This is a genomic window from Sporolituus thermophilus DSM 23256 (genome assembly GCF_900102435.1).
Taxonomy (GTDB): Bacteria; Bacillota; Negativicutes; order Sporomusales; family Thermosinaceae; genus Thermosinus; species Thermosinus thermophilus.
On the sequence record NZ_FNBU01000019.1, the window covers coordinates 1 to 55,810 of the forward strand.

55 protein-coding genes, 4 tRNA genes, 1 rRNA gene and 1 other RNA gene (1 of these 61 cut by a window edge) are annotated in these 55,810 nt (G+C 54.6%); 10 read left to right on the forward strand and 51 right to left on the reverse strand.

What is annotated here, in order from left to right; genetic code table 11:
- From BLQ99_RS10885 to BLQ99_RS10925, 9 genes are all read right to left on the reverse strand, one after another.
- A 16S ribosomal RNA gene (locus BLQ99_RS10885) occupies positions 1–377 on the reverse strand; the annotation flags it as partial.
- 419 nt (positions 378–796) lie between these two features.
- Positions 797–1,459, reverse strand: a complete 663-nt coding sequence (locus BLQ99_RS10890) for a hypothetical protein (RefSeq protein ID WP_093690913.1) — start codon at positions 1,457–1,459, stop codon at positions 797–799.
- A gap of 129 nt (positions 1,460–1,588) precedes the next feature.
- Positions 1,589–1,879: a pro-sigmaK processing inhibitor BofA family protein gene (locus BLQ99_RS10895; protein ID WP_093690915.1), complete on the reverse strand. Its 291-nt coding sequence runs from the start codon at positions 1,877–1,879 to the stop codon at positions 1,589–1,591.
- 151 nt (positions 1,880–2,030) lie between these two features.
- Positions 2,031–2,321, reverse strand: coding sequence for a DUF2508 family protein (locus tag BLQ99_RS10900; RefSeq protein ID WP_245690436.1), 291 nt, complete (start codon positions 2,319–2,321; stop codon positions 2,031–2,033).
- A 60-nt stretch (positions 2,322–2,381) separates the two neighbouring features.
- The gene (recR, locus tag BLQ99_RS10905) at positions 2,382–2,984 is read right to left on the reverse strand and encodes a recombination mediator RecR (protein WP_093690917.1); all 603 of its coding nucleotides are present in this window, start codon (positions 2,982–2,984) and stop codon (positions 2,382–2,384) included.
- 3 nt (positions 2,985–2,987) lie between these two features.
- A complete protein-coding gene (locus BLQ99_RS10910; RefSeq protein ID WP_093690919.1) occupies positions 2,988–3,314 on the reverse strand; it encodes a YbaB/EbfC family nucleoid-associated protein in 327 nt (108 codons plus the stop codon).
- Between the two features lie 2 nt (positions 3,315–3,316).
- Positions 3,317–5,038, reverse strand: a complete 1,722-nt coding sequence (gene dnaX / locus BLQ99_RS10915; protein WP_093691015.1) for a DNA polymerase III subunit gamma/tau — start codon at positions 5,036–5,038, stop codon at positions 3,317–3,319.
- Between the two features lie 73 nt (positions 5,039–5,111).
- Positions 5,112–5,315, reverse strand: an RNA gene (gene ffs / locus BLQ99_RS10920) — signal recognition particle sRNA large type.
- Positions 5,316–5,332: 17 nt separating this feature from the next.
- Positions 5,333–5,424 (reverse strand) — tRNA-Ser (locus tag BLQ99_RS10925).
- A gap of 289 nt (positions 5,425–5,713) precedes the next feature.
- Between BLQ99_RS10925 and BLQ99_RS10930 the strand changes: the two genes are divergently transcribed.
- Positions 5,714–6,655, forward strand: coding sequence for a nitronate monooxygenase (locus tag BLQ99_RS10930; protein WP_093690921.1), 942 nt, complete (start codon positions 5,714–5,716; stop codon positions 6,653–6,655).
- A 36-nt stretch (positions 6,656–6,691) separates the two neighbouring features.
- Complete coding sequence (locus BLQ99_RS10935; protein WP_093690923.1) at positions 6,692–7,234, forward strand: gamma carbonic anhydrase family protein; 543 nt, start codon at positions 6,692–6,694, stop codon at positions 7,232–7,234.
- Positions 7,235–7,301: 67 nt separating this feature from the next.
- Here BLQ99_RS10935 and BLQ99_RS10940 read toward each other — a convergent pair whose 3' ends face one another.
- Positions 7,302–7,937, reverse strand: a complete 636-nt coding sequence (locus BLQ99_RS10940) for a flavodoxin family protein (protein ID WP_093690925.1) — start codon at positions 7,935–7,937, stop codon at positions 7,302–7,304.
- 176 nt (positions 7,938–8,113) lie between these two features.
- On the opposite strand from BLQ99_RS10940, the gene BLQ99_RS10945 reads away from it, so the two are divergent.
- Positions 8,114–8,473 carry a winged helix-turn-helix transcriptional regulator gene (locus BLQ99_RS10945; RefSeq protein WP_093690926.1) on the forward strand — a complete coding sequence of 120 codons (360 nt, stop codon included), beginning with the start codon at positions 8,114–8,116 and terminating at the stop codon, positions 8,471–8,473.
- A gap of 74 nt (positions 8,474–8,547) precedes the next feature.
- On the opposite strand, the gene BLQ99_RS10950 is transcribed toward BLQ99_RS10945, so the two are convergent.
- From BLQ99_RS10950 to BLQ99_RS10970, 5 genes are all read right to left on the reverse strand, one after another.
- Positions 8,548–8,638, reverse strand: a tRNA-Ser gene (locus BLQ99_RS10950).
- 7 nt (positions 8,639–8,645) lie between these two features.
- Positions 8,646–9,122: a tRNA adenosine(34) deaminase TadA gene (gene tadA / locus BLQ99_RS10955; protein ID WP_425440877.1), complete on the reverse strand. Its 477-nt coding sequence runs from the start codon at positions 9,120–9,122 to the stop codon at positions 8,646–8,648.
- Positions 9,122–9,198, reverse strand: a tRNA-Arg gene (locus BLQ99_RS10960). The genes tadA and BLQ99_RS10960 overlap by 1 nt, the downstream gene beginning before the upstream one ends.
- 274 nt (positions 9,199–9,472) lie before the next feature.
- Entirely contained in the window at positions 9,473–10,561 is a 1,089-nt protein-coding gene (locus tag BLQ99_RS10965; RefSeq protein WP_093690930.1) for a type II asparaginase, read from the reverse strand.
- A 377-nt stretch (positions 10,562–10,938) separates the two neighbouring features.
- On the reverse strand, positions 10,939–12,204 hold the full coding sequence (locus tag BLQ99_RS10970; protein WP_093690932.1) for a Glu/Leu/Phe/Val family dehydrogenase: 1,266 nt from the start codon (positions 12,202–12,204) through the stop codon (positions 10,939–10,941).
- Between the two features lie 371 nt (positions 12,205–12,575).
- On the opposite strand from BLQ99_RS10970, the gene BLQ99_RS10975 reads away from it, so the two are divergent.
- The gene (locus tag BLQ99_RS10975; RefSeq protein ID WP_093690934.1) at positions 12,576–13,055 is read left to right on the forward strand and encodes a hypothetical protein; all 480 of its coding nucleotides are present in this window, start codon (positions 12,576–12,578) and stop codon (positions 13,053–13,055) included.
- Between the two features lie 71 nt (positions 13,056–13,126).
- On the opposite strand, the gene gltS is transcribed toward BLQ99_RS10975, so the two are convergent.
- Positions 13,127–14,353 carry a sodium/glutamate symporter gene (gene gltS / locus BLQ99_RS10980; protein ID WP_093690936.1) on the reverse strand — a complete coding sequence of 409 codons (1,227 nt, stop codon included), beginning with the start codon at positions 14,351–14,353 and terminating at the stop codon, positions 13,127–13,129.
- A gap of 353 nt (positions 14,354–14,706) precedes the next feature.
- Between gltS and BLQ99_RS10985 the strand changes: the two genes are divergently transcribed.
- On the forward strand, positions 14,707–14,934 hold the full coding sequence (locus BLQ99_RS10985; protein WP_093690938.1) for a hypothetical protein: 228 nt from the start codon (positions 14,707–14,709) through the stop codon (positions 14,932–14,934).
- A gap of 71 nt (positions 14,935–15,005) precedes the next feature.
- On the opposite strand, the gene BLQ99_RS10990 is transcribed toward BLQ99_RS10985, so the two are convergent.
- The 8 genes from BLQ99_RS10990 to larAH10 all read right to left on the reverse strand — a co-directional run bounded on the left by BLQ99_RS10990 (position 15,006) and on the right by larAH10 (position 25,523).
- Positions 15,006–17,723 (reverse strand): DUF1156 domain-containing protein, encoded by a 2,718-nt coding sequence (locus BLQ99_RS10990; RefSeq protein WP_093690940.1) that lies wholly within the window; start codon positions 17,721–17,723, stop codon positions 15,006–15,008.
- 244 nt (positions 17,724–17,967) lie between these two features.
- Positions 17,968–18,044, reverse strand: a tRNA-Arg gene (locus BLQ99_RS10995).
- A 361-nt stretch (positions 18,045–18,405) separates the two neighbouring features.
- A complete protein-coding gene (locus tag BLQ99_RS11000; protein WP_093690942.1) occupies positions 18,406–18,696 on the reverse strand; it encodes a hypothetical protein in 291 nt (96 codons plus the stop codon).
- 159 nt (positions 18,697–18,855) lie between these two features.
- Positions 18,856–20,259 carry a nickel-dependent hydrogenase large subunit gene (locus BLQ99_RS11005; RefSeq protein WP_093690944.1) on the reverse strand — a complete coding sequence of 468 codons (1,404 nt, stop codon included), beginning with the start codon at positions 20,257–20,259 and terminating at the stop codon, positions 18,856–18,858.
- On the reverse strand, positions 20,259–21,236 hold the full coding sequence (locus tag BLQ99_RS11010; RefSeq protein WP_093690946.1) for a hydrogenase small subunit: 978 nt from the start codon (positions 21,234–21,236) through the stop codon (positions 20,259–20,261). The genes BLQ99_RS11005 and BLQ99_RS11010 overlap by 1 nt, the downstream gene beginning before the upstream one ends.
- A 19-nt stretch (positions 21,237–21,255) precedes the next feature.
- A complete protein-coding gene (locus BLQ99_RS11015; RefSeq protein WP_093690948.1) occupies positions 21,256–21,792 on the reverse strand; it encodes a 4Fe-4S dicluster domain-containing protein in 537 nt (178 codons plus the stop codon).
- Between the two features lie 2 nt (positions 21,793–21,794).
- A complete protein-coding gene (locus BLQ99_RS11020; RefSeq protein ID WP_093690949.1) occupies positions 21,795–23,981 on the reverse strand; it encodes a molybdopterin-containing oxidoreductase family protein in 2,187 nt (728 codons plus the stop codon).
- Positions 23,982–24,233: 252 nt separating this feature from the next.
- Positions 24,234–25,523, reverse strand: coding sequence for an NPN-dependent 2-hydroxyacid racemase, LarAH10 family (gene larAH10 / locus BLQ99_RS11025; protein ID WP_093690950.1), 1,290 nt, complete (start codon positions 25,521–25,523; stop codon positions 24,234–24,236).
- A 178-nt stretch (positions 25,524–25,701) separates the two neighbouring features.
- Here larAH10 and BLQ99_RS11030 point away from each other — a divergent pair, with 178 nt between their 5' ends.
- Complete coding sequence (locus BLQ99_RS11030; RefSeq protein ID WP_093690952.1) at positions 25,702–25,929, forward strand: hypothetical protein; 228 nt, start codon at positions 25,702–25,704, stop codon at positions 25,927–25,929.
- A 36-nt stretch (positions 25,930–25,965) separates the two neighbouring features.
- Here BLQ99_RS11030 and BLQ99_RS11035 read toward each other — a convergent pair whose 3' ends face one another.
- The 3 genes from BLQ99_RS11035 to BLQ99_RS11045 form a co-directional block, all read right to left on the reverse strand.
- Positions 25,966–26,982, reverse strand: a complete 1,017-nt coding sequence (locus BLQ99_RS11035) for an ABC transporter substrate-binding protein (protein WP_216093664.1) — start codon at positions 26,980–26,982, stop codon at positions 25,966–25,968.
- A gap of 227 nt (positions 26,983–27,209) precedes the next feature.
- Complete coding sequence (locus tag BLQ99_RS11040) at positions 27,210–28,184, reverse strand: hypothetical protein (protein WP_093690954.1); 975 nt, start codon at positions 28,182–28,184, stop codon at positions 27,210–27,212.
- A gap of 12 nt (positions 28,185–28,196) precedes the next feature.
- Positions 28,197–28,754, reverse strand: a complete 558-nt coding sequence (locus BLQ99_RS11045) for an RNA polymerase sigma factor (protein WP_093690956.1) — start codon at positions 28,752–28,754, stop codon at positions 28,197–28,199.
- Between the two features lie 289 nt (positions 28,755–29,043).
- Here BLQ99_RS11045 and BLQ99_RS11050 point away from each other — a divergent pair, with 289 nt between their 5' ends.
- On the forward strand, positions 29,044–30,147 hold the full coding sequence (locus tag BLQ99_RS11050) for a tetraprenyl-beta-curcumene synthase family protein (RefSeq protein WP_245690438.1): 1,104 nt from the start codon (positions 29,044–29,046) through the stop codon (positions 30,145–30,147).
- A gap of 50 nt (positions 30,148–30,197) precedes the next feature.
- Here BLQ99_RS11050 and BLQ99_RS11055 read toward each other — a convergent pair whose 3' ends face one another.
- The 3 genes from BLQ99_RS11055 to BLQ99_RS11065 all read right to left on the reverse strand — a co-directional run bounded on the left by BLQ99_RS11055 (position 30,198) and on the right by BLQ99_RS11065 (position 33,519).
- Positions 30,198–31,694: an AAA family ATPase gene (locus BLQ99_RS11055; RefSeq protein WP_093690960.1), complete on the reverse strand. Its 1,497-nt coding sequence runs from the start codon at positions 31,692–31,694 to the stop codon at positions 30,198–30,200.
- Positions 31,694–32,227: a hypothetical protein gene (locus BLQ99_RS11060; protein ID WP_093690962.1), complete on the reverse strand. Its 534-nt coding sequence runs from the start codon at positions 32,225–32,227 to the stop codon at positions 31,694–31,696. Before BLQ99_RS11060 ends, BLQ99_RS11055 begins: the two co-directional genes overlap by 1 nt.
- Before the next feature lie 164 nt (positions 32,228–32,391).
- Positions 32,392–33,519, reverse strand: coding sequence for a M20/M25/M40 family metallo-hydrolase (locus BLQ99_RS11065; protein WP_093690964.1), 1,128 nt, complete (start codon positions 33,517–33,519; stop codon positions 32,392–32,394).
- Between the two features lie 145 nt (positions 33,520–33,664).
- On the opposite strand from BLQ99_RS11065, the gene BLQ99_RS11070 reads away from it, so the two are divergent.
- Entirely contained in the window at positions 33,665–33,973 is a 309-nt protein-coding gene (locus tag BLQ99_RS11070; protein ID WP_093690966.1) for an MBL fold metallo-hydrolase, read from the forward strand.
- On the opposite strand, the gene BLQ99_RS11075 is transcribed toward BLQ99_RS11070, so the two are convergent.
- The 4 genes from BLQ99_RS11075 to BLQ99_RS11090 all read right to left on the reverse strand — a co-directional run bounded on the left by BLQ99_RS11075 (position 33,965) and on the right by BLQ99_RS11090 (position 36,804).
- Entirely contained in the window at positions 33,965–35,113 is a 1,149-nt protein-coding gene (locus tag BLQ99_RS11075; protein ID WP_093691019.1) for a DNA polymerase IV, read from the reverse strand. The genes BLQ99_RS11070 and BLQ99_RS11075 overlap by 9 nt on opposite strands.
- Before the next feature lie 135 nt (positions 35,114–35,248).
- Positions 35,249–35,476 carry a hypothetical protein gene (locus BLQ99_RS11080; RefSeq protein WP_093690968.1) on the reverse strand — a complete coding sequence of 76 codons (228 nt, stop codon included), beginning with the start codon at positions 35,474–35,476 and terminating at the stop codon, positions 35,249–35,251.
- 97 nt (positions 35,477–35,573) lie between these two features.
- A complete protein-coding gene (locus BLQ99_RS11085) occupies positions 35,574–36,095 on the reverse strand; it encodes a hypothetical protein (protein ID WP_093690970.1) in 522 nt (173 codons plus the stop codon).
- Positions 36,096–36,123: 28 nt separating this feature from the next.
- Positions 36,124–36,804, reverse strand: a complete 681-nt coding sequence (locus BLQ99_RS11090) for a hypothetical protein (protein WP_093690972.1) — start codon at positions 36,802–36,804, stop codon at positions 36,124–36,126.
- A gap of 104 nt (positions 36,805–36,908) precedes the next feature.
- On the opposite strand from BLQ99_RS11090, the gene BLQ99_RS15310 reads away from it, so the two are divergent.
- Entirely contained in the window at positions 36,909–37,037 is a 129-nt protein-coding gene (locus tag BLQ99_RS15310) for a hypothetical protein (RefSeq protein WP_281240889.1), read from the forward strand.
- A 41-nt stretch (positions 37,038–37,078) separates the two neighbouring features.
- Here the strand turns inward: BLQ99_RS15310 and BLQ99_RS11095 are convergent, their stop codons facing one another.
- The 8 genes from BLQ99_RS11095 to BLQ99_RS11130 form a co-directional block, all read right to left on the reverse strand.
- On the reverse strand, positions 37,079–38,446 hold the full coding sequence (locus tag BLQ99_RS11095; RefSeq protein WP_093690973.1) for a TIGR02679 family protein: 1,368 nt from the start codon (positions 38,444–38,446) through the stop codon (positions 37,079–37,081).
- Positions 38,447–38,455: 9 nt separating this feature from the next.
- A complete protein-coding gene (locus BLQ99_RS11100) occupies positions 38,456–42,700 on the reverse strand; it encodes a TIGR02680 family protein (RefSeq protein ID WP_171904663.1) in 4,245 nt (1,414 codons plus the stop codon).
- A 26-nt stretch (positions 42,701–42,726) separates the two neighbouring features.
- Positions 42,727–43,884 carry a TIGR02678 family protein gene (locus BLQ99_RS11105; protein ID WP_245690448.1) on the reverse strand — a complete coding sequence of 386 codons (1,158 nt, stop codon included), beginning with the start codon at positions 43,882–43,884 and terminating at the stop codon, positions 42,727–42,729.
- 1 nt (position 43,885) lies between these two features.
- Complete coding sequence (locus BLQ99_RS11110) at positions 43,886–45,397, reverse strand: TIGR02677 family protein (RefSeq protein ID WP_093690979.1); 1,512 nt, start codon at positions 45,395–45,397, stop codon at positions 43,886–43,888.
- 282 nt (positions 45,398–45,679) lie between these two features.
- A complete protein-coding gene (gene dcuC, locus BLQ99_RS11115; protein ID WP_245690440.1) occupies positions 45,680–47,050 on the reverse strand; it encodes a C4-dicarboxylate transporter DcuC in 1,371 nt (456 codons plus the stop codon).
- A 144-nt stretch (positions 47,051–47,194) separates the two neighbouring features.
- Positions 47,195–48,283, reverse strand: a complete 1,089-nt coding sequence (locus BLQ99_RS11120; protein ID WP_093690983.1) for a dipeptide epimerase — start codon at positions 48,281–48,283, stop codon at positions 47,195–47,197.
- Positions 48,284–48,541: 258 nt separating this feature from the next.
- Positions 48,542–49,018, reverse strand: a complete 477-nt coding sequence (locus tag BLQ99_RS11125; RefSeq protein ID WP_093690985.1) for a tyrosine-type recombinase/integrase — start codon at positions 49,016–49,018, stop codon at positions 48,542–48,544.
- A 290-nt stretch (positions 49,019–49,308) separates the two neighbouring features.
- A complete protein-coding gene (locus BLQ99_RS11130; RefSeq protein ID WP_093690987.1) occupies positions 49,309–50,502 on the reverse strand; it encodes a tyrosine-type recombinase/integrase in 1,194 nt (397 codons plus the stop codon).
- 120 nt (positions 50,503–50,622) lie between these two features.
- Between BLQ99_RS11130 and BLQ99_RS11135 the strand changes: the two genes are divergently transcribed.
- Positions 50,623–51,096 carry a hypothetical protein gene (locus BLQ99_RS11135; RefSeq protein WP_093690989.1) on the forward strand — a complete coding sequence of 158 codons (474 nt, stop codon included), beginning with the start codon at positions 50,623–50,625 and terminating at the stop codon, positions 51,094–51,096.
- Positions 51,097–51,135: 39 nt separating this feature from the next.
- Here BLQ99_RS11135 and BLQ99_RS11140 read toward each other — a convergent pair whose 3' ends face one another.
- From BLQ99_RS11140 to BLQ99_RS11185, 9 genes are all read right to left on the reverse strand, one after another.
- A complete protein-coding gene (locus BLQ99_RS11140; RefSeq protein ID WP_093690991.1) occupies positions 51,136–51,423 on the reverse strand; it encodes a hypothetical protein in 288 nt (95 codons plus the stop codon).
- A 1,566-nt stretch (positions 51,424–52,989) separates the two neighbouring features.
- Positions 52,990–53,397 (reverse strand): hypothetical protein, encoded by a 408-nt coding sequence (locus BLQ99_RS11150; protein WP_093690995.1) that lies wholly within the window; start codon positions 53,395–53,397, stop codon positions 52,990–52,992.
- Positions 53,398–53,466: 69 nt separating this feature from the next.
- The gene (locus BLQ99_RS11155; RefSeq protein ID WP_143005904.1) at positions 53,467–53,784 is read right to left on the reverse strand and encodes a hypothetical protein; all 318 of its coding nucleotides are present in this window, start codon (positions 53,782–53,784) and stop codon (positions 53,467–53,469) included.
- Complete coding sequence (locus BLQ99_RS11160) at positions 53,718–54,092, reverse strand: hypothetical protein (RefSeq protein WP_093690999.1); 375 nt, start codon at positions 54,090–54,092, stop codon at positions 53,718–53,720. The genes BLQ99_RS11155 and BLQ99_RS11160 overlap by 67 nt, the downstream gene beginning before the upstream one ends.
- A 140-nt stretch (positions 54,093–54,232) precedes the next feature.
- Positions 54,233–54,466, reverse strand: coding sequence for a hypothetical protein (locus BLQ99_RS11165; RefSeq protein ID WP_093691001.1), 234 nt, complete (start codon positions 54,464–54,466; stop codon positions 54,233–54,235).
- A gap of 21 nt (positions 54,467–54,487) precedes the next feature.
- A complete protein-coding gene (locus tag BLQ99_RS11170; protein ID WP_093691003.1) occupies positions 54,488–54,715 on the reverse strand; it encodes a hypothetical protein in 228 nt (75 codons plus the stop codon).
- Between the two features lie 4 nt (positions 54,716–54,719).
- Positions 54,720–54,968 (reverse strand): hypothetical protein, encoded by a 249-nt coding sequence (locus BLQ99_RS11175; RefSeq protein WP_093691005.1) that lies wholly within the window; start codon positions 54,966–54,968, stop codon positions 54,720–54,722.
- A 70-nt stretch (positions 54,969–55,038) separates the two neighbouring features.
- On the reverse strand, positions 55,039–55,209 hold the full coding sequence (locus tag BLQ99_RS14955) for a hypothetical protein (protein ID WP_171904664.1): 171 nt from the start codon (positions 55,207–55,209) through the stop codon (positions 55,039–55,041).
- 194 nt (positions 55,210–55,403) lie between these two features.
- On the reverse strand, positions 55,404–55,810 hold the 3' portion of the coding sequence (locus BLQ99_RS11185; protein WP_093691009.1) for a hypothetical protein. 274 nt of this gene lie beyond the right edge of the window; 407 of the gene's 681 nt are visible here — the last part of the coding sequence; its start codon lies off the right edge, out of view — the gene reads right to left on this strand; its stop codon occupies positions 55,404–55,406.

Sequence of the window (55,810 nt, forward strand, 5' to 3'; positions counted from 1 at the left end):
ACCCTACCAACTAGCTAATCAGACGCAGACCCATCTTCTAGCGGTAGCTTGTTTCCAGAGGCCACCTTTCTCAACCCGGGCATGCGCCCAGGTTGACACATTCGGTATTAGCACCACTTTCGCGGTGTTATCCCCATCTAGAAGGCAGGTTGTCTACGCGTTACTCACCCGTTCGCCACTGACTGATGTTCAACACCGATGACTCTAAGGTGTTGTGTTGGCACTTTTTTTAACGCGTAAAGCTGCTTCGCAGCTTATGCGCTGCCGTCGTCTTCAACACCCTAAAATGCTCGGTGTTGAACATCAGTCCGTTCGACTTGCATGTGTTAGGCACGCCGCCAGCGTTCGTCCTGAGCCAGGATCAAACTCTCCAATAAATTTATCTATTGGAGCCTGTCAAGGCTCGTTTTTACAAAACCGGAATTATTTGCGCTTCTTTTTTTAAGAAGCGCCGCACATCTGGCGTTTATTCTTACATTGTTCAGTTTTCAAGGAACACGGTGCGCCGCCATCAGGGGCGACGACAGTTACTTATGTTAACACAACTCGTGCGCCGTGTCAACATCTTTTTTTGTTAATTTTTGTCGTCCGCTCTAGCGGCGATGTTTAATACTATACCATGCAGGTTGGTGGAAAACAACGGGCATAAACCTGATCTACCCGGTATATCACGCTGAATTTTGAGTCTATGCCCACCTTTTCTAATATATACTTAGATATGCTAAATTATACACATTAAAACTTCTTTGGCGAAAAAAAGCAGGGTCTACCTAGTAGACCCGTTACTGTACTCGTTTTACCAGAAGGTACGCGGCATAATCCGCTCTAGGGCGCGCACCGGATTGCCCATGCAGTCATAATCGCCAATTTGCTCGGCAATGGCTCTTACCGCCGAAGTAGCGACGACCGGCAGCCCTAGCCGTTTGGCCGCCTCCGTTACCCCCTGCGCCCCTTTTTGCACGATTTCCACCGTCGTTTCTTCCGCCATATGGGTATTGTTAAGGAGTGCATCCACACGGCCAAGGGTGGCTACATAGTCCAGGATGTTGTCCACCGTCGAGGTAAAAGGACGCGACATATTGATAACGGCAATAATTTTGAGGTACGGGTTTTCAAAGGCCCCTTCAATCAGGTTGAAAATCCGGGCGCCGTGAACACCGTAACCTACATCAAGAATGATGTTGCCCGGTCGCTTAAGCACCCAGCGCATGGAACCCTTAATTACATTGCCCGCCTCCCCCAAGCCTACGGTATCGCGGGTTTCCCAGGCGACCACGTCCATTCCCATCGCTTCGAGTTCTTTTTTGATCGGCCGAATAGTGTAGCACGGCTCGACGGTATCCAGGTCAACCAGCGTCACCGGCAATCCCTGACGACACAGATGGATAGCGCGGTTAACGGCGTTTTCGCTTTTACCGCTGGCATATTCCCCTACATAAGCTTCAATAATCGGTTCCATTTCATCCGACTCCTTGTCCTACAAAAATCGAAGGTCTGGCCCGCCCCTCCGGCAGGCCGGGTACAGGCGCCCTACGCCACCCATCCCCATTATAACAGAACCGGGCGAATAATAGCCAAGGGAAAGCGACTACCCGGCAATAAAGATTTTAAATAAGATCAGTAAAATCACTCCCGGCAGTCCCAAAAAACCGGCGATTAAGGCGGTAATGGGGTTAATAGCGATGGTAAAGCCGATATGGCCGCCGATAAAATTCAGTATCCACAGCATAATCCCGCCGATCAGCGCGTTATATACCAACCGAAAAATCAACCTGAGCGGCATTAAAAGCACGCGCGCCACCAGGATAATCAGGATAATCCCGAATATGTATGCCAGAATGACATTAAAATCGCTGCTAAAGCTTAACCAGTTTGGCATATTCGTTCTCCTCTTCCCTTCTAATTCTTAATTCTTATTGTAAATGAGACTACCCGTTGTGTCATGCCCTTATTTACAATATATAAGGACAAGAGCGGCTATATGCCAAAAAAATACTGCCAGCCCCGCAAAATGCGGCGCCGGCAGTGATTTACGAATAGGGCGAGTGCGTAATTCCTTCCTTGCGGGCCAGCTTAAGCAAATACATATACTTTTTCTCCGCGGCCTGCATCAGGTAAACGGCATGATCAACCAAATCGCTGTCAGATACATTATTGTAATAGTTCTGAGCGCTCAGCCATTCCTGCCGGGCCTGTTCCACCACGTCCGGCAAGGGCGGCAGCGGTTTGGGCTCCGGTTTTTCGGCCGCCAGCAGGTCAGCGGTAATCGCCCGGCTGCGTTCTCGAGCGCCCTTGATAAGGTTTTGCCATAGGTTTTGCAAGCCCCATCCCCCCTCTTGGTACCTATTATTGCCAAAAGGTGAGACTTCTAAACAAAAGCGCTAGAGTTCGCGGCGGTTTTCCAACGCTTTTGACAGGGTTACTTCGTCGGCGTATTCTAAGTCGCCGCCAACCGGCAGGCCATGGGCGATACGAGTCACTTTGACGCCCAAGGGCTTAAGCAAGCGGGCAATATACATGGCGGTCGCCTCGCCCTCCACATTGGGGTTGGTGGCCATAATTACTTCGCGAACGTCACCCTGGCGGAGCCGCTCTAAAAGTTCGGCCAAGCGCAACTGGTCCGGGCCAATGCCGTCCAGGGGCGACAGGACGCCGTGCAGGACATGGTAAAGACCGCGGTACTCGCGGGTTCGCTCCATGGCCGCAACATCGCGCGGGTCTTCCACAACACAGATCACGGTCCGGTCGCGCCCCTCGGCCTGGCAGACCCGGCAGGGGTCACAGTCGGTAAGATTAAAACAGACCGAACAGTAGCCAACCTTCTCTTTGGCATCCAGGATGGCCTGCGCCAGCGCCTGTGCTTCATCTTTGTCCATCTCCAGAACGTGATAGGCCAACCGGGCAGCTGATTTGGGACCGATGCCCGGCAGGCGGCGGAACTGTTCGATCAGCTTGGCGAGCGGCGCGATATAGGAAACTTGCATGGACTATAGCAGCCCCGGCGGCAGATTGAGCCCGCCCGTTAGTTTGCTCATTTCCTGCGCCATCATATCGTCGACTTTCTTGATCGCCTCATTGACAGCTGCAACAACGAGATCTTCCAGCATCTCGACGTCATCGGGGTCAACCGCCGATGGCGCAATTTTGATGGACTTAATTTGCTTTTCACCGGTAATTACGACGGTTACGGCCCCGCCGCCGGCCGTTGCCTCCAGGGTGCGTTGTTTGAGTTCTTCCTGTAGTTTGGCCATGTCGGCCTGCAGTTTTTGGACTTTCTTCATCATCCCGGCCATGTTACCCATATTCCCAAACATTGTTACTCCTCCTTGCGGTTCTCTTGTTTTATGACTTTTCCGCCAAACATCTTAATTGCCTGGCGCAATACCGGATGGTCCTCCTCGCCGGCTCCGTTTGCCGGTGCGGCCGGTTCACGGGGGCGTGTCGGCGCCGCGGTCCCAAGTATACAGTAAAGACGCAGCGGCCGACCCACTACTTGCGCCAGCACATTCTCGACGATCGTGCGGTAGTCTTCTTTCTCCGTGCGCTCTTTGGGGAAATTAGCGGTAAACTGTACCGTCGCCTGCTGCTCATTCAGCGCCACCAGTTGGCCCTGGGCCACACAAGCATGAACGGAGCGCTTGCCGCCGGCAACCAGCTCTTTTAATACAGCCGCCCACACTTCCCGGAGGTCGCCGGGCGCGGAGCGGACCGGCGGGCCTCCCGGAGAGGCAGCCGGTTCGGCCGGAGTCGGGGAAGCCGTTGCCGCCGGTTGGGGCGCTACCAGTGGCCCTGCCGCCTTTACTGACGGGGTCGGGGGCCGGCTCGCCGATACTGCGGCACCGTCCGCTGCGGGCAAATGATTAAGCCGGCCCTGGTCAGTTACGGCTGCTCCCGCCAGTAAGCGGGCCTCCAGCGCGGCCACGCGCTCGGCTAAGGCGGCCCAGTCGCTGTCGGCTACGCGGCGGCAGAGGGAAAGCAAAGTCATCTCAGCCGTGATGCGCGGCTCCGCCGCCCATCGCGCTTCATTGGCCGCCTCCTGCAGCGCCTGGAGCATTCGCACCAGTTCCGCATGGGAAAATTTCGCGCTCTGCTCAGCCAAAACTTGCCGATCGGCCGAGTACATGTCAATTGTTTCCACATCAGGCGCCGCCTTAAACAACATCAGGCTGCGGAGGTGTTGGGCGAGTTCTAACAGCAGTTGCCGCACATCCTTGCCGAGGGCGACCAGTTCATCCAGCGCCAGTAATACGGCCGCGCTATCGCGATTGGCCAGCGCGGCGGTTATACGCCAAATCCCTTCGTGGCCAATAAGACCCAACAGTTGACGAACATGCGCCACTGTCACCGTACCGTCGTCCAGAGCGGTGCACTGGTCAAGGATGCTCAGCGCGTCCCGCATGCCGCCGTCAGCATGGACAGCAATCAATTTTAACGCATCAGGCGTAATATTCAAATTATTTTTCGCCGCGACCTCGGCCAGCCGCCCTTCAATCTCCTTTACGCCAATGCGCCGAAAGTCATAGCGCTGACAGCGCGAATGAATGGTGGCGGGAATTTTGTGCGGCTCAGTCGTAGCGAGGATAAATACCACATGAGCCGGCGGCTCCTCCAGCGTTTTCAGGAGGGCGTTGAACGCCTCCGTGGTCAACATATGCACTTCGTCGATGATATATACTTTGTAGCGGCCGTCAACAGGGGCAAACTTAACCGTTTCCCGCAAGTCGCGGATTTCATCAATACCGCGATTGGAGGCGGCGTCAATTTCAAACACGTCCATAGAAGCGCCGCTGTTAATGCGGTCGCAGTGGGGGCAATGGTTGCAGGGATTAGGGGTCGGACCATGAAGGCAGTTGAGCGCCTTGGCCAAAATCTTGGCCGTACTGGTCTTGCCTGTCCCCCGGGGCCCGGCGAACAAATAGGCGTGGGCGATTTTTCCGGCAGTAATGGCATTCTTGAGCGTAGTACGGATATGATCCTGGCCCACAAGACTGTCGAAATCCTGTGGCCGCCACTGACGGTACAAGGCCAGGTAGGCCATCATTCAGCACCCCCTTACAGCTTTATTCCACATTGCCATTATTATTTCCTGTTTGGAACATAAAACATAAAAACCGCGCTGCAACAGGCGATCCGTTTTCAACGTCGGGCTACGGCAGTATCCGCATCAGGCTACCTTACGGCACATAGGAATTGTCACTTACCGTTGCTTCCTTCCGGACCTGGCGGGGTTCATGAGTTCCTATTGCGTAAGACCCAATGCGGGCTTACCGTAGTCCGACCTTAAAAACGAAAAGCCGCGTACTGATGCAGCACGGCTGTGGTTATTAATATATGGCGGAGAGAGAGGGATTCGAACCCTCGGCACCGTTTTGGCAGTGCACGCGATTTCCAGTCGCGCTCCTTCGACCACTCGGACACCTCTCCGGGTCTGACATTAATTTATTATATATGAATTTAAGCCTTTTGACAAGGTGCACAAAGCGTTACTTTTTACCAAACACAATCCCTTTGCGCCAAACCGCGTAATTAAGTATACGCTCTCAAGCACGGCTTGTCAATATTTTCTGCGCCTCATATTCAGGCGGTGGTAGGTATCTGGGTTTATTAAACATACAGCGCATGTATTCGTGTAACAGCATTTTGGGATAGACTATAATTAAAGAGTTATTTATACTTATAAGATACAGAGTAAATAACCGAGGAGCTGATTTTTTTGGAAACAAAACTGACGAAATTGCTTGGTATAACTTACCCAATCATTCAGGGCGGAATGGCTTGGATCTCGGAAGCCAACCTTGCAACTGCCGTGTCTAATGCCGGCGGCGCAGGCATTATTGCCAGTGGCGGCCGGGCTACCGATTGGGTGCGTGCTGAAATTCGCAAGGCCAAAACATTAACTAATAAGCCATTCGGCGTCAATGTAATGCTGATGGCGCCGAACAAAGACGAAATCGTCGATGTGCTCTGCGAAGAAAAAGTGGCCTTTGTCACGCTAGGAGCGGGTAATCCTATACCATACTTTGCTAAATTTCATCAAGCCGGAATAAAGGTTATACCGGTTGTTCCCAACGTGAAACTGGCCAAACGGGTTGAAGCGGCCGGCGCCGACGCTATTGTCATCGAAGGCATGGAGGCCGGCGGACATATCGGGACAATGACCACCATGGCTTTACTAACTAACGTTATCCCCGAAATATCCGTCCCGGTCATAGCTGCTGGCGGTATTGTCGACGGCAGAGGTATCGCTGCAGCGTTATTAATGGGCGCTTCCGGCGTGCAAATGGGGTCTCGCTTTCTCTTAACCGAAGAATGTACGCTTCACCCTAAAGCCAAGCAGCGGATTATTGAGGCCGAAGACACCGACTCGGTAGTAACCGGCTATTCGCGCGGCCACGGAGTAAGGGGGTTGAAAAGCAAATTTACCGATAAATATTTAGAACTTGAACGGAGCGGCGCTCCCCAAGATGAGCTTGATGCCTTGGCGACCGGCACAAACCGGTTGGCGGCGGTCGACGGCGACGTCGAAACTGGATTAGTTCAGGTAGGGCAAAGCCTTAATAGGCTAAAAGACATAAAACCCGTTAAACAAGTTATCGAAGAACTAATGGCCGAAACCATTCGCACCCTGTCAAACGCCGGCAATTTGGTCAAGTAATGACCATATATTTTTATAAACCAGGGGGAACCAGCTATGAAATTTGAAGGTATAGAGCCAGTCAGGGCTCGCGAAACTTTCGTAGCCGACGGCGCCAAAGTTATCGGCAAGGTTACTATGAAAGAATATAGCAGCGTATGGTTTAATACCGTAGTCCGCGGCGACGTCAACTGCATTGAAATCGGGCGTTATACCAACATCCAGGATAATAGCGTCGTCCATGTTGCCGATGACTGCCCGACAATTATTGGCGACTATGTAACAGTCGGCCACGGCTGCATCATTCACGGCGCAACAATTGAAGATCATTGCTTGATCGGCATGGGCGCCATCGTGCTGAATAAAGCGGTAATCGGCAAAGGCAGCATCATCGCTGCTGGCGCTTTAGTCAGGGAAGGACAAGTAATCCCGCCGCACTCACTTGTCGTCGGGGTGCCTGGCAAAGTCATTAAACAAGTGCCCGACGAATGGAATAGTATTCATGCCCAAGCAGTCAAATATAAGACGCTCTGGACCGAGCGGTATGGGCTCCTACCCGACGCTGGCGGCGAGCGCTATAACGGCGAAAAGATCGTTTAACGAATAAAGCCTTCTCCGAGTTATCCTCGGGAAGGCTTTATTACTTATTTTTTAGGTGGTAGCTTTCTCAGCGGATAAAATTGGTTAGTATTTTGGCTTCCGGCGGCACAGGGTCTACCTGTTGCTTGCCGGCTGCCAGTACTTTTAACAACCATGCCATATTTTTGCCCAGAATACGCAAAATCTGGTTCCCTTCCTCGTCTTTCACCGCTTCACCAGCGTCGCGGCCATGGGTCACGTTCCAATAGTTCGATGTCGGCACGATCATCTCCGAATACATAATATAGTGATTAAGCGCGTCGAACGTTGCGACACCGCCCGACCGGCGGACCACGGCAACCGTCGCGCCAACTTTATGCCGCAGCATCGACTGGTTGACCGACGTGACGAAAAAAGCCCTGTCCAGGAAAGACTTCATCGTTCCCGGAATTCCCGCATAATATACCGGAGATCCCAGCAATATTCCATCAGCTTCTTTCATCTTTTGAATCCAGTCATTTACTTCGTCATTCGCGATGACACAGCGTTCATTTTGGTTTTTGATGCACCCCATACAGGCAATGCAGCCTCTTATGGTTTTGTTGCCGACATGAATCACCTCAAATTCTATTCCTTCCGTTTTCAACTCTTCGCCGACAACGTTTAGCGCATAGGCAGTATTGCCGTTTGCCCGCGGGCTGCCGTTAAAAGCAACTACTTTCATACTCACCCTCCCAAAATGCGTTTTGCCAAATCCTGAACACAGGATTTTCTTCCCCGGCAAATAATAATATATATTTATAAAAACATCTGCACAAGTACGCACTTTTAAGTAATTATACTCACCGCAAGGTAAGGAACGCCAGCGCTCGGAACTAGTGACAAGGAAGGAATACGTTTATGCTTGTAATCAACAACCAAAATTATATCTGCAGTCTCGACTATGCCGTCAGCCTAATCAAGGGAAAATGGAAAGCAGTAATTATCTGTCATCTGAACGATCAATCTTACCGTTTTCTCGAACTCCAACGCAAACTTCCCGGTATTAGCGAAAAAGTCCTTACAGAAAAACTGCGCGAACTGGAAAATGACGGCCTTGTCGAACGCGTATCGTACCCAGAAATACCGCCCCGTGTCGAATACCGCCTAACCCCGCTTGGCCTTAGTTTATTTAAGGTATTGGATGCTTTGCAGATTTGGGGCGAAGACTATATCGCGCAAACGAAAAAGCTTCACAAACACACAAATCAGGAACGCTAGCGAGCGGACACCCGTTAAATCCTTTAAGCAAAAAAGCCTCCCAGGACTAACCCCTGGAAGGCTTAATTTTTTCTTGGCGGAGAGGGTGGGATTCGAACCCACGAGACCCTTACGAGCCTACCTGATTTCGAGTCAGGCTCCTTCGACCAACTCGGACACCTCTCCATTGTATTTATTTGCGGCGCTGGCGGAAAAAGTCCCGCATTATTTCAGCGCACTCATCGGCCCTTACGCCCGCCGTTACCTCCAGTCGATGATTTAATGCCGGATGCTGGACAATATTAAACAATGACTCAACCGCTCCAGCCTTATAATCAGGACTGCCATAAACCAGCCGGTCAATCCGACTGTTAACCAAGGCCCCGGCGCACATTGGGCACGGTTCTATAGTAACATAAAGCGTAGCTCCGGTCAACCGCCATCGCCCAAGAAGCTTACAGGCTTGCTGGATGACGATAATCTCGGCATGAGCCGTAGCATCATGCCATGTCTCCCGGCGGTTGTGGGCCCTCGCGACTACCGCCCCGTCCATAACCAGCACGGCGCCAATTGGCACTTCGCCAATAGCATAGGCTTTCCGCGCCTCTTCCAGGGCTATTCCCATGTAGTCGTAATCGTCCATCGTCCCCGTCACCACGCGCGTCATCATGGTGCGCCCGAGACGACTCGAACGTCCGACACGCGGTTTAGGAAACCGCTGCTCTATCCACCTGAGCTACGGGCGCATAAATTTAGGTTTTGTAAAAATTAACTGAATTTTTGTAGCTTCCTGCAAAACACTGTCAGCCACACTGCTTAAAGATTATAGCATTAACGTAAACCTGGTGTCAAGACTAACCACCTAAAAGTGTTACCAGTATGACGCTACTGGCAAGATTGCAGGCCTTTCTATGCCTAAAAACGAATGTCTTCACGGCTGTAATGTCTAAACATTTTAAGTTTCAATTTTCATAGTAAAAACCCTGGATACGATTTAACTGTATCCAGGGTTTATCGCGATTAGTATTCCCAGAACATCCGTTGAATTTCTTGGGGATCGGTTGTCTTCGTAAGGGCCAACATTAGCAGCACGCGAGCCTTTTGCGGATTCAGCGTATCACTGACTACGGTGTTATACTTATCATCATCAAATTCACCATTGCGGGTAACAATACCATTGCCTACCCGGGAACTCCTCACTATGACAACACCTTTTTTCAGAGCATCTTCAATGGCCGGCTTAACATTAACATTAATACTTCCATTTCCGGTCCCGGCATGAACAATGCCCTTCGCCCCGGCAGCAACTGCCGCATCAAGCATTACACGGGTGTTGTTGGCATACCCATACACAATATCGACCCGGGGCAGCTCAGTCAAGTTCATAACATCAAACTCAGTATCAACGGTATGTTTACGTGTCGGTTGACGATAGAAAGAAACGGTTTCATTTTGGATGTACCCTAAAAATCCAAGTTCCGGCGCCCGGAAGGTATCCAAATTGGAAGTATTAGTCTTGGTAACATCCCGGGCACTGCTGATCTGGTCGTTCAACATTACCAAGACGCCTTTACCAATGGCTTCCTTGCTACCTGCTAAAACAACGGCACGGTACAGGTTCATCGGGCCATCGGCACTCATCGACGTAGCTGGCCGCATAGCCCCCACCAGCACTACTGGCTTTCTGCTTTTCACTACTAAGTTTAAAAAATAAGCAGTTTCTTCCAAAGTATCCGTCCCGTGTGTAATAACAATACCGTCTACATCGTCAGTACTAAGTAGTTCATTAACCCTTTTGGCCAATTTGAGCCATATCTCATTCGTCATGTTTTCGCTGGCAATCTGCGAAATCTGTTCACCAGAAACATTAGCAATCTTTTTTAATTCTGGAACATTGTTAATTAAAGCGTCAACCGGCGTAACCGCAGCCTTATAGCCGACGGTCTGCGTACTGGATACACCAGCGCCAGCAATTGTCCCACCAGTCGCCAGTATCTTGATATTTGGCAGTTTGGCGGTCGGCGCAGCTACAACCATCCCTGTCTGTAAGGTCAAGATAAAAACAAGCAAACAGATTAGCGCGGTAATCCTCAGAACCTTTTTGCCCATTTTGTCTCTCCTTTCAGTTATGTACCAGATTTTGGATACAATTTTATTATAAAACTTGTACCACAATAAAAGCAAAGTTCAATTTTCATAAAATTCCATAAATAAATCTGTCGCTTCTTCAAAATTGGCCCGTTTAGCCACATTTGAAGCCTTTTTTCCCAGAAACACAAATGATAATTGTCCTTTATAAATGCACTAATAGCGTATATTTTTTTATAAAATCAACAATTATCCGACTGTTTTGTATAAAGCTTACATCTATACCTTAACCACGCCTATAAATACTTTCTGACCTAACGCCTTCAACCAGTTGCCCATGCTGGACGCATCAAAAAAGCGCCGGCAAATGCCGGCGCAGACGCCAAAAAATAAAACTATTAACCTACCATGGGTACCCAGCCCTTGGCTCTGATCGCCTCGGCGATGCGGTTGATGGATACCATGTAGCTGGCTGTTCTCATATCAACAGGATGCTTTTGGTACATATCCCAAATTTCATTGAATGCTTTTACCATCATGCGCTCCAGGCGCTCGTTGACTTCTTCCTCGGTCCAGTAGAAGTTGGAAAGGTTTTGCACCCATTCAAAGTAAGATACGGTCACACCGCCGGCATTGGCAAAAATGTCGGGCACCACAAGCACGCCGCGGTCAGCAAGGATTTTGTCCGCTTCCGGCGTGGTCGGGCCATTGGCACCTTCGACCACGATTTTACACTTAAGATTTGCAGCATTTTCTGCGGTAATTTGGTTTTCCAGCGCGGCCGGCACAAGAATATCGCACGGAAGTTCCAGCAGCTCCTTGTTAGTAACGGCGACAGTGCCGGGAGTGCCGACAACGCTGCCGGTTTGCTTAAGCTGAGCGTCGACGGCAGCAAGGTCCAGGCCATTTTCAGCGTAAATACCGCCTTTGACATCGCTTACCGCAACGATTTTGCAACCCATTTCATGCAAAAACTTGGCGGCGTGGCTGCCTACGTTGCCGTAACCCTGAACAGCAACTTTCGCCCCTTTCAGGTCAAGCCCCACCTTCTTGGCCGCTTCACGGGTAGCGATTGAAACGCCCCGGCCGGTAGCGGCGCCACGCCCGAGAGAACCGCCGATGATGATGGGTTTGCCGGTAATCATCCCAGGCTCGCTGTGTCCTTTGATTTCATTGTATTCGTCAACCATCCAGGCCATAATCTGGGGGTTGGTATTTACGTCAGGGGCCGGAATGTCCTTATCTGCGCCCACAAATTGGGCAATAGCCCGGATATAGCCGCGGCTAAGCCGCTCTAATTCATCCTGCGACAATTCCTGCGGATTGCAAACAACGCCGCCTTTGCCACCGCCGTAGGGCAGGCCGATGACGCCACATTTGAAAGTCATCCAAATAGACAATGCTTTAACTTCGTCGGGAGTAACGTCGGGATGGAAACGGATACCGCCTTTGGTCGGCCCGATGGCATCGCAGTGCTGCGAACGGTAGCCTTTAAAAACGCGGACACTACCGTCGTCCATACGCACCGGTATGGATACTTCGAAAAAGCGCTTCGGCTCTCTGAGAATAGCATGGATACGCGGGTCAAGCTTTAAGTGGTTGGCGGCAGTTTCCAGCTGCTGCTGCGCCACTTCCAGAGGATTAAGATGTTGTTTTTGCTCCACTCTATAACACCTCTTGAGAAGATTTTGTTGAGAAAAAACATTTTTCTCACTTGGCCGCAATGTTTCTGTTCATTGCTTAATGATACTATCAAGCCTACAAAAAACAACAGAAAAAGTTTTAAAGTTACACATGTTAATCTCTGAAAAATCTAATTATTCTGCGTGCCATTGTCCTTGTCAAAAGGACAGGCCGGCTTTTTGCTGGCAGGACGACTGTAAACCTTGTAAACATTCCGGCAGGAATTATTGGCAATCGGTGGAATAATATAGCAATAGAGTCACCAACCCGGCGACGCCCGGGGTGAACCGGGATCGTTAAAAGGATAGACAAAATAACCAGCCCATATTTTATCAACCGGGAGGGATGCATTTTGACCAGCCTGCCCGTTATTCAGCGGTTCATCTGGTGGCTGCCGGTGGCAGTAATCGGCTTATCCGTTTTGTTTGCCGGCTACTGCCAGAATAAACTGGACCTGTATTTAAAAGCCCAGCTAATCAATAATATCCAGGTCAAGGCGACCCTGCAGGAACTTGATTACCAGGCCCTCTATTCCCGGGTAGAGGCATACCGCAAAGCTTTTCTCGACCGCAATTATGAAGCGATGTACCACCTCAGCTATTTCAAAGACGTTCCCAAGCCCAGCCTGATTGAATTCCGCAACCTCCGCGACCCGCAGCACACCTACCGCATGGAAGTGCGCATTGTCGAAGTCGAGCTGGCCGGCAACAAAGGCAAGGCACATCTGGAACTTATCTTGGAGCACCCTGTTATCGGAGTGAATAAATCTACCCATGTCCAGGAATGGGAAAAAATAAACGATATATGGTATCGTATCGATTACGGTTACTGACCCCGACTGACAAAAAGACAGAGTCAAGGCGCGTAGCAGCTTGACTCTGTCTTTATATTTATGTTCCGTTTTTAGCGGAACATATTGCCCATACCGGTTATAATCAATGCATTGGCAAAGTCAATGAGGAACGCGCCAATGAGCGGTACTATGAGGAAGGCTTTGGGCGCCGGACCGTATTTTTCGCTGAGGGCGGCCATATTGACCAGGGCATTAGGCGTCGCACCCATGCCAAAGCCGACCATGCCGACCGACAGCTGCACTGCCTCGTAGTCACGGCCCATAATGAAGTATACCAACAGCCAGCAGAACAGCAGCATCAGGATGCACTGGCCAATCAAGATAATGGTCAGCGGGAGAGCAAGATTGATAAGCTCCCATAGTTTCAAACCGTTAATGGCCATCGTGAGATACACGGCAAGAGAAATGTCGGAAATGATTTCCACAGCACCTTCGTTAATCTCATAACTTTTACTGATATCGCCAATATTGCGGATGACCGCCGCCACGATCATGGCGCCGATATACGCAGGCAACGTAATGCCGGCCTTGTTGAGGTAGAAACTTACGATCGAACCAATCCCCATTGCCGCGAGGATGAAGCCAAGAGCTTTCATCAGCGTAGCGCCATCAACGGTATTCTCAGTTTCCTGAACAGCCGTTGCGGCGGCGTCAACGCGGATGCCTTGCTGCGCAGGAGTAGCAATGTTGTACTTCTTAATCAAGGTTTCACCAAACGGACCGCCCATGAGGCTGCCGGCTACCATACCGAACGTGGCGCAGGCAATGGCGGCCGTAGTCGCGCCGGTAACCCCCCAGCTTTCAAACAGCGGACCGAAAGCGCCGCCGGTACCCAGACCACCCATCAGGGTTACCGCACCGCCAATTATGCCAAACAGCGGATGGATGCCTGTGGCTTTCGCCAGGACAATGCCGATAACATTCTGGAGTACGGCAAGCACAACAGCTAAAACAAAAAAGATTATCAGCGGCAGCCCGCCGCGTTTGAGCAGCATAACGCTGGCGCCCATACCGATGGTGGTAAAGAACATGATCATGAGAGCCGTTTGCATGGTGCTGTCAAGCTCAAATCCCAGTATACCCTGGGTCCGCAGGAAAGTGGCCAGACTGGCAAAGAGCAGGCCGCCGACAACAGGAGCAGGAATGCTGAACCGCATCAGTAGGGGAATACGCCGCCGGATAGTCGCGCCAAGGTAGTAAACAATGATTGCCAGTGCTACTGTTTGAATCATATTTAGTTTTAGAATTAGAAGTCCATTTACAACTTTGGTTTCCATGAGGTCCCCCCCTTTTTATTTTGTCCCACTAATTATTTATTGAACAGAACCATGCGGCCAAGCATGATACCTTTTATTATTGTATTTATATGTCTACAAGAAACTACAAAAGACAACAAAAAATCTTGCGGTAAAAACTGAAAATTAAGTATGTTACTAATATAACAAATAGTTTGTTTCTATTAAACCATTGTATGTATACAGAATACTATTAATGAAACAATTGCTATTGTTTCGGCTGATATGTTAAGATATGTGTAAATAATCAAGAGAAAGCAAAGGCGCTTTAATCCCGCAACAACGGATTTAAAGCGCCTTCCTTAATAGACTCAACTGTCAGGAGAGTGAGCAAAATGAATACCAAAGCAAGTTTAGCCCGCAAAAAGAAGAACAATGTGGCCAGTGACAATAAAAACAAGATCATTCGTGGCAACGGCTGGACAATCGTCCGCGACAGTTACGACGCGGTAACCATCCGGATCGCCAATCCCGCCTGCTTTGCCAGCAGCTCCTATCAGAACGCAGTCAAAATGCTGGCCAACACCAAAAATGTCCGTATTATTTTAACCTATGTCAACTAACTTTTGGTCCACTTGCCCCCACCGGATTTGTTCCCGCAAGCTCTGAGGCCAATCCTCAGAGCCATTGTTTTCTAAAAGGCCAATTCACCCTGAACAGAAAGCTTCGCGGCCAAATTCACCACCTTCTGCTGGATCGCCGGCCAGGATACGACCAGCGAATTGTAGGCCAGTCCCGCTTCAGACCATCCTTTGCGCTCGCAAATCGCGTAGAGGCGGTAAGCCAGCGCCTTGGCCTGTTCCGCTCTCGCGCCGCCAAGAAAGTAGACCAGCCGGGCGGCGGCGTCTTCGCCACCTGCGCCCAGCAGCGCGTTAGTGATCTGCTGGGTAAAACGCCAGACAGTTATCCGGCCTTCATACCCGGGCTGCCAACCATCGGCCAGCTCTTCCCACTTCAGCAACCTGACCTTGCCTTTCGCCGCCGCCAGCACACCGTCACTCACCAGCCTTTCTACCGACGTATTCTTGGCGCGGGCCAAGACATCGGCCACGCCGAACGGCGCTTCGCTTAAGCCGAACTGTTCGAACCAGGCGAGGCAGAAACGGGTATCTTCGTCCAGCATGCCTTCCTGGGCCGCAAGATAGGCATCAAGCTCCTGATTGACAATCTGCAGCGCCGTCCGCACCGACATCGGTTCGCCATCGGCTTCATACACCTGGCGGTATTGGGAAAAGATGGCCATACCAGGTCCTATTGCCGCCTGCGCCAGGTCTACCGGCGGTATGTTGCTTTGTGCCAAACCCTTGAGCGCGGCCGGCAGTCCTCTTTTGACAGCCGCTACGAATTCCCGCCGTGTTGCCACCGGGGCGTCAGACGCTCTTTTGCGGCATACTAATACGATGGATGAAGCCAACGCGTTTTTGGTCGTTTTTCGGCCCGAAACCCGTTCTGTCCGCAGCGGCCAGGTACAAACAATCTGCAGCCCGGCGCCAATCAGTACCCCCAAGATGCTTTCCCAGGCGGTATAATACCCCTCGTCCTTTTCCGCTACTTCTTGCTCTTTGAAGGCATAATAAATCGTCGCCGGATAATCGTCGTTCATTGCTGCATAGATATTCTTTACCGCCCTTTCCAGCTGTCCGCGGAAGTGTTCACTGGCCCGCACCCTGTCCCCGTCAAACCGGTGCCGTGCCGCCACTATCTCCGCCGCTTTCGGCGTGGCCACCGTGGCAAACAGCTCCGGATAATCCTCTTTCAGCGCCTGGCGTAACACGCCGTAGAAAAAGTCGGCGAAATCGGCATAAGTAATACTGCTGTAGTATGGCGGATCGGTGGAAATCAGCCACTTGCCCGTATCGCCCCAGGCCGCGGCTGCATCTTTTTGTTCAGCCGTACCATATCCTTCTCCCGGCAACAGCTCCAGACATTTGGGAATCCATTCCAGCGAACCTTCCCAACTTCCTGTTGAGCCGCTGAACGGATTGGCTTCGGCATAGTCCCAAGCCATGGCCACCCCTTGTTCGGAAAAGGTCTGTTCGATGGTTTCCCGATGGATATTCCAGATCGCGAACGAACTGAGCCGGTTGGCCAGACGCCCTACCGCCAGGGCAAGATAGGTCGCTACCGCTGCGGCGTACTCCTCATCGCCGCCATCCTGCAAACATTGCGCTTTGGCTTCCTTTACCAACCCGGCAAAGGTCGCCAGTGCATAGCGCTGGCGCGGGTTGTACAGCGCGCCGATAGAAGCGTAACCATAGTTGGGCGGATTAAAATAGCCCGAAATTCGCGCTGCAGCTAAGTCGGTTAAAAAGTCGGACGTAGGCATGGGCTCGTTATTCTCACCGGGCGAAACATACATCTTGCCTTCCTTGCCTGCTACCACCTGAGCGATGACGGCGCCGCCGATGCGGCCTTGCTGGCCTAGTTCCCTGATATAATCCAAGGGGACCGGCGTACCGCAACAAATGCATTTGGCGCCGCGCCGGTCAACCGTCCCGGCAGGCGGTTGGCCCGGTCCTGTCCGCACAACAAAACTAACTTGCCCTTTGGCCCGGTCAACTTGCGGTTCAACCCAAACTTCCCGGCCCTTTTTGGCCGACAGCGTAAATTTGCTGGCGAGCGGCATATCACACCCGCAAGCCGGATTAGGACACTTAACCGTCCGCACCCACAGCCAGGCAATCACCGTCCCTTCGCCACCCGCGGCCGGCAGCGTCACTTTAGGATACAGGCGGCCTAACCGTTTTTCCGCTTCGTCCCGCAGCCACCGGCCATAGTAACGGACGTCGGCGGCCAGGCCGGCCGCCCCTTGCCAACCATTGTTTTGGCCAATTTCCCCCCGGGCTGCCGGGTTGACCGGCGGACGGCCCGCGAATTTAGCCGGTAATTCGATTAAGGCCTTGGTAATCAGCACCGCTACCGGATTTAAATCGCTTCCCCGCGCGCAAAGCCCCAGTCGCTGCGCTTCCAGCGGGATAGAGCCGCCGCCGCAAAAAGGATCGTATACCGGCGGCGGTTCGCCGCCGGTTGATTTCAATATTTCCGCGCGGGCCATTTCTAAAACTTGCTCATTACCGCTATTTTCCCACTTTACCAGGTCGCCGAGAATGGCAAACAGGCGCTGCCGCTCCTGCGCCTGTGCTTTTTCGTCAGGAAACTGTTCCGGGTGGCTGGAGGGATCGTCTACCAGCGAGGCAAACAGTACCGCCCGGCACACCGCGAGCGGCTTGCGGGACCACCATAAATGGAGCGTCGACGGGTGGCCCTGACGGATAGACTTTTCCCGCGCCGAGGCGTCGTTAATGACTTCCAGCGGCAGCGCCACTTCAATCAGCTTCTTTTTATATGCCACGCTATGCCTCCTGCCGTTTTTCTTGCCGCGCCAAGCTGCGGCAATTTGTCTTTCCAGCAGTTCTCTTTTTAATTATACCGCTTATACCGGATGCGACGCATGTCGCGCCAAAAAAGAAAAATACTTTTCACAACTTCGCGTACTACCCTGGAAAGTGGCAATCGGAAAGTGGTGCCACTTTCCACTATCCTGTTATAACAAAAAACACAGGCCTGATAAAAGCCTGTGTTATCGGTTCGAAAAATGGCCTGCCCGAGAGGATTCGAACCTCTGACCTTTTGATTCGTAGTCAAACGCTCTATCCAGCTGAGCTACGGGCAGACATTCATTAGGTCGGCTTCTTGCCTCACCGACAAAAAGCATTATAGCATAATACGTTGACGGTGTCAAATTTTTTCGGACAGAATTTTTATCCACAATTTCCACAAGGACAAACCCGCACAGACGCTGCATTTTTCTCGTTAGTTATCACTTTACTCCCCATCTTTATCCACAGGTTACCGCTATTTGTTTGGGGTTATTGGCTGCCCGTTATAGCCCTATCACCTGAACCCGTTCCCTTTTTATCCACATTTGTTGCCTTTTTGTGAATAATTCTGTGGATAATTTTTGATGTATCCACAGCCTAGCACCTAAAGCAAAAAAGCCCAACCAACAATGGTCGGGCGAAATAAGGCTGGCACTATGCCAACGGCCGGCTCCAGTCCACATACACGCCGGTATGCTCCCACAGCCGGGTCAGGGCCAATTTCAATTGTTCGACACTTTCCGTAGGAACGGCTACCGCATCCTTAAAGTCCCGCAGCGTCTTCTGCGCCATCCGGATAACATGCTTTGTCGACAGGAAGGCCTCTACCTGCCGCCGCTTGCCGTCGTCAGCCAAAATTACCTTTATGGTCTTAGTGGCCGGATCGTATTCAATATATCCGTTATCATTGGCATGGTGAATGGCTACGCGGTATATTTCGCTCATTTGCAACTCCTCGCCTTTAGAAAATAGAACTTTTACATATATACGGTTTGGAGCGCGAAAATCCTGCTTGCTACTTTATATTTTCCCCTGCCAAAATGCGGGCTATGCAACGCGAGATGAACCCAGCCCAGAGAACCAACCCGGGCTGCTTCGTTTTGTTTACTTGACTTCGAATTGGTCCTTCCGGCCTGACGGTTTTATAACATGTACGGCACAGGCTAAACAGGGGTCGAAGGAATGAACGGTACGAACAACGTCGAGCGGGTTGTCGGCATCAAGCACGGGTAGCCCGATCAGCGCTGTCTCCAGCGGCCCTGGCTGGCCCGCCTTGTCGCGGGGCGAGGCGTTCCAGGTGGTTGGCACCACGGCCTGGTAGCGTTCGATGCGGTGGTTGTTAATAACCACCCAGTGGCCGAGCGCGCCCCGCGGCGCTTCAGTAAGACCGACGCCGACACCCATGTACGGTATTTCCACGGCGGCCTCGCACGGCGCGCCGATTTCCAGTTCATCCAACCACGCCGGCAGCGTTCGGGCGACAAGTTTGGCTTCCAGCATGCGGGCAACGATCCGGTCCATCACCGAAACGCCATTGGTATAGCGTCCGCTCGTCCACATGCGGGCGAGCGGCCCCACTTCGCAAACCGTGCCGTCATAGCGCGGCGCCTTAACCCAACTGTAAGCGCCCGCTTTGTCGTACTGGGCCTGGGTAACCGCATCTGACGGGTTGCCGTCGCCGGCACTAGTATACCAGGCATGGGAAACGTCCTCGGTGATTTTTTCTTTGTCCAGCGCGACAAGTTTGCCATTAATATAGGCTCCGGGAGTAAATAAGAATTCCCGGCCGGCGTCATCAAGCGGGAAGGCGCCGTAGACGAGGAAATTGGCAGGACCGCGGCCCAGTTTGAAGTACTCGTTATACGCGGCGGCGATAACGCCCACGTCTTCCTGGTATTCGTTGTTTATAAAAGCGGCAACCTCGACCAGCAGCTTGCGGTAGGCGGCAATACGTTCTTTGGTCGCATTCTGGGTGACGCCGCCGGCAATGATCGATGCCTGGTGGGGCATTTTCCCGCTGAACTGGGCCACCATTTCATGGCATTTGCGGCGGATGTCGAGCGCCTTAAAGTAATGGCCCATCAGGCGGTCGCTTGTTTCCTTGTTCAAGCGGAAGTCGCCGTTATAGCGCGGGGTAAAGGGAGCGATATCCGGGCCCTGGACATAGTCGGGCAGCGACAGCTGATAGAAGTGAATAATGTGGGATTGTAGGTAGTTGCCGCCCAGGATGAGATTGCGGAGCAAGCGGCCGTTGCGGGGTACGGCAGCGCCTGATACATCATCAAGGGCCAGCGCGGCTGCCGTGGCATGGCTGACAGGGCAGACGCCGCAGATGCGCTGCGTCAAAAATACGGCATCACGGGGGTCGCGGCCGGCTAAAATCGGCTCAAAGCCGCGGTACAGCGTCCCGACGGCATGCGCATCCGTCACTTGGCGGCCGTCAACGGTGACTTCGATCTTCAGGTGTCCTTCCAGGCGCGTAACCGGATCAATGGATATGCGGCGCATTATTGTTCACCCCCGAAGATTTTCGCGTGGGGCGGCTGCGGCGACGGTGTACCGGCCGGCCCATACTCTTTAATTTTCACAAAGAAGGGCGCCGACGCATCGGGGAATTCCGGTCCGGTGCAGGACAGGCAAGGCGAGTTGGCCCCAACGCACCAATTAGCCCCGTTATTAAATTTCCGTTCGGCGCAGTCGCCAAAGGCCATTGGCCCTTTGCACCCCAGCTTATACAGGCATCCCGGTTCGGACAGCTTTTGCGCAAACCGGCCTTGGTCAAAGTCCGGCCGGCGCTCGCAAATATCGTGAATACTCTTGCCAAAAAACATGAGCGGCCGCTGCAAATTATCCAGTTCGGGCATGCCGTACCGGATAAGGTGAAGGAGCGTTCCCAGCACCCAGTCCGGATGGCTGGGGCAACCGGGCACATTGACGAGTGGCGTGCCGCGAACAACGGCGCTGACGGCCTTGCTGGCCGTCGGATTTATGCCGGCGGCGGGAATCCCCCCGTAGGCGGCGCAAGTGCCAACGGCCATGACGGCCTTGGCCTTAGCCGCCATTTTCCGTACCCAGTCTGCAAAAGGCACCGGCCGGCCTTTATGTTCGCCCAAGGTCGCGGCATGGCGGCCGGCGGCTACCGGCACCGCCCCTTCAACAACCAGATAATATTGACCGGCATAACGTTCACGGACTTCATCCAATACGGCCATGGCCGGCTCGCCGGCGGCGGCCATGAGGGTCTGGTGAAAATTCAAACTGATAATATCGGTTAGTACCTTGCCGATATCAGGCGCAACGCTGTTTAAAAGCGATACCGAACAGCCGCTGCATGATCCGCCCTGCAGCCACACTAAGGGTGGGTGCCCGGCGGCCGGGCCGCTGAACGCCTCGACAATTTCGGCGCGCAGGACATTGGATAGTCCCAGTGCGGCGCCAGTTGCCCCGCAAAGGCGCAGAAAGTCACGGCGGGTTAAGTTACGCATCCTTTATCCCTCCGAGTGTTTAAAGTATGTAAAGCAGTGTGGGCTTGGTACCGAAGTCAGGACGCAGGGGCCGTGCTTTCGGCAGCAGTTTGGCGAATTCACCCTGCGGGTTGTCCAGGTCGCCAAAGAAGCGCGCTTTCGTCAGACAAGTTTGTACACAAACCGGTTCGTGCCCCTTGGCCACTTCTGTCATCAGGCACAGGGTGCACCCCTGGACAACGCCCTCGCTCGCGATATGCGTACGGACGTTGTATGGGCAGGCGGCAATGCAGCGCCGGCAGCCCATGCATTTATTCTTGTCGACCAGCGTGACCCCAGTCTCATGTTTATAGGAAGCGGTCGTGGGACAGACCGGCACACACGGCGCGTCCTGGCAGTGCTGGCATTGAACCGGCAGGACGGTATATTTGACGTTAGGATATTTGCCCTCTTCCTTGTCTTCGAAGCGGATCAAGGCGTTTTCCGGCGGCAGTTCGTTCTGGGTCTGGCAGGCCACCTGACAAGCAAAACAGCCAATACATTTTTTCACGTCAATAATCATCGCATAACGCGGCATGCTTATTCACCCGCCTTTCGAATATGGACCGCCACTTCCATCATCATGGCATGCCCGGAAATGGGCTCGGTGCGGAAGGGCACAAAGTCGTTGGGATTAACGCCAAAGCCCCGTCCGGTTTTGAGGAATGGCGCAAAACGACCGTAGCCGGCCGGCAGGTACGCCGCATCCGGATGGATGCGTTCCGTCACCTTGGCCCGGACTTTACGGGTCGCAAGCGGCGAAGACACTTCGACCAGGTCGCCGTCTTTGATGCCGAGTTTTTTCGCCCGGTCGGCATTAATCCAAATGCGCTCAAAGTTATATTGGCGGGCAATCTCTAAGAGGTAAGGATCGCTGGCGCTTGAGGTATGGGACATAAAGGCCTGCTTGCCGTGGATGAGAACAAAGGTATTCTTATCGGCCTTAACAAGCGGCGGCTGCCATTTCGGCACCGGGTCGAAGCCGTTGTCGGCAAAGGCTTTGCAGTAGAGTTCCACTTTCTTCGATTCGGTCTTAAACTCCGGCACACCCGGCTTTTGGCCGCCCGGCAAACCAATGGTGCCTTTGGCCCGCAAGTCGTCAAGCGTGATGCCCAACGGTTTCACCATGGCGGCCGCTACTTCTTCCCGGGTGAAATTGAAGTATTTGCCTAGTCCCATAAAACTTGCCAGTTCGGTAATGATGTCGGCCAGATGCTTGGTCTCGGGGTGGATGACGTCAATCGCCTGCGAACGCATGGTGACGGCCGGTTTGCCGCCGGACAGACCGTCAGGCAGATCCTCGCGCTCGGCCGGGCTGCACTCGGGCAGGACATAGTGGGCGCACATGGCCGTTTCTGACCACTTAACGTCGCAGACGACCAACAGGTCAAGCTGTTTGTAGCCCTTCATCATAAATTCCGGATCGGGCGCGTTGCGCACCGGATTAATGCGGTGTAAAAAGCCGGCTTTGGCCCGCCCGTCCATGGCCATCTTGGGCATGAGGTGGACAATGCCCTGGCTCGGCTGGCATAATGGGAATTCCCCCTTGATACCGACGCCGTCACAGCGCGGCACTTTGGCTTTCGGCGGGGCGGGATATTTCTTGGGGTCGAGCGAGCCGAGTTTGGGACCGACCGGAAATTTCATGCCGCCGTCCTGGCCGTAGTTGCCGAGCAGGGCGTTGACGCAGGCCAGCGCGCGGAACATCTGCGTGCCGTTGGCGTAGTTGGTGCCATTAGGGGCCTTGTAACCCTGTTCGATGCAGCTGGCCGGCCGGTTTTGGCCCAGGCCGCGGGCAATCTCGTAAATGGTAGCGACCGGGATATCGGTGATCGCGGCCGCCCATTCCGGCGTGTACGGCGTCATGGCCTGCTTAAACTCGTCAAAGCCGACACAATGGTTGGTGACAAAATCCTTGTCATAGAGGTCTTCCGTAATTAGCACACGGGCAATGGCCAATAGCAGCGCCAAGTCGGTACCGGGCCGGATGGGAACCCACTGGCCAAAAAGACAGGACGCATTATGCCGGGGATCGACGACGACGATTTTCGCGCCCCGCTCATGGGCGGCAACAAGATTGGCTACGCTTGACGGGGACAATCCTTCGGCGTAATTGCGCCCCAAAAAGACGATATACTTGGTCTTACCGATGTCGGCTGTGGCCATGCCGCCGGTCGTCCATTTGTAGGCTACGTCGCGGGCGGTGCTGCACATCGAGTGATGGGACTGAATCGTCGATGACCCGACGGCCGCCAAAAACCTGTCCAGATAAAATTTACCGGTCGGCCTGGGATTATGGGAAATGAAGAATTTCTCCGGCCCGTGTTCGGCCAAAACCTGTTTGAGCTTGGCGGCAATTTCGGTGTACGCCTGCTCCCAGGTGATGGGAACATACCAGTTTTCCCCCATCCGTTTCATGGGATGGGTGATGCGGTCCTTGTGGTACGCCAGCAGCATGCCGGCATGGCCGCGGGCGCACAACCGCCCTTTGCTGGCAGGATGATCTTTTTGCCCGCTCACTTTCCAGATACGTCCGTTCTTCACATGCACCCACAGGCCGCAACCGGCCGAGCAGGTCTCACAAATGGACGGAACCTTGGTTACCGTGGCGGCACTGGCTTTTTTCAGCCAGTCGCCGAAGGAAAAGGTTCCGCCGGCGCCCAAGGCAGCGGCCGCTGTCGCCGCCGCTTTAAGAAAGGTTCGCCGGGTAAAACGTTTGGCCCACATTCCCGTTTTGCCTCCTTATAAATTGGTTTAGGCGCAAAATTCGTACCCTTTTCACAATTCAGATTAGTATTTCTTATGAAAAAATAATAAATTTTCTATTGGTATTTTCTACATTTATACGTCCCATTTCCTACCTTTTTAGCGGTCATAGCCAATCAGAATATTTTATACGGTTATAACCATCCGTCTTGCGTCGGTCTGTGCATAACGGCAACAAAGCTGCCCGGTCAGGCAGCTGCTTTATCGTTATCGCTATTTAATTATCGGCACGGTGTTGGCGCCGTGGGGCATGATGGTGATCGTATAATCTTTACGCCCCAGTTTCTCCTCGGCGATGGCCAGCGCTTCCGCAAGTGATGCGGCCGGAATCATGCCGGTCTTGGCAATAAAGTCCCGGTTTTCCGGCAGGGTAACGACGATATTGGGCGTTCGGCGCACATATTCGCCGCATTTTAGCGCTACAAAACCGGGGACCGTAAAGGCCTGGCGCAAGGCCAGTTCCCGGTCGTAAAGCGACTGGTACTCAAACCAATCGCTAAAATCAGGCGGCTCGGCAATATCCGGACATTCTAGCACCAAAATGACCACCCCATCGTCTTTGCAAGCCAGCATGGCGTTGTCCTGGGCCTTGGTTCCCTGGTACAAGTTGATGTCCTTGGGATACCCGCCGGCGCTGGCAATGACTAAGTCAGCCTTACCCTTGACCGGTACGCCGAAGATGGCTTCGACCGCGCGGCATCCTTCCTCCCAGGCAGCGCGCCAGTGGCCGGCCACAAACCGGGCGAACCGGCCTTCCGCCGTCATGATCGCATTCAGCAGAAAGGCGGGATTAAGCATGGCCGCAATTTCCATTAAATCTTCATGCATGGGGTTGCCGGCCAGTTTGCCGCTGTCACAGTAGGGACTTGTCCCTTTGCCAATCTCCTCGTGCAGACAAAAGGTATGGTTAGCCTGAATAGTTTGGTAGCTGGCAATGCCTGGGACAATGCCCTTGCGGCCGCCGCCAAACCCGGCCATGGAATGATAAACGATGCCGCCGGTCAGGATGACTTTGTCGGCGCCGACGACATGGCGGTTAAGGCAAGCCCGTACGCCCCGGCTGGTGGTGCCTACATATACGAATTCCTCCTCGTCCAGGGCATAGCTTTGCAGGATGCGGATCCGGCTAACCACTTCCCGGCCATAGGTCGCCACGTGCTCGGCCTCACTGTGCCGCCGGTGCGCGCCAAGGGCAACAACAAGGAAGATATCTTTATCCGGAACCCCGGCGCCATTCAGTTCGTCCAGCAGGACGGGTAGAAACCGGTCTTGTTTTAACCACGCCCGTGTTACATCGCTGGCAATGATCGCCACCCTGTCACCCGGGTTTACCACTTCCGCCAGCGGCGGCGCGCCAATTGGACGGCGCAGCGCGTCCTGTACGGCCGCCCGCACGTCGGTAACCGGTTGCACGGGCCTTCCTTCGATAACTTCCAGGATTTTTTCGTCCGGTAGCGTGACCGGCAAAGACCCCTTGCCAAAGCCGAGATGAAAGGTCGCCATATTTTAGCCTCCTTTAAATTACGGAAAAGCCCAGGGCAAATTTCCGGCGAAAACTTGCCCTGGGGCCTATTTAGCAGAACGCAAACATATATTTATTATTATAGCAACCGGAAAACGAAGGGGTCAAGCAGTGACGCCAAAACCTTGCATCCGACAGAAAAAGAAGGAGAGTGTTAGGATGTATACCGCTCAGCATGACGCCATCCGCCAGTTAATCGAACGGCTTAACCAAGGCTTCAGCCGCCTCAATGACAACCAGCAGAAATTAGAACTTTTGCTGGCCAAACTGCTCGACTCGGTCGAAAGCACCCGTGACGAGGTGCGGCAGCTCCGGGACGAGGTTACCGCTGCCCGCAGCCAGATGGGTAAACTGTCCCGCAGCATGCGGCGCCGCATCTACGACTAGCGTGGAAAAACCGGGCCAAAGCCCGGCGTTTTCACATTACTTGGCCTTTTTCAGGTAGCTGGTATCTATAATCTGCTTGGGATCAGGCTTAGTGTTAATAATCTTCTTGTCGTAATACAAGTTGATAATCTTATTCATGTTATCGTAGAAAACGCCGGGTTTGTCGGCATCGCCGAACATCTTCACATTATCCTGGTAATTGATAAGCTTAATCACCTGCAGGTTCTCCTTCATTTCCTGCTCGCTGATCTTCAGGCCCTGGGCCATGATTTTATTGCCCTCATCCGGATTGGCGGCATACCAGTCCATAGCGTCCTTCATGGCGTTGACCACGCCCTGCAGGACGTCCGGGTTTTCCTTGGCAAAATCGGCATGGAAGGCGATCGTGTCGACAATTACGCCGGGGAAGTCTTTGGAGGTGGCCAGCACTTTGCCTTTACTTTCTTTAGTGGCTTTGCTCAGCCACGGTTCCCAGGTGACGGCGGCGTCAATCTTGCCGGAGACGAAGGCCGCCCCGGCGTCACCGCCGGTCATCTGCACAATTTTTATGTCTTTCTCCGTCATACCTGCTTTGTCCAGCACCATTGTCAAAAAGACATGGGCCGCCGTGCCGTAGTCAAAGGCCACTTCTTTGCCTTTGAGGTCCTGTACCGAATTAATGCCATCCTTCACCAGGATCCCGTCGCCGCCGGCTGAGTCGGCAAGGGCCCAGATAACTTTCACGGGCAGACCGGCGGCCACTGTTTGGGAAACAATATCAAACGTGATGGCCAGTCCGTCAACTTTCTTACCGGCCAGCGCTTGCTTGCGCTCGGCGAGTCCCTGAATCATCTGAATATCCATGTCAATGCCGTATTTCTTGAAGAAGCCCTTGTCGCGGGCAATAAACAAGGGGCCAAATCCCGACCAGGTAGAAATAGCGATCTTAACCTGCTTAGTCTTGGGCGCTGCCGCTTGCTGCGGCTGCTGGCCGGAGCCGCACCCGGCCGCGAACCCGGCGACAAACAGCATAAGCGTAAGTACGGCGGTAAGTTTAAACCACTTTTTCGACACACTCTCCACTCCTTCATCATATTAAAGTGTTACTATAATAATATGATATATTGGTGTAATATTCCTGCCGAAATTAAAAAAAATTAAATTGCCGGGGGGGCAGGCTTGACTTATTTAAAAATTGACTTATTTCGCTTTTTGCCCGTGTTTCAAAAGAACCGCCCTCCGGCACAACCAGGCAATAAAAAAGACGGCCGGTAAACTCTACCCCAACCGTCTCCACTATTCTACTCCTGTACCAGCGACCGGGCAATTTTCAACAGTTCCTCCTTAGGTAGACGCCCCTCCACCGTCACTTCCCGGCCGTGCAGGATGATCGTAATCTGATTGCTATTCTGGCCTTCCGCTGACCGTTCCCGCGCTACGGCCGGACGTTCATCGGCATTGGCTGGCGGCTGAGCCGTAACCGCTTTTTGCGTGAGCGCTGCCGCTTGCCGCCCCTTCCCGGCGCTAGCCGCCTGCGCGGCGTCAATACGCCGCTGGGTCACAATCACTTCGCCGCGGTCACTGTCAAAGATTTGCCGCACCGCACCGGTGACTTCGTCTACCGCTACTGTCCGCGCCGCTTTGCCGGCGAGCGTAAACAGCGCGATTTTTTCCTCACCGCCTGCCGAATTGACTGGCGCCTGGCCGCTCTTTACCTCTTCCTGGGCTATCCGCGGCGTCGCTTCGTCAGGCTTTGCCGTCCGCGGCGACGAACTTTCGGACGCCGCCGGACGGACGGAGGATGTCAAATCGCGCGGCGTCTCGGCTAATTGCGGCTCTTGCCGCGGCAGACCGGACGCAGCAGCATCTGCCAGACTATTTGCTGCATCCGGCGTCTGCGCCACTTTTTCAATAACAACCGTTCCTTCGAGCGGCGGCAGGACTTGCGGGCCGTCCTGGGGAACACCGGGGGCCAAAGAGAAGACCACCAGCGCCGCCGCTGCTACGACCGCGCCGGCAACGCCTGAATACAGCCAGGCCAGGCGCCGCTTCCGCCGCGCCGCCGACAGCTCGGCCGCCACCTGGTCTACCGTTTGCCGCAACCATTTTGCCGACGGCTGTTTAACCGGCGCCGTCTGCTTCACCAATGAAGCGACCGCTAATAATTCCTTGGTTTCCCGGTCACAGTCGTGGCACTCGGCGGGCCGCCCGGCATTCAGCCGGTCAATGGCCCGGGAAAGTTCTTCCAACAGGTATTGTTCTTTATTGGCCGGCATAGTCCACACCTCCTAGTCCAAAATTCCCTGTTCTACGAACATCTTGCGCAAATTCTTGAGCGCCCGCTGCTGCAGCATCTTGAGGGCCGCTTCCGTCTTGCCCATGATGGCCGCCGCTTCGCGTACCGACAAGCCGATCACAATCCGCAGTTCTACGGCCTGCCGCTGCTCTGGCGGCAGCTTATGCACCAGCCGGGCTACTTCCTGTTGACGTTCGCTATAAATAGCCGCTTCTTCCGGCTTGGCTCCGTCATCCAGGAGCGGCTGCTCGTATTCGGCGATATCAATTAAAGGTGGCGTCCGCCCCTTTTTCCGCCAAAAGTCCGTAATCAAATTAAGAGCGATGCGGCCAAGGTAGGTTTTAAAATTAGCGTTTGTCTGCCGGTAGCGTGGCAAAGCGCGGAGAGCTTTTAAAAATGTCTCCTGGGTAATCTCCTGCGCATCGTCGGCATGGCCGACTTTATGATAAACTAAGCGATAGACTGGCTGCCAATACGCAAGTATCAGCGTATTAAGCGACTCGCGGTCGCCCGCCTGCGCTTTCGCAATCAGCGCCTGTTCGTCCGTCACTGCTTTCCCCCTTTCCGACCGCACCACGGTTGGCCACTAATTAAACGCATGTCGTAAACAAAAGGTAACGCCATAATTTCAATTTCCCCACGCCGGCCGAAAATAATGCCTGTCAAGCCAAAATCAATCAGCCATGGCAATGGTGCGGTTGAAGGTAATACCATCCTACCGGCGAAAATAGCAAAGCAGACCAGTCATTCAGGCTTTGCCAAGCCACCGTAGCAAAACTTCGAACTAATTGGAAATTTGCGCTAGCTATCGACTAGTCATTCAACTCAAGAGGTAAAATATGTTTAGATTACCTCAACGGGGAGGAATAACGGTGGTACGCCAACTTGTCAGCCGCGCCGCCAGTCTCAGCCTCATCCTGAAATTCGTCGGTCAGGTTTTTCCTATGGTGAACCGCGAACTCGCCGGTTGGCGCGAACATGCCGGCCGCCAAGCTTGTCCCCAGCTTGCCGAACAAGCCCTGGCCAGCATTCGCGACAAAAGATTTCACTGCCAGGGAGGCAGCATCTATAGCTTATATGAGGGCGTATCAACCCCTGATTTTATCCGGTTGGTAGTGGCTCTCCAGACCATCAGTGATTATCTGGACAACCTCTGCGATCGTGCCGGCATTAGTGATGAGGCGGCCTTTCGTCAGCTCCACCTGGCCATGACCGCGGCCCTCGACCCCGGCGCGCCGCTACAGGACTACTACCGCCATTACCCGTTTCACGACGACGGCGGCTACCTGGCGGCCCTGGTCCGCACCTGCCAGCAGGAAACTGCCAAACTGCCGGCTTACCCGGTGGTAAAACCCTATGTCCTGCGCCTGGCCGGCCTGTATAGCGAGCTCCAGACTTACAAGCACCTGGACCCGACGGTACGGGAAGCAAAAATGCACGCCTGGGTCGCCTGCCACCTCGGCGCCTATCCCGGCATCACCGGCTGGGAGTTCGCCGCCGCCACCGGCTCAACGCTGGGGATGTTTATGCTGTGCGCTGCCGCGGCCAACCCCCGCCTTACGGCGGCTCAGGCGCAAAGATTTGACGCCGCTTATTTCCCCTGGATTTCCGGGCTCCATATCCTCCTTGACTATTTTATCGATGCGGCCGAAGACCGGGCCCACGGCGACCTTAACTTTGTGGCCTACTACCGAAGCGACGCCGAAATAACCCAGCGGCTCACCCTTTTTCTGCGTGAAGCCCTGGCCCGGGCGGCGGCCTTGCCTGCCCATCCCTTTACGGAAACAGTCATCTACGGTCTGGTTGCCATGTACTTATCCGACCCCAAGACCGAAGCGCCCCGCGAACGGGCCATCAAGCAGGCGCTACTCGCTGCCGCCGGTCCCTACGCCAGGTTTGTCCACTGGCTCTGCCGCCTGCTGCGGCGGAGCAAGATATTGTAGCAGATAAGGCAAACAGCAGGTTCAGCCTAATTCGCTGACCTGCTGTTATTTTACGCACACTGACTATAGCCTGCTACGCCAAGCATAGATCGCAGCTCGTCGCCGCTAATGGCCTCGCGGTCAAGCAGGGCGGCGACCACCCTGTCGCGCGCTGTCTGCTGGTCGCGCAGAATGGCACGCACCGCTACCTCCACATCACTTAAGATAGCCGTAATGGCGTTATGCAGTCTCTCTTTCGGCATATCCTCAGGCGAAACAATCCCCAGCTCGGACATGCCGCCGAAAATAATCTGCTTGGCCAAATCGGCAGCCTGCTTAAAGTCATTGCCCGCCCCCGTACTGCGGTTACCGAACTCCAGTTCCTCCGCCACCGCCCCGGCTAAGGCCACGGCAATACGGCCGCGCAGATAATCGACGGTATAGAGGTACATATCATCCTGCTGAGTCTGGCGCACATAGCCCAGAGCATTGCCGCGAGAGGCGACATTAACACTGGCGACCGAGCCGGGCTGAACAAACTCGCTGACAATGGCGTGGCCGGCTTCATGAACGGCGATGCGGCGTTTTTCTGCCGGACTGGGCAAGCGGTCAAGCTTTTCACCCATAATCACTTTATCGACCGCCGCCCGCAGGTGGGCGTGGGTAATTTGGGCCGCCCCTTCCCGTAGAGCGATAATGGCCGCTTCGTTAGCCACGCTTTCCAGATGGGCGCCGGAAAAACCGAAAGTGTCCCGGGCAATCTCTTCGAGCGAAACGTCATCGGCCAGCGGCTTATTCCGGGTGTGAAGCTGCAAAATGTGCAGCCGGCCCGTTTTGTCCGGCAAGTCAACCTTTACCTGCCGGTCAAACCGCCCCGGCCTGAGCAGGGCCGGGTCGAGAATATCCAGCCGGTTGGTTGCGCCGATAACCAGCAGCCGAACTTTATCGTCGCCGGACAGGCCGTCCATCTGGACCAGTAGTTCATTAAGCGTCTGGTCGTATTCCAAATGGCCATGGTGCTGCCCCCGTTTGCCGCCCAACACCTCGATTTCATCAATAAAGATGACGGCACTCGTCTTACCTTGCCGCATCGCCAGGGTGCGGGCCTGCTTGAATAGCTGCCGTACCCGCTGGGCGCCAACACCCACATACATTTCAACAAACTCGGAGCCGCTGGCCGCGACAAAGACCGAGTCCATATACTTGGCGGCCGCCTTGGCCAAAAGCGTTTTTCCGGTACCGGGCGGCCCACTGAGCAGGATGCCCTTAATGGGCCTGATGCCAAGGCTCTTAATCCGCTCGACATCTTTTATGAAATCAAGAGCTTCCCGCAGCTCTTTTTTGGCCACTTCCTGGCCGCCGATATCTTCAAAGTCAATAAGCCGTTCCTCAGTGCTGCGTCCGCCCACGACGGCGAAGGATTTACCGCCCGGACGGTTAACACCCATGTACACCGCTGCTGCAATCAGACCCAGCACAAACAAAACCGGCAGAATATTTACCCCCTGCCACAGGAGGTATAAAATCAGTCCAGTCACAATACCCGTGCCAACTTCCAGGAAATACATCATTTCACCTCCCGCCCGTCAATTGTCCGGGGCACCACTTCGTACATTTCACCGCCATCCTTGGTCATTTTCAGATAAACATGGCGGGCGTCGACATAGGCCTGGACGGCGACGCCGCTTCGGGCGGCCTGCTCCTGCAGGCGCTCGGCCATAAGGGCGAAATTGCCGGTGAAAATAGCCTCCTGGACGAAATAATGAACCCTGTAATAGAACTGCTCTAATTCAGGTGTCCGATTGTCATGAATTATAATTTTAAAACCCCTGGCGCCTAAAATTTGTCTGCTGCCATCGGTAATTTCACTATATGTCTTCGGCAGATTGCCTACCTGGTGAAGCGTAACATGGATTTTAACCTCCTCTTTTTTCGTTCCCTCTTCCCAGGTAGCGCTTTCCACGCCGTCAATACCCTGCAGCATCTTGTCAAGCGGTTTGGCTACGGCGTATTTCTGCCACAGCACTTGGCCGCCGGCAAGCAGAGCGATGGTAAGCACGACCGACATTAAACCGATAAGCAAGTTATATTTGCGTTGCATCTTCTCCCTCCTACACGGCAAGCCATAAATCGACACTATTATACCACTTTTCTGTCGATAAGGGGAAGATATAGCACGGGTGATATATTAACGCCAGATAAAATTATATATGTTTTGCTGCCGATAATATAGAAAAGCTGCGCCACAGGCGCAGCTTCCACTATTTACTTTTTCATTTGCGCCGCCGTCTGGATGAGCGCTACCACCAGCTCGGCCGTCTTATACAGGTGTTCTTCCTTAATAAATTCATCCGTAGTATGGACCTTGTTCATGCCGGTGCCCAGCACCGCCGTAGGAACGCCATAGCTGTTGAAAAAGTTGGCGTCGCTGCCGCCGCCGGTGCCTGTCAGCTTCGGCTCAAGGCCGATACTTTCCGCCGCCTGCTTAGCCAGCGCCACGACCGGCGCGTCCGGAGACAAGACATAGGGTTCGTAGGCTTTCGTCACTTTCACTTCGGCCCGGGCGCCATTTGCCGCCGCCACCCGCTCAAAAGTGGCTACCATGTGCTCGGTTTGAGCCTCAAGTTTCGCCAGGTTGCGGCTGCGGGCCTCGCAGGTAATTTCCACCCGGTCGGGCACGATGTTGGTGGCGCCGCCGCCTTTAATATTGCCCACGTTGGCCGTCGTCTCTTCGTCAATCCGGCCGTCCTTGAGTTCGGCCAGAGCCTTGCCGGCGACGACAATGGCATTAACCCCTTCCTCCGGGGCCAGGCCGGCATGAGCGCTCTTGCCGTGGATGACGACATTGATCTTATTTTGACCGGGCGCGGCGACGATAATCTTGCCCGGTTCGCCACTGGAGTCGAGCGCATAGCCCAAGTCGGCCTTGAGCCAAGCCGGATCCATATTCTTGGAACCATTCAGACCGCCTTCCTCGGCTACGGTAAAGACCACCTGAATGTCGCCATGCGGCAGCTGCTTTTCACGCAGGACGCGCAGCGCTTCCATAATGGCTTCCACGCCGGACTTATCGTCACTGCCAAGGATGGTGTCGCCGGCCGAGGTGATAATGCCGTCTTTCAGCACCGGCTCAATACCCGCGCAAGGCTCGACGCAGTCAAGGTGGGCGCTGAGCATCAAAACCGGCGCCGTCGGTACGGAGCCCTTGAGATAAGCAAAAACATTGCCGCAGTTGCCGCCGATTTTTTCGCCCACATTGTCTTCCGTTACTTCCAGGCCAAGCGCCGTAAGCCGCGCTTTCAACAGGTCGGCCACTTCCCGTTCGGCTCTGGTAGAACATTTGATTTTAACCAGTTCAAAAAACTCGGCCAGCATACGTTCCCGATTTATCATGCCTTAAAACCTCCTCTAGGCGTTTACACATAACAAAATTAGCCGGCAAACCGACCTATTCCTCCTTTCCGTGCGTCCCAGGCATGGAAAAAGTATGCTCCGGCGCATACTAACGGCGAACTGCTTTAAGAGAGGAAGGTACCCCATGCCCAAAGTCGTCGCCCTCCAGGCTCACATGGGAACGCTTGCTGAGCTTTTGCGCCGGAAAGGCTACAAGGTCATCGACCTTTATGAAGCCGGCCGGCCCGGCGTCAAGGTAGACGCTCTGCTGTACACAGGCTATCACCCCGATATCACAACCACCTTCAATAGTTTAACCGAAACGGCCGACATTACCATTGGCACTTGCGCCGGTGAAAGCCACCCCGCGCCGGTGCGGATCAACATCACCGGTCTGCGCCCCGAAGCCGCCCTCGCCGCCCTGGAAGAACGGCTGCGCCACTTTTCACCGTAGCAGCCGTCCCCGGGTAATAATCCCCGCCCCAAAGCGCTCACGCAGCTTGTCGACGGCCCGGTAAACGGCCTGCCGCTTATCGTCATCGCCGCCAAAGAGGGCGAGCTGTCCGCCGCCGTGGTAGAGATGCGATACGGTCACCCCGAGCAGCCGTACCCCTTCGGTGAGGTTAACGGCAGCTAACAGACGGCGCGCGGTGGCGAAAATGGTTTCGTCCAGATTAGTCGGCTCGTTTAGCGTCCGGCTACGGGTAATGGTGCGGAAAGAAGCGAAACGCACCTTGAGCGTGATGGTGCGGCCGGCATAGCCGCCGGTTCTTAGCCGCCAGCCGATCTTTTCCGCCAGCGCTAACAGTTCGGTCTCCATTTCCTCCCGGTGGAAAAGATCAGCGGCAAAAGTCACTTCGTTACCGACCGACTTGGGCTCTTGGTGCGGAATAACCGGCCGGTCGTCAAGGCCACAGGCCAGCCGCTGCAAATCGCGGGCCGCCTTGCCGCAGTACTTTTCCAGCAGGCCTGTCTCCACCGCCGCCAGGTGGCCGATGGTAGTAATCCCCACCCGGGCCAGCGCTGCCGCCGTCGCCTCGCCTATGCCCCACAGGCGGCTCACCGGCAGCGGGGCCAAGAGCGCCGCCGCTTCCTCCGGCCGAATCACCGTCAGCCCATCCGGTTTATTAAGATCAGAGGCCAGCTTAGCCAAAAACTTATTAGGGGCAACGCCGGCAGAAGCTGTGAGCTTCACTTCCTCCCGGATAGCGGCCTTGATGGCCCGGGCGATGGCCACCGGGTCAGGGTACAAAAGGTCCATGCCGGTTACGTCCAAAAAGGCCTCATCCAGCGCCAGCGGCTCCACCAGCGGCGAAAACCGGTCGAGGATCGCGCGGATTTGAGCCGATACGCGGGCGTATTTAGCATGGTCAGGCGCCAAAAATATGCCGTGCGGACAGCGCCGCCGCGCCTCGGCCATCGGCATGGCCGAATGTACGCCAAACTGCCGGGCCTCATAGGATGCAGTCGATACAACGCCCCGTCCGCCTACGCCGCCGATAATCACCGGCCGCCCCCTGAGCTCGGGATTGTCGCGCTGCTCAACCGCGGCATAAAAGGCATCCATATCTACATGAATAATCCAGCGCTGCATATTATCACCCGCTTCGCTCACTTTTACTTTTATCATAGAACACTAGTTCGCGATTGTAAAGCCCTTCCAATAAGCCACCACCCACACCATGCGAAAAGCGGCGCCCGTTTGCCGACGCCGCCATCAAAGTTACGCTTACTTTCCGCCAAGCAGCGAGGTACCAATGACCACCGGTTCGAGAGCCTGGAAGCGGGTGTCTTCCAGGGCGACCAGTTCGGAACGCAACCTGCTCAGTTGCTCCCGCAGGACGGTCTGGCAATAGTCGTAATCGGCCAATTGGTTGATGGCCACTTCCAGCTCGCGAATTTTTTGCTGATACTCGCTATGCATCTTTACAATCTCGAGGCCGGTTTTAATATTCATATCATCCGTGTCCCCTTGCTCCGACTTCAAAGCGTACTTTTACCACCGGTAACATTATGCCCCTGATTGGCGCTTTTCATTAGCGGTTTAGCCCAGATTAGCCCCGAATAATCATGGTTAGAACATTCGCAAGCTCATCGCCCAGTAGACCGGACAAACTGTCCAGGGTGGATAAAGCCGCCCCACCGTCAGGCGCCGTCACTGTTTTGTCCACAATATAGGTGTTGGCTGCACTCGAGTAGGCCTTAATATCCAAGGTTAAGTCCAGCGGATGGACGGCCAGCAGAATGATATAGTTTACATGCCGCGCCTTGGCGTAAGCGGCCAGCGCGTCCGGCGTAGCGTCAGCCGCCGACGCCACATTGCACCGCTTGAGGTCGCGCAGCACCTCGTTGCCGCACTGCACTTCGCTGCCTAAAAAGAGGGCGTTGACTTTGTAGCGGATGACTTCATTTAAGGCTTTGTTCAGCATATCGATCCCCGGCACATAACGGCCGGAAGTGTCAATATACAATGCCACGGCGGCCAGGGCATTATCGTCGGCGACGCCGGCGAAAGAAACTGCCGGGCTGATGAAGAGCAGTAAAATAATCGTGCTTAGAATAATCTTAGTCTTCATATCCCTTATTCCCCCATTTGTATTTTACCTAGTCGATAAATTGGCGCAACAATGAGAATAGTTCCACCGGCCCATGATAGGAAACATGGAGATACAGCACACCGCTGCCGGTTGTCACCGCATCGACGGCGATTAAGTCGGCCAGACTGCGACCGGCAAAGGTGACTGTCCGCAGCGGCGATTGGTCAATATACGGCTTAAAATCGACAACCAGCAGATTGCCGTCAAAGCGGGCGACAAAATAATCGCCAGCGCCGATTAACGGATTGCCAAACAGTTTAACCAACGCCCCCAGACTCAAATGTGAAAACAGCCAGGACGCGACAGGCCGGTCGCGCAGCGAGCGTTTGCCGATTGCTACCACCATCTGTGCCTCGTCTTGGTTCTGCACCAATTTCATAATCCGGCCTTCGACCACAACGCGACCTGTTTGCCTGGCCGTAAAGGCCAGCCTGAGTCTATTGTCCGGCAGAATAGTAACACGGGCCTCCGTAATGCCCGGAAAGTTCGCTAACGCCCCGGCAAGGTACTCATTGACTGCTTCTTCCGGGATCGCCACCACCCCCTGCCGGAGCTGGTCAAGCGTTTGGGCCTGCCAAATTTCCTTTATCGTCGCTACCGCCGCCGGGTCCGGCCAGCCAAAGGCTTGCACCGGCCGGCAAAATACCAGTAAAACCAGCAGCATGGCGAGCCAGCGTTTTATCGGCATTACCGATGCCTCCTTCTCTGGGACTTTATTCCTATACTATATTAGCGCAATCTGTCGCATGACGCCAGTCCTCTGCGGCCACAATACAGCCAGGAGGTGGCAGCATGATTGAACACGGCGTCGGCCGCGCCGCCAAAAGCGTCGATCAGGCGGCAGAAGCCCAGCAGGGCAACCTGCGGGTCAACGGCGAGCAACGCATCACGCGCGCAAAAGGCAAAGAGCAGCAAAAATAGCAGGAGCCTGCTGACGTAAGCGTCAGCAGGCTCTTGTTTTCTCATTGCGCGTCCAGGCCTGTCACCAAGTCGTTTGCCAAAAGCGGCAAAATCCCTTCTTGATACGCCGCCAGGCGCCGGGCGGCAATATGCTTTGCCAACGGCGCCAGTACGGGATGGTCCACGGCGGCCAGCTTTTTCAGCCGCCGCTCGTCCAGCGGCGCTGACGGCCGGGCGGCCGCGTAATCAGCGGGCGTCATCCGCCACAGGCGCACCCGGCCGGGATAGCGGCATAATAGCTTCTGAGTCATCTGCAGTCCTTCTGGGTCGAAATCACCGGAATAGTGAAGGACGGCACCGCTGGCAATAAGGCGGTCAAGCAGCGCCCAGGAAGCCAGCTTAAACTGCCCGTGCAGGCAGACTAACGGGCGCGCGGCGCCAGTTGGCGCGGCCGCAGCGTTTCTATCCGCTGTGACCGCGTCAAGCAAAGCGGAAAAGACCCCGGAGTTTTCCACCAGATAAACGTCAAACAAATCATCAGGCCGGGCCGGCGCCGCGAGCGGCCTTACTGCCGTAACCCGGACAAGCTCGCGCAAGGGAATGTTTAAGGGCGCGCCGGCCGCGGCCGCCGCCCGCCAGTAGCCCAGTTCGCTCGCGCCGGCATAGGCGGCCAGACCGTAGCAGGTAGCAAAATTAAGCACATCATCGCGCAGTAAGCGGAAATGATATAACAGCTCGCCCACTTCCTCGGCTGACGACATCGGTCGGTCATAATCCGGATCAGGGCCGGTCTTCGCTTCTTCGTTTCGCAGAAAGCGCAACGCCTCCAAAAACAGCTTGCCTGCGTCGCGGTCGCTGTCCAACCCGTGCGGGTCGCCGCACACCTTTTGGGCAAATACGGGCAGGCGCTGATACTCGTCCGGCAACCGGCTGATGGCCTGCAAAGCCAGCTCCAGGTGGGCGACAAACGCTGGCGCTATGCTGCCGTCCGGAGCCCACCGGATGTTCGTCTCTTTGGCCAGCAGCGCTTGCAGCCATTTTTGGCAAAACGGGTGGGGAAACCGCGCCGTTAGCCGCTCAAGGAGCATCGCCCGCCGCTCGTCGCGCCGGCGGCGGCTTTCCTGGTTGCTGACCAGTTCGCTGCCGAGCCAGCTTTCCAGCACTTCTTTCGGGTCAAGGGCGCCGAACTTGGTCGCCGCCAGCGCGGCGGCGAACTGCCGGGCCGATACCCGAATAACCCCGGGCGCCAGACGGTGGCGCAGAAAGGCTGCCAGTTCGGCCCGTTCTTCAGCGGTGGGGTCGTTTAGTACGACCACGCCCCCTAACCGGTTCAAACTCCGATATTTAGCGGCCAAACCCGCCAGCAGCCGGTGAAAACCCGGCCGGCCAAAATAAGCGGCCGCTGCCGTCAGCAATTCTTCCCGATTCATAAAAGCCCCCTAATCTGTTTGCGTGGCTGCGGCCACTTCGAACAGGCCGCTTTCGTCCTCGCCGGTTGCGGCTAACGTCCGCGCTTGGCCGTTCCAGTAGTAGTGCACCACCGTCACATACGGACTGTTTTTAGGGCGGACCAATTCATAGACCGCCAGGGCCGGCACCACATCATAGTCACCCCACAGCGCCTGCGAGTTCATGATGTAATTAAAGCCTAATTGTTCCACCAAGGCAAACATATCGCGGATATTGTTTTCGTCCACGCCGGCAAAGGCTTCGTCCAGGGTGATAATATAGGGAGCGTCATAACGCGCTTCCTGATAGCGCGAATAAACGGCCGAAAAGAGCGGAATATACATAGCCATCGCCTTTTCCCCGCCGCTGAAGCGGAAAAAGGCCCGGTCGGTCAGCTCCCGCCACGTCAGGCCGGCCTGCTCATAATACAGCCGGAACTGAAACCACCGGCGGTAGTCGAGCACCTCCCGCACCGCCTGCTGAAAGGTCGTGGCGCTCTCCGCCCCTTGCGTCCCGCCGTCGCTGGCCTGCTTGGCCCGTTCAATCCGTGCCTTAAAGTGGCGCTCGATCTTGCTGAGGTCGTCGTCCCGCAGCGCGGTCGGGTCGGCGTGCAAGAGCCGCACCAAGTCCTCGGTATCCAGCTCGTCATCTTGCTCCGCCGGCCTGGCTTTCCACTCCAGCTTAAACCGCAAGCCGCTGGACGTATCCCGCTGGCGCATCAGGCGGTTCATATCCTCGACCCATTGCTCGGCGGCGCTGATGCGCCGGTTGATAAGGCGGCCAATGTTATTGAGAATGACTTCTTCATATAGTTCTTTGTCTTTCTCGGACAGCACCAGCCGCAGCGTGTCAAGCTGGCGGTCCAGCGCTTCCCGGAGCTGATACGGGTTTAGCCGGCGGCCGTCATAGTCCAGGGTAATGACCAGGCGCTGCCGCTTCTCGCACAGCCGTTCCAGCTCTCCGGCCAGTTCATCGCTGTCATCAATATTGGCCGGCAGCTCAGGCAAGCCGTGCGGTTCGGCCGCCACCGGCTCCAGCTGCATCCGATACTCCATCAGTACATTGTTCTCGGCATAAAAGGACTCGCTCAAGCGGCCGGTGACCGTTGTCCGGTTCAGGCGGTCCTGTTTGAGAATAGCGCCTTTTTCCTGAATGATCGCGGCAACCGTCGGCCCTGCTCCATCTACCGGATACACCAGCCCCAATTTCAGTTCTTCGTCAACCGTCTGCTGCCAGCACCGGCATACCTGGTCCAGGAACGCACAGCTTTCTGCCAGCTGGGCCAGCCGCCGCTCACCGCCGTCAATATTGGCCTGCAGCATGGCAATCGTCTCGATCACCACGGCTGTTTCCGCCGGAATTTCCTCCAGCCGTTTAGCCACGTTTTGGATGCGGGCCTTAAGTTCATCCGCGCCCAGCTCCTGCAGCCGGCTTTCCAGGTGGGCAATGGTCAGTCGCAGCTGGGTGGCCTGGCCGTCCAAAACCAGCAGCTCGCCCTTTAAATCATCCACTTCCTGCCGGATATCGGCTAAAAATTCCCGGCACCGCCGGGCGTTGGCCGTAAGGTTGGCATAGTCCTGACAACATAATTCCAGCTCGTGCAGGCTGGCCTGGTAGTCGGCCATTGCCTGCACGGCCGCGGCATAGTCCCCTTCCCGCAGCGGCAGCGCAATCCCGGCGCTGGCCTGAGCAAGCGCACCGCGCAGCTCCTGTAGGTCACGGACAACCGCGCGGAGCCGGGCGTCCACCCGCTCCACGGCCTGCTCCTGACGCGAAATATTGGCGGCCACGGCCAGTTTCTCGTGGTGCAGGACACGAAGCGCCGTATCGGCGGGAAAATTGGCCTTGGCCTGGCTGGCGCGCTCCAGCGCTTCCTGCAAACCGGCCGCCCGCCCATAAAGCGCTTCTTGCTTAAGCGCCAGGGCTGCCAGCTGTTCTTCCAGCGCGGCAATTTGCTGGCGCCGGTACGCCTCGCGCGCCTGCCGGCCAATAAACGTGGCCGCCTGGCGGCGGGGGGCCTTGCCTGCCACCGGCCCGATGCGGTAGGCGCCATTCGCGGCAAGAGCGGCGCCCGCGCTGTCTTCCGCCGCTTCGCCCCAGAGCTTTACGTCTTCGACAATAATGCTGCGGAGTACATCATCGATATCGGCGGCTGTCACCGCTACGCCGTCAACCGGCGTGGGATGGAGGTAATCGGCCAGCGTCACCGCCATGATCTGCGGCGCCGGCTGAATGACGGCGCCGTAAATGTCCTGGGGAATGTCCTGCCGCCGCTGCCGGGGCACGATGAGCGCGTCCAAAAGCCCCATATCGGTAAGGGCGGCCTCGATCCGTTCGCGCACGTCCGGGGGAACGTCGGCGTTAAACTCAACCGCGGCGTAGAGCGGCAAAAAGGGAATATTGCGGTCAGTTAGCAGCGCCCGTGCCGCCTGCGCGTCGCTCAGCCGCGGCGGTTCCGGGTCGCGCCGGGCGCGCCAGTCATTCAGCGCGGCTGTCAGCTCCTGCTCCTCTCCTTCCAGGCCCTTTAACTCTGCATTAATAAGGCCCAGTTCCTGGTTTATCGCCTGCACGCGCCGACCGTAAGCGGCGGCCAGCGGGGCCTCCACATCCGGCCAGGACCGGGTTTCGTACAAGCCCTGAATGGCTTGCGCCGCGTCGCGCAGTTCGTCCTGCTCGAGCGGCAGCCACCGGCCATGCTGCTGGCACCAATGGTACAGATCCGCGAGCAGCTGGTCGCGGGCCTCGCCAAACTGCTGTTCCAGGCGGCGGTATTCAGCACGGAATTCATCCAGCACCCGGCGCTCCTCGCCCAGCTCCTTGTCAATTTCCTGCCGGCGCAGCTGCAGCTCGGCCTGGCGGCGAAGCAGCCCCAGCACTTCGCTCAACCGGCCGGTATAGCTGCCGGCGGCCCGGCGCCAGGCGGCGAACGAAAAAGCCGCGTTCTCTTGCGCCAACGCGCCGGCCAGCGTTTTATGCTCGGCAAAAGCCGCCTGACCGGCGGCATCGTCCATATCTTGCAGCAATTCTTCCTGCCGGCCGCGGCACTCCTCCGCCCTTGCCTCATAGTCGCGCAGCTTTTGCTGTTCCTGCCGTTCGCGCCGCTGTTTTTCCGCCAGTTTGGCCGCCTTGTCCCGCTGCAGCGCGGTAACCTGATTAAGCTGGGTTTCGTGCTGCTGTTTCTGCTGCTGGGCCCGGAACGCATCGTGCTGCTGCAGTTCTTCGCGCTCCCGGGCCAATACGGCCTCTTCCCGCTTTAGTTCCTCCCGGCGCTGTCTTGCCTCGGCCAATTGGCGGCCATCTTCCGCCAGCCGCTGACGGAGTTCTTCCCGTTCGCGCTGCAGTTTGGCAAACCGCCGCTCCGCTTTGTGGGTCAAGTCGGCCTTTTCCGCCAGCACATAGGTATTGTACAGGTCATAGTTGCGGCACAGCCGGCCCAGGGCCTGCTTGTCCCGTTCCAACTGCTCAATCTGGTCTTTGGTGCGCTGCATGCTCTCGATCGTTTCCGACAACGGGCGCAGTTCCTCGTCCGACAAAGGCGGCAGCGCTTCGTTTAAGATATCGTAAATTACGCTTGGTTTAAAATCCTTGGACAATTTCGGGCTGCGCAGCTGGATGAGCAGCTTCATCAGTTCCTCATACTGTTCAAGCGAAGCAAAGCCAAAAATGTGGCGGTTTACCAGCTCCATATACTCCTTCTGGCTGCGCACCACCTGCCCGCCGGGCCCAATTGCCCTTTCCAGCTCCGCCCGCGTCAGGGGAACGCGCTCGACCGTGCCGTCTAATGGGTTAATCTCCTCTTTGTATAACAAAAGATCATGTCTAATCCGCCGGTTATCGGTGATGACAAACCCCCAGAAATCGAGACTGCTGCCGCGGCGGGCCTGCAGTCCGATGCCGGTGGTCAGGTACTGCGCGCTGGCGCGGCGCTTGTATTCAAGATAGAGATAGCCGGTCCGTTCATCGCGGTTGACCAGCTCTTTTTCCCCTAAGAGATAGTCTTCCATCCGGCGTGACCGCGACCCAAAACTGTCCAGCCGGTCTGGCGTCTTTACCCCGTCCAGCAGCACGGTAATCAGGCTCTGCATAGTCACCGACTTGCCGGAGCCGTTCGCGCCCCGCAGGAGCAGCCGGCCATCGGCAAAATGAAATTCTTCATCGTCATAATACCAGAAGTTTATTAGCCCGGCGCGGCTTAGGCGCCATTGATCCTGCTCCCGAGTGTTTTGCCTAGTCATTGCCATACCTCACTTTAACATCCTGCTTAGTCTGCTTGGCTTAGCTGGGACGACCAGCCGTCCGGATAACGCCCGGCCAGCCTTGCTAGCGCCGGCCGCAGCGTGATAAAGCCGGTTTCCGGATCATAAGCCGCCATATTCCACCCCTCCAGCTCGGCTAACACTTCCGCCGCCAACCGGCTGAGATTTGCCGTGCGATATTCCTTCGTCCACCCGGCGCCATAGCGCTCACGACATTCGCCGACCAGCCGTTCAAACGCTACCGGGCTCAAGCTCTGCTGCCAGCCATCGCCGGCCGGCCAACGGTCGCGGCAGAAACTGGCCAAGTGCAGCATAACCATATGGATGCCGCTTTGGTAAAACGGAAAAATCTGTTTGCACCAGTTCGTCCTCTCCGGGCTGGTGAGTAGGGCACAGTCTTTATAGAGCTCAAACTGCAGCCCCGTATAGCTCTCCAGTTCATCCCGCAGCCGGCGGTGCATATTCCGCAAATACAAAAAATCTTCCGGCCGGGCGTCGGTAGCATTGTACGCCGCCGCAAGCAAAAGCTGCCGGTAAACACGGACCCGCCGCCCGCGCCCCGTTGTCGCCTCATCATCGAACAGCTCGGCTGACTGTAGTTCGGCCAACGACCGGTACTGATAAAGATCCTTGGGGTATGAGCGCAAAAAATAACGGGCCAGCACCGTCACTTCGTACAGGGCTTCGCTTTCCGCCCGCAGGGCGAACTGTTCGCTGTCGCCGTCAACCAGGCGGACAAGGCCCCGTTCCACGGCGAACTTCAGCGCCCGCACCAGCGACCGGCGATGCTCGTAACTTTCCCAATTGAGCCGTTCGTCCGCTTCGTGCGGATAAAGCGCGAGCAAACTTTCGCATAAATCACTCAGCAAAAACTGTTCATTAACGCTTTTCTCTTCCAAAAAGGCCAAAATACAACATAAAAGGGCGTAGTCCCGGGAATGGCCAAACTCTTGAATGCCCATCCAGGGCGCTGGCTGGGCCGGGATTTTTTCCAGCTTGTAAAATTGCGGCGTCGCCATCAGCCGCCAGCCGCATTTTTCCAAGAAATAGTTCCGCAGCTGAGTCTCATGCCGACGGATGAGATTATACTGCTCCGGGGCTTCTTCCCGGACAATCCAGTAGTTCTCTAGTAGCAGCACCAGCGCTTCCCGCACTTCTTCCATCTCAGCCACGGGCCTCACCTGCCTTCATGGCCGGACGGGCATCGACGAACTCAATAATAAAAGCAGGCAGTTCCAGCCACCCGTCGGCGCTGCGCAAAACTATCCGGCGGCCGCCCGGAGCGGTTACCAGCCGGATGCGTCTGCCCGTTTCCGTCTGGATGGTGCGGTCTTCGCGCTGCATGCAGCGGGCAATCCAGGCCAGCAAGGTCTTGCGCACATGCGCGTCAACTTCCGCCAAGTCGGACAGCACGATTTTATTGTCGACAATAAGCTGGTCAATAAGCCTTTCCCGTTCGTGCTGGGCGCGAATATACTCGGCCAGCGCCGCCTCCTTCTCGGCGCGGCGGTCTATAAGCGCTCCCGGCCGGCTCCGTTCCCGCATACCCGGCAGACGGGGCGTTGTCGTAACGATGGTCGGAGCTTCGTCCCAAACCGTCCGGTCAAAGTCCTCGCTCGCCCGCGGCTGGGCATACAAATGGCGCGAATGGGGTACGCCAAACAACATCGCCGCCAGCCGGTGGGCGTCGTCTAACCCCTCCGTGCGGGCAAACCACCCCGCCAAATAGAGGTAATCATGGCGCCGACTGCGAAAAGCCTGGTGGCGCTCGCTGATCCGCTGGGCAAAACGGGCAATGCGGCGGATGGTATCGGTCGTTTCGTTCTGAAGGGTAATAAGTTCGCTGGGATGGTTGGGCCGGCCCAAAAACCATTCGGCCAGACTGGCATACTGATCAAGGTACAAGGTCACCCATTCTTCCCGGCTGGGCTGACTGTCCAGGCGGGGGATGCTGAGCTGGTATTCGGCCAGCCTGTCGGCAATAAGCTTCACCGTATCGGCCGGCGCTTTTTTCAGTACGGCCTCGATTTTGCTGGCCGTACGCTGCATGCCGAGAATAAAATTCTGCAGGTACTGGGTAAAAGCGGACTTATAGGCGATAAAGGCCTCGGTCTGCATCTGTTCTTCCACTTTATCACTTTTGAGATGGGCAAGGTAGTCGGACGCATTCTGGACCAGGGAACGAAAATGGCCGTAAAGGTCATCCCAGGCCCGGAAAAGTTCTTCCAGCGGAAGCGACGGGCCGTCGGCCAACAATCGGTTAAGCGCGGTCAAAAGCCGTTCAAACAGCGTCGCCTCCAGCGACCCGCCGAAACTGTCGCCTAATTGTTGCAGGCGCGCCACCATCCGCTCGATTTCAATCGTGTAGGGCGTGCATTGGTAACGAAACTTTTTCCGTTTAAAGTCCTCAATCGTATGTACCCGTCCCGTCTCCTGACGGGGAATAAGGTTCTTCCACTCGACCAGCTGCTTTAGGTCCTGCTGCAGCTGGTCTTCGGTATAATCGGCGAAAAAGGGGCTTGCCTTCAGGTACTGGTAAATTTCTTCCGGATATACATAGTGATGCAGCCGTTCATGCTGCACAAAACAATAGCGCAATATCGCCCGGTAGCGCCAGCTGTTTTCCCGGTTAAGATAGCTTGTTTCCACAATCGGCCGCAAGTCCTGTTCGTTCATGCCATCATTCCCTTTACGCCGCTGCCGCACCCTGCCTAATAAAGGCTCGGCGGGCCGGCGACTAATCTCTCAGACCTTAAATTCCGGCAATTTGGAGTAAATCCTGCTTTTGATTATCGCCAATTTTCGGCAGTAGTAAACTCTTTTATCTTATTTTACAATTTTTAACTTTTACAATTTTTAACGCCGCAAACAAGAAAAAAGACGCCGATTTGGCGTCTGTTAAAATTAAGATGTTGAAGCCTGTATTTTTTGGGGATCTAAACCATGCCACCGGCACAGTTACCGGTAGAAATACACAAAAGTCCCGATAACGTTGACAAGCATGGCGCCGGCCATGGGAATGGCGGTCCGCTTCACCAGGTCAAACGGCGAGACGCCGCCCATGCTGGACGAAACGACGATAACGGCGGTAATGGGCGATACGGCGCGCGCGATACTGGCGGCAAAATGCATGGGCAGCAGCATCAGTACGGGGGCAACCCCCATTTTGGTCGCGACGGTGGGGGTTAGCGACGCAAACGCGAAGAAAGGTGCGTTGCCGGAGCCCATGACGATGGAGCAGCCGGCGATAATGCCGACCATTACCAGGATCATGCCGGCCGCGCCAAACCCGGAGGTTTGAGCGCCTTTGATGATGGCGTCAATGGTGCCGATGGTCGTAAGACCCTTGGCGAAGGTTTCACCGGCGACAATGAGGGTAATGACATTGGCCATTTGCATGCCCAGCCCGTCAAAGAACGACTGGATACCGTCAAGAACCTTTTTACCGTCGCGCGTGCGGACATATTCGAAGATCATGGCAATAAACACGCCGATAAACATCGCCTTGATGATGTCCATCTTGATCCAGGAAATCCACAGGTTACTGAAAATCAGAATGAGTGCCAGCGGAATGGTGGGCAGGATGGCATAAATCATGGGCACCGGCTTTTCATCCTTGTCGGCCTCTGTCTTGTCCACGACGATAGGCACCACTTCATGGCCGTCCCGCTTGTCCATCCACTTTTGCGTAAAGTAGTGGAAACCGGCTACTACCGGCATTACCGTCAAAGCGATGGGAATCTGATAGTTGGTCCAGTACAGCACCGGATCCAGGCCGGCGGTCTGCGCCGACAAAATCGTCCCTGTATCGCTGGGGCTCCAGTCAAGGCAAAGGGTAGTGGCTATTACTGCCGTAGCCGACAAGCGGCTGACGCCCAGGCTTACCAGGACGGGGAAAAGCGTTACCATCAGCAGCATGGCCAGGCCGGACGCGCTGTTTATGCACAGGCCGAGCAGCATGCCCACGACCCAGGAAGCGGCCATCACGAGATAAGGCGCCCGCAGGCCCAGCAGGGGGCGGATGGTGAGCTTGACCAGAGCGCGGCTGGCGCCAATGTGGTCCATATAGCGGGCGAAGCCGCCCACTGCCATGATGTTGAGGCCCAGTCCCGCCGCCCGGGAACTGAAGGTTTGTTTAATAAATTCAAAGGCATCAAAAAAGACCGAGCCCGTGCTGTTTTTGGCCGGCAGGATGGTGCCCAGCCCTAAGGCTACCCCGCAGAACATCAGGATCAGGCCGGCCATGAACAAGACCGGCTGAGGCTTGTACTTACGGGTTATCAGATAGCCGACCCAAAAGGTGACAATCAACGAAATAACAATGCCCAAATGACTTCCTCCTTCTTTCTTGCTAAAATGCATTCTTCGTACGGTTTACTAGTCGGCTGTAAGTCGTCTCTCCTCCCTTATACTTGCCTATATGGGAAACTGTCCGACCAAAGCGTCGCATGCTGAGCGTACCACCCGGCCGGATCAGATCTCCTGCCACCCTTTTACGTCTTCGATGCCAAAGCCCGGCGCTTCCGGCAGCAAAATTCGGTTTTGGTCGAAAGTCACGCCACCTAATACGGGGTCTTCGGCCAACAGCAAGGCCGCATCCAGATCGGCCCGGGTAATGTTCTTTTTCGCGGCGGCAAAGCTGGCCGCCGCCGTGATGCCGATTTTGCTCTCAAGCATACAGCCCATCATGCACTCAATGCCCATGGTTTCCGCCAAATGGCAAATTTTAAGGGCGCTATGCAAGCCGCCGGCTTTCATCAGTTTAATGTTGATCAGGTCAGCGGCCCGCATCGCAAGGATGCGAAAGGCGTCGGCCGGACCGAAAACAGCCTCGTCGGCCAGAATATCAGTATCGACATGGTCGGTGACAAATTTCAGCCCTTCGATGTCTTGCGCCGCGACCGGCTGCTCCACCAGTTCAATCGCCAAACCCAGGTCTTCCATGCGCCGGATGGTACGTACCGCCTCCTTGGGCTTCCAGCCCTGATTGGCGTCCAGACGGATCTTAACGGCATCCCCCACCGCCTGACGAACGGCCTTAACTCGGCGGATATCCAGGTCGGCGTCGGTACCTACCTTGATCTTCAATTCCCGATAGCCCGCCGCAACTGCCTCCCGCGCGTCCCGGGCCATCTCTTCCGGCGAATTGACGCTTATCGTCAGGTCGGTCGTCACTTCCCGCCGATAGGCGCCGAACAGCTTGTATACCGGCAGGCGGTGAATTTTGCCAAAGAGATCGTACAGCGCCATGTCCACGGCCGCCTTGGCGCTGGTATTATGCACCGCGGCCCCGTCCAGCGCGGCCATCAGCGCCTCCAGCCGGTCGGCTTCCATCCCGATGATCTTCGGGGCAATACAGTCCCGGATGGCGGCCACGATGGCGCCCTGGGTATCGCCGGTGATGACAGCGGTCGGCGCGGCGCTGCCAAACCCTATGACTCCCTCGTCGGTAATAATCTTAATAACAATGTCTTCCGCCGCGTATACCGTGCGCAGGGCCGTCTTAAACGGTTTCTTGAGGGGGATACGCACTTTCCCGATTTTGACCTCGGCAATCTTCACGGTTCCTTATCTCTCCTTTCCCGGCAGTCTTCCGAACCCGGCCTACCTTATAAAAACACACAAAAATCCAGCCAGAACAGCCGAAACCGCTAGACTTTCTCGCTGGATTTCCTTCGACAGAAAACAATATCTAGTTATTTTATTCTCCTGAACTTTTAAAAATCCTGCTTACCAGTCCCCTGTCATAAATTTTCTGAAAAGGAAAATAGGCAGGTCGCCGTGCGGCAGAACTTTTCGTAAGCTTGGCGCAATAGAGCTTCATACGAATATGCCTTTCAACTTTTCCAAAACCTGTTCTTGCATGTCCGGCAAAACATGGCTATATGTATCAAGCGTAACCTTGACGCTGGCATGGCCAAGCCTTTCCAAAACCACTTTCACGTTTACGCCCTTCTTGAGCAGCAGCGTCGCGTGAGTATGCCGCATGTCGTGGAAACAAAATCCATCCTTCCCTTTTGGCAAACCGGCCTTGTCCAGCATGGCCTTATACACCTTGTCAAAGGTATTCGGATTATAAGGCTGGCCTATTTCAGAACATATAACCAGGTCATCATCAAAGTATAGTTCGCCGTATTTCAGGCGATTTTCCGCCTGTAACCGTTTGAGCCGTTTTAACTCACGCACAACTTCTGGCGGCACCGGTAACCGACGGTAAGAGTATGGCGTTTTGTGACGACAGTCCACTGCCATCCTTTTTGCCATTAACGACCAATTGGTTAAACAGTCTCTGGACATCAGGATTTTTCCCCAATCCACCACATAAAAATAAATATTGCCCCCCCTCGGGCATAAAAATAGCCATTGACATTTTCTGTCAATGACTAGAACCCTTGTATTTGGCGGAGTGGGAGGGATTTGAACCCTCGCGAGCCTTACGACTCCTAACGATTTAGCAATTTGAATTAGGCGTTTTTCTGGGTTTTATGCAGTTTATAAAATCCAGTAAAATCAAGGCTTCGCAGGCATGGAATTTTATACCATCTACCTAGTTTTTAAAATTATTGCCCCCCTTTTTGCCCCCCTCGTTATATAAACATGCCTTTCAATTTTTCCAGAACCTGTTCTTGCATGTCTGGCAAAACATGGCTATATGTGTCAAGCGTAACCTTGACGCTGGCATGGCCAAGCCTTTCCGAAACCACTTTTACGTTTACGCCCTTTTTAAGCAGCAGCGTCGCGTGAGTATGCCGCATATCATGGAAACAAAATCCGTCCTTCCCCTTTGGCATACCGGCTTTATCCAGCATGGACTTATACACCTTGTCGAAGGTATTAGGATTATATGGCTGGCCAATCTCAGAACATATAACCAGGTCATCGTCAAAATATAATTCACCATATTTCAGGCGGTTTTCTGCCTGCAGGCGTTTCAACCGCTTCAACTCCCTGACAACTTCCGGCGGGATTGGCAGCCGCCGGTAAGAATATGGCGTCTTTAGGTCTTGAAAAACTAACGACCCTTCCCTGCCGGTCAATCGCCTGCTTATTGGCGTTAATTCACGCTGGACATATATTTCGCCTTTATCCAGGTCAATGTCCGACCACTTTAAGCCAAATATTTCTCCCCGCCGCATCCCTGTCGATAAAGCCAGCAGGATAATCATGAAATGTTTTTGTTCATATCCACGGGCGACATCAAGCAGTTTTTTGGCCTGTTCTTCCGTCATAGCCTTAATATCGCGCTTCTTTTTTTGAGCAATGCGAATATCGTCAGCCGGATTTCTGGCAATATACCCTAGACTTACTGCTTTATCCAACGCCGCATGTAAACATATCCTGACACTATTTAAAGAATGTGACGACAGTCCGCTGCCGTCCTTTTTGCCGTTAACCGCCAATTGATTAAACAGCCTCTGGACATCGGGATTTTGTAGTTTTTGCAAAGGCACCTGCCCAATTCTCGGCTTTAAGTATAGCTTAATTATGCTCTCGTAACGCTCATATGTCCGCACCTTAACAGCAGGCTTTGTATAATCTTCCAGCCATCTGTCCAGCCAATAGCCGACAGTCAGTTTATCCGCATCGGGCATCAACCCGTTTTCTATCTCTTGCAACCACTTCCGTCCTTTGGCCATGACTTCTTTTTGCGACTTGCCGGTAAACTTTTTCCGCTTTGTTTCGCCTGTTTCCGGGCATTGATAAGAGAATTGGGCCTCCCACCGCTGCCGCTTTTCGTTATAATATGCCGTCCCTTCACCGTGTCCGCGCTTTCTCGCCATTAACAGCACCGCCTTTCAATACCCTTCTAGCTTTTAAAATACACAAGTTTTTACAGCTTGTCTATTCAGTCTAACCAATGCTAAAATAAAGCTACCACCATAAAAAGGATTGGTGATGTTATGAGCAATGAAGAATTAATTTTAACCCTTCGCTCCGTCATTCAGGAAGAGTTAAAGCCAATTAACGCACGCCTAGACAGAATTGAAACCCGCTTAGACAGAATTGAACCCCGCTTAGACAAAATCGAAACCCGCTTAGACAAAATCGAAACCCGCTTAGACAGAATTGAACCCCGCTTAGACAACCTGGAAGGCCAAGTAAAAGAAAACACCAATTTTATTAGCGTACTGCTCCACCGCACCGAAGAAATTGACGCTCAACTACATGCCTTGTCCTCCACCGTAGATAAACTTTGCGGCCAGGTTAATAACCTGGAAGTTCAAGTTAAAGACTTACAGGCCCAGGTAACCGATATTAAGGCTAACATGGCCACTAAAGAGGATATTGCCGCCCTTGACGCTAAAATAAACGTTCTTAGCATACGCCAGACTAATCAAGAAGCAGAATTATTCCGCCTTAAAATGGCCCGCTAACTTTCCCTTCCCGGCTATGGCCGGGATTTTTATTTTGCCTTACATCTTCAGCCCAATCTGCCTGGCAATGCTCCGCAATTTCCGGCAGGCAAGCGACCGGCCCGCCTGGCCAACAACATCCTGCATGTTAACCAGCACCCGCTCCCCAGGCAGGCCCAGAATTTCGGCCCCGGTATTGGCCAATCTTAAAGCCTCCTCCAGTTCTACCGGCTCATTATAGACATGCCGCTGGCCGTCTGTCTTTATTACCACCATGAACCCGCCGCCGGGCGCGCCTTCGACCATGATCCAAACACCTTTATTCGTGTCCACGTTATGAATTGCCATCATCCCACCGCCTTAACACAAGTTTTCTCAGGTAGTTTTTAAAATACTGCCGCCTGGCCGCCCTGCTTGGCCACCAGCGGCCTTTTTCTCCCCGGTTAATGGTATTTATCGCATCGCCTGCTTGCCCGGCCTTGTAGGCAAATATACATAGGCTGTATTATGCGAAACCGGCAGCACGGGACAAAGACCTGCAACTTGCGGCTAAACCCAGCAAACAAGCCTTCGGCAGACTTGCCGAAACCGAAACCGAAATAAAATTTTTTGCCTGTCGCTAAATGGTTTTCGGGGCTCGCGAGACCCTCCAGCCCGCCCCCTTCTGGAAGGACCCGCACCTAACCAGCCCGACGACTTTCGTTGGCCTGCTTGCATCTAAACTTCGGCTACTGTAAATTTGCGACACCGAAGAGCGAGAATATGGCGGGGGGGTTACGCACACGACCCGTGTGTTCTTTGAAGGTGGCCCACCGGTCTGGCTAAAACAACCCCCGGTCACCTCGATGGGGGGGTTATAAGACTTCGTCCCCTCTAAATTTAGAGTAGCCGATAGCATCCTATAAACTTAGAGGAACCCATCTTGCTAATACATATATTGTATTAACTTTCTCCCTGTTATAGCCGCAGCCACGCTTATGTATTTAAGACTGGCGCGATATGGGCCTAGCTTGTGTCTAAATTTAGAGTAAAGCAGCCCTATAGCAGTCTCATGCCTACCGTTCGTCTAAATTTAGACCAACGGACAGCCGTCCGCTTTTCGGACGCTTGGCCTTCGTCCATTTTTCGGGCGAAGTCTTTTTATCGTGTGGTAAAATTCCCAACAACTTGGGAACCTGTTGTGCGTCCGTTTTCCGGACAGGCATTGCCCTTTTTAGGGACTGTAAAAATTCAGGCAAAAACGGCTTAAAACCAGGCATTTTTACCACTAAAACGGCCCTTATTTTGGACCGAAACCGCCTGCTTTTGCCCTGTTTTCAGGCCTTGACCCTTCCCCTTCGCAATTTCGCGGAATTTTGCGCATGACTGCCGCCCGCTCGCCGGTTAAAAGGCCCCAGGGATTTACCCCCATATCCCCCTATGGACGTAGTTTCAACCGACACCCTTTAAGGTCGCCAGTTCAACTGGACACCCTAAAGCAGTCATTTCAACTGACCCCCTGTAATGCACCCTCAACTTAACTTAGGGCCAATGTTCGGCGCGTCTAAATTTAGACTCGCCGAATAGCCGTTAGCTTTGTCTAAATTTAGATAAACCTAATAGCCGACCGGCACCCTCGGCTAATGTTCCCTGCCAAAAACCAAAGGGATTTTTCAACCTATACGCAGCAAACCCTCGCGCCTTCGGCGACCCCTGGCTACCCCAGGTCTACCAAGTACCTTGCCAATACCGACAAAAGCCGACAGCTTGCCGCTTCCGGGCCAACCCTAGCTACTATAGCCAGCACGAAGTTTCAATCCTAAAAAAGCGGTTTTCAAGGGACATTGGCCGCGCTCGCAGCGACCCTTAACCCGCGCACCCTTTACCAAGTACCTTTTAGCCAACCAGCCGCCATGTTTTAATACATGCACTGTATTAACGCCTGCACCCGTTGATATAGCTGATAATGTCGACATGCAGCCTTATCAACTCCTGTTGCAGTTCCTTGCGTTTCTTGGCCGTTGTCGCGTCCAGGATTGCCTGCTGGACTTGGTCAAACCTCGGTTTAAACCGCCGCATAAAGTCTTTGTTGTCGTATGTGCAGGCATCAGGTTTTACGCCTAATTCCTGCCCCTGCCGCTTAAGCTGGCTTACCGCCTCGGCTACCGCATCCTGCGCCAGGCCCATTTCCTGGCCAAACCGCCACAGGTTAGTTATGGCCGTCTGTATGTCGCCGCCCAGGTATTTGTTCTGCGTTATTACCTTCCGGCGCTCTTTGTCATACCTGCTCACCCTGGCATAGGCAAAATACCTGTTGCCGCGCTTTTCCCATCCTGCTCTCATGGTATCACCGCCTTTAATACATAGACTGTATTATAACCTTTTTAAAGCAGGCGGTAACTTGCCGCCTCCTTAATCATCGACAAACACAAACCATTGCCTGCCGCCCGCTTTCCGTCTCGCCGATCGGCGGCCTTGCTCCTCGTCCGGATTTAAACTCCGCTCACCTTCCGGCCAATACTTCGGGCAGCTTACCACCGCCTGGACATATTCCTGCTCCCGGTAGCCCAGACTGGCCAGCAGGCTGTCCACCTTTCGCCTGGCGACTGTCGCGTCTTCCGGCACCCTGTCCGGCAAAGGACACAAGCAGCGCCAGGTCGCCCTTAAGCACGTCCAGCATAGGCTCTCAACCTCTCGACCATCGCCTGCCACCTCAGCCGCGTTAGCCATTCGCTGCATCCCTCCCGCTCGGCTATCAGCCGCCAGGGAAGGCCCCGCCAGACATTGATTAATAGCTGCCTATCTTCCGGCGGCAGGCCTTCCTCGATAAAGCGGCCTGTTATTTTTACCCTTCGCTCTATGTCGGCCAGTTCCAACAGTTTAACCGCCGTCCGGCCTGTTTTGTCGCCGTAGCCGCTAACCTTCCGGCTTACATGCTCGGCCTTGTACCGGTGAAGAATATTGGCCCGCAGGTTTTGGCAGCGCGCCCATAGCCAAGGAAACCGGGCCAATGCTTCCTGCGCCTCGTTATAGGTCATGTCCCACCATGATTAAGCCTGTAGTTTTCTGTAGCATCGCCTATCCCCCCATTAGCCAAAACTTGCGCCGGTGTGTTTAGCGGCCAGGCAGCGGTCGCCGCTCGTTTACCTGTAGGGATTTACCTAACCCCTCCCCTTAGTTAGTAGCCCGGCCTTGGTTTTTCACCCTTCAGCCAGGCGGCCACCGTTTCGGCCAGGTGGAGAACAGACAGCCTTTCCCGCTGCACCGCCAAATGAATGACTTTGACAAGTTCCTTATGGTCAAGCCCGGCGGCTTCCATCTTGTCCACCAAGGCATTATAAGCAACAGCATAGGCATCATGTGCCTGTCCAAAATATCTATGATTAGCGCACGGCAAGCCTTGTAATTGCATTTTTCCCCTTTCCCTTTCGCATTAGTTTTCGTCCAGCACTTCCTCAATGATTTCCAATAGGTCAGGCCTATAATAGCCTGCAAGTGTCGCATCTTTTAGCAGGTTTAAAATATCGGCCTCATGCCTGCACTCAGGCAGTTTCTTTTTTAGCCACCTGACCACTTCCCGGCGGCTTGGATTTACGTCCGACAACACTTTTAACCCTTTCGGCCTTAGCGCGTCCGGCCTGGCGTAATATTTACTGCTCATTACCTCACCCCTGCCTGTTAGTTTTTGTTAAGGTTTCAAGCACCGCCGCCAGGATTGCCCTGGCGTTGTCGCTGTCCTCGGCCAATGCCGCCACGTCCAAGGTGACTGTTTTGCCTCGGCATGTTTCGCCGTCTTTGTTCACCCAATCCGGCAGGGATATTTGCAGATTTTGCGCCTCGGCGTACCATGCCAGCCTGTTTTTACTGGTTGCAGCCTCCATTGTCGGTTTTTCCTTTTCCCAGTATTTAGCCATGCTTTAGCCCCCTTTTTTATCGTGTGGTAAAATTCGCTGTCGCCAGTAGCCATAACCGTTTTCCTTAAAGCTAATCACATTCTTTTTGGGGATTAACCTTGCGGTTTTGTTCTTTCCCGAACCTCAGCCGGTATTTGCCGCGTTTTATGGCCGCCCGCCAAATATCCGGCCTGGCTTTGAGCATCTCGTAAAACTCGGCCTGCTCAAACACCAAGAGGCACTTGGGCAGTTTTACTGTCACCCGCAACCGCGCCGCCCCTTCCTGCGCTATCTGTCAACAGCGATAGATATTTGCCAGCCCTCAGTTCAGCCCGAATAATCGCCCGGCTAAAGTCCATGCTTGATATTTCCGCTCTAAACCCAATCAGTTCAATGTTTTGTATTGTTACCCTTACTTGCTCTGCCATCGCCCTCTCCCCTCGCCTTTTAATCGTGTCAAAAAATTCCCTGCGCCAACCGTTTTAGTAAGCCCACCAACTGCTCCCGGTAAGGATTAAGGCACCATCTTTCGGCTTCGTACATTTCCCAGCTTGGCCAGCCGTTTTGTCCGCTCGCGTCAATAATCGGCACTATCTTGTAGCCCAGCCTGGCATCCGGCTCCAGCTTCGCCCCCGTGCCTCTTATGTATTTCAGCCGGGCGGCAAAGTCCACGTCTATTTTGGCCGCCTCGCTTATCAGCCATTGCCACAGGTGACTGTCGGCAGGACTAAGCCCTGCGCCGGTATCCGTTGCCTCCTGCGTCCCGTCGTATAACAGCTCGCCGCCGAACATTCTTTTGGCATCGAATACGCCTTTGGCCGCCTCGCCCTGCTCCGCTACCGTCTGCACCGCCCGGAATAATT

What these genes read in the sequence shown, in the direction of transcription:
- BLQ99_RS10890 (WP_093690913.1), bottom strand. Translation starts at nt 1,459, where the DNA reads ATGGAACCGATTATTGAAGCTTATGTAGGGGAATATGCCAGCGGTAAA.
- BLQ99_RS10895 (WP_093690915.1), bottom strand. Translation starts at nt 1,879, where the DNA reads ATGCCAAACTGGTTAAGCTTTAGCAGCGATTTTAATGTCATTCTGGCA.
- recR (WP_093690917.1), bottom strand. Translation starts at nt 2,984, where the DNA reads ATGCAAGTTTCCTATATCGCGCCGCTCGCCAAGCTGATCGAACAGTTC.
- BLQ99_RS10910 (WP_093690919.1), bottom strand. Translation starts at nt 3,314, where the DNA reads ATGTTTGGGAATATGGGTAACATGGCCGGGATGATGAAGAAAGTCCAA.
- dnaX (WP_093691015.1), bottom strand. Translation starts at nt 5,038, where the DNA reads ATGGCCTACCTGGCCTTGTACCGTCAGTGGCGGCCACAGGATTTCGAC.
- BLQ99_RS10935 (WP_093690923.1), top strand. Translation starts at nt 6,692, where the DNA reads ATGAAATTTGAAGGTATAGAGCCAGTCAGGGCTCGCGAAACTTTCGTA.
- BLQ99_RS10940 (WP_093690925.1), bottom strand. Translation starts at nt 7,937, where the DNA reads ATGAAAGTAGTTGCTTTTAACGGCAGCCCGCGGGCAAACGGCAATACT.
- BLQ99_RS10945 (WP_093690926.1), top strand. Translation starts at nt 8,114, where the DNA reads ATGCTTGTAATCAACAACCAAAATTATATCTGCAGTCTCGACTATGCC.
- tadA (WP_425440877.1), bottom strand. Translation starts at nt 9,122, where the DNA reads ATGATGACGCGCGTGGTGACGGGGACGATGGACGATTACGACTACATG.
- BLQ99_RS10965 (WP_093690930.1), bottom strand. Translation starts at nt 10,561, where the DNA reads ATGGGCAAAAAGGTTCTGAGGATTACCGCGCTAATCTGTTTGCTTGTT.
- gltS (WP_093690936.1), bottom strand. Translation starts at nt 14,353, where the DNA reads ATGGAAACCAAAGTTGTAAATGGACTTCTAATTCTAAAACTAAATATG.
- BLQ99_RS10985 (WP_093690938.1), top strand. Translation starts at nt 14,707, where the DNA reads ATGAATACCAAAGCAAGTTTAGCCCGCAAAAAGAAGAACAATGTGGCC.
- BLQ99_RS11000 (WP_093690942.1), bottom strand. Translation starts at nt 18,696, where the DNA reads ATGAGCGAAATATACCGCGTAGCCATTCACCATGCCAATGATAACGGA.
- BLQ99_RS11005 (WP_093690944.1), bottom strand. Translation starts at nt 20,259, where the DNA reads ATGCGCCGCATATCCATTGATCCGGTTACGCGCCTGGAAGGACACCTG.
- BLQ99_RS11010 (WP_093690946.1), bottom strand. Translation starts at nt 21,236, where the DNA reads ATGCGTAACTTAACCCGCCGTGACTTTCTGCGCCTTTGCGGGGCAACT.
- BLQ99_RS11015 (WP_093690948.1), bottom strand. Translation starts at nt 21,792, where the DNA reads ATGCCGCGTTATGCGATGATTATTGACGTGAAAAAATGTATTGGCTGT.
- BLQ99_RS11020 (WP_093690949.1), bottom strand. Translation starts at nt 23,981, where the DNA reads ATGTGGGCCAAACGTTTTACCCGGCGAACCTTTCTTAAAGCGGCGGCG.
- larAH10 (WP_093690950.1), bottom strand. Translation starts at nt 25,523, where the DNA reads ATGGCGACCTTTCATCTCGGCTTTGGCAAGGGGTCTTTGCCGGTCACG.
- BLQ99_RS11030 (WP_093690952.1), top strand. Translation starts at nt 25,702, where the DNA reads ATGTATACCGCTCAGCATGACGCCATCCGCCAGTTAATCGAACGGCTT.
- BLQ99_RS11040 (WP_093690954.1), bottom strand. Translation starts at nt 28,184, where the DNA reads ATGCCGGCCAATAAAGAACAATACCTGTTGGAAGAACTTTCCCGGGCC.
- BLQ99_RS11050 (WP_245690438.1), top strand. Translation starts at nt 29,044, where the DNA reads ATGTTTAGATTACCTCAACGGGGAGGAATAACGGTGGTACGCCAACTT.
- BLQ99_RS11055 (WP_093690960.1), bottom strand. Translation starts at nt 31,694, where the DNA reads ATGTATTTCCTGGAAGTTGGCACGGGTATTGTGACTGGACTGATTTTA.
- BLQ99_RS11060 (WP_093690962.1), bottom strand. Translation starts at nt 32,227, where the DNA reads ATGCAACGCAAATATAACTTGCTTATCGGTTTAATGTCGGTCGTGCTT.
- BLQ99_RS11065 (WP_093690964.1), bottom strand. Translation starts at nt 33,519, where the DNA reads ATGATAAATCGGGAACGTATGCTGGCCGAGTTTTTTGAACTGGTTAAA.
- BLQ99_RS11070 (WP_093690966.1), top strand. Translation starts at nt 33,665, where the DNA reads ATGCCCAAAGTCGTCGCCCTCCAGGCTCACATGGGAACGCTTGCTGAG.
- BLQ99_RS11075 (WP_093691019.1), bottom strand. Translation starts at nt 35,113, where the DNA reads ATGCAGCGCTGGATTATTCATGTAGATATGGATGCCTTTTATGCCGCG.
- BLQ99_RS11080 (WP_093690968.1), bottom strand. Translation starts at nt 35,476, where the DNA reads ATGAATATTAAAACCGGCCTCGAGATTGTAAAGATGCATAGCGAGTAT.
- BLQ99_RS11085 (WP_093690970.1), bottom strand. Translation starts at nt 36,095, where the DNA reads ATGAAGACTAAGATTATTCTAAGCACGATTATTTTACTGCTCTTCATC.
- BLQ99_RS11090 (WP_093690972.1), bottom strand. Translation starts at nt 36,804, where the DNA reads ATGCCGATAAAACGCTGGCTCGCCATGCTGCTGGTTTTACTGGTATTT.
- BLQ99_RS15310 (WP_281240889.1), top strand. Translation starts at nt 36,909, where the DNA reads ATGATTGAACACGGCGTCGGCCGCGCCGCCAAAAGCGTCGATCAGGCG.
- BLQ99_RS11095 (WP_093690973.1), bottom strand. Translation starts at nt 38,446, where the DNA reads ATGAATCGGGAAGAATTGCTGACGGCAGCGGCCGCTTATTTTGGCCGG.
- BLQ99_RS11100 (WP_171904663.1), bottom strand. Translation starts at nt 42,700, where the DNA reads ATGACTAGGCAAAACACTCGGGAGCAGGATCAATGGCGCCTAAGCCGC.
- BLQ99_RS11105 (WP_245690448.1), bottom strand. Translation starts at nt 43,884, where the DNA reads ATGGAAGAAGTGCGGGAAGCGCTGGTGCTGCTACTAGAGAACTACTGG.
- BLQ99_RS11110 (WP_093690979.1), bottom strand. Translation starts at nt 45,397, where the DNA reads ATGAACGAACAGGACTTGCGGCCGATTGTGGAAACAAGCTATCTTAAC.
- BLQ99_RS11125 (WP_093690985.1), bottom strand. Translation starts at nt 49,018, where the DNA reads ATGTCCAGAGACTGTTTAACCAATTGGTCGTTAATGGCAAAAAGGATG.
- BLQ99_RS11130 (WP_093690987.1), bottom strand. Translation starts at nt 50,502, where the DNA reads ATGGCGAGAAAGCGCGGACACGGTGAAGGGACGGCATATTATAACGAA.
- BLQ99_RS11135 (WP_093690989.1), top strand. Translation starts at nt 50,623, where the DNA reads ATGAGCAATGAAGAATTAATTTTAACCCTTCGCTCCGTCATTCAGGAA.
- BLQ99_RS11140 (WP_093690991.1), bottom strand. Translation starts at nt 51,423, where the DNA reads ATGGCAATTCATAACGTGGACACGAATAAAGGTGTTTGGATCATGGTC.
- BLQ99_RS11150 (WP_093690995.1), bottom strand. Translation starts at nt 53,397, where the DNA reads ATGAGAGCAGGATGGGAAAAGCGCGGCAACAGGTATTTTGCCTATGCC.
- BLQ99_RS11155 (WP_143005904.1), bottom strand. Translation starts at nt 53,784, where the DNA reads ATGGCTAACGCGGCTGAGGTGGCAGGCGATGGTCGAGAGGTTGAGAGC.
- BLQ99_RS11160 (WP_093690999.1), bottom strand. Translation starts at nt 54,092, where the DNA reads ATGACCTATAACGAGGCGCAGGAAGCATTGGCCCGGTTTCCTTGGCTA.
- BLQ99_RS11165 (WP_093691001.1), bottom strand. Translation starts at nt 54,466, where the DNA reads ATGCAATTACAAGGCTTGCCGTGCGCTAATCATAGATATTTTGGACAG.
- BLQ99_RS11170 (WP_093691003.1), bottom strand. Translation starts at nt 54,715, where the DNA reads ATGAGCAGTAAATATTACGCCAGGCCGGACGCGCTAAGGCCGAAAGGG.
- BLQ99_RS11175 (WP_093691005.1), bottom strand. Translation starts at nt 54,968, where the DNA reads ATGGCTAAATACTGGGAAAAGGAAAAACCGACAATGGAGGCTGCAACC.